Annotated in this window: 47 protein-coding genes and 1 riboswitch (2 of these 48 only partly in view); of the genes, 19 read left to right on the forward strand and 28 right to left on the reverse strand. The window is 37.7% G+C overall.

Annotated features, from left to right (window positions below):
• Positions 1-704: the 3' portion of a Holliday junction branch migration DNA helicase RuvB gene (ruvB, locus tag HQN86_RS23580; RefSeq protein WP_172663310.1), read on the forward strand. It extends 319 nt beyond the left edge of the window; the window shows 704 of its 1,023 coding nt (coding positions 320-1,023); its start codon lies beyond the left edge, outside the window; it ends in the stop codon at positions 702-704.
• Between the two features lie 13 nt (positions 705-717).
• On the opposite strand, the gene HQN86_RS23585 is transcribed toward ruvB, so the two are convergent.
• Positions 718-927, reverse strand: coding sequence for a hypothetical protein (locus HQN86_RS23585; RefSeq protein WP_172663311.1), 210 nt, complete (start codon positions 925-927; stop codon positions 718-720).
• Positions 928-1,003: 76 nt separating this feature from the next.
• Here HQN86_RS23585 and queG point away from each other — a divergent pair, with 76 nt between their 5' ends.
• Positions 1,004-1,948 carry a tRNA epoxyqueuosine(34) reductase QueG gene (queG, locus tag HQN86_RS23590; RefSeq protein ID WP_172663312.1) on the forward strand — a complete coding sequence of 315 codons (945 nt, stop codon included), beginning with the start codon at positions 1,004-1,006 and terminating at the stop codon, positions 1,946-1,948.
• A 15-nt stretch (positions 1,949-1,963) separates the two neighbouring features.
• On the opposite strand, the gene HQN86_RS23595 is transcribed toward queG, so the two are convergent.
• The gene (locus HQN86_RS23595) at positions 1,964-2,968 is read right to left on the reverse strand and encodes a 3'-5' exonuclease (RefSeq protein WP_172663313.1); all 1,005 of its coding nucleotides are present in this window, start codon (positions 2,966-2,968) and stop codon (positions 1,964-1,966) included.
• Positions 2,969-3,119: 151 nt separating this feature from the next.
• Here HQN86_RS23595 and HQN86_RS23600 point away from each other — a divergent pair, with 151 nt between their 5' ends.
• Complete coding sequence (locus HQN86_RS23600; protein ID WP_172663314.1) at positions 3,120-5,096, forward strand: DUF3857 domain-containing protein; 1,977 nt, start codon at positions 3,120-3,122, stop codon at positions 5,094-5,096.
• Positions 5,097-7,004, forward strand: a complete 1,908-nt coding sequence (locus HQN86_RS23605; protein ID WP_172663315.1) for a DUF3857 domain-containing protein — start codon at positions 5,097-5,099, stop codon at positions 7,002-7,004.
• A gap of 119 nt (positions 7,005-7,123) precedes the next feature.
• Here HQN86_RS23605 and HQN86_RS23610 read toward each other — a convergent pair whose 3' ends face one another.
• The 7 genes from HQN86_RS23610 to HQN86_RS23640 form a co-directional block, all read right to left on the reverse strand.
• The gene (locus HQN86_RS23610) at positions 7,124-7,642 is read right to left on the reverse strand and encodes a C40 family peptidase (RefSeq protein WP_246269724.1); all 519 of its coding nucleotides are present in this window, start codon (positions 7,640-7,642) and stop codon (positions 7,124-7,126) included.
• A 5-nt stretch (positions 7,643-7,647) separates the two neighbouring features.
• Positions 7,648-10,257, reverse strand: a complete 2,610-nt coding sequence (mutS, locus tag HQN86_RS23615) for a DNA mismatch repair protein MutS (RefSeq protein WP_216854494.1) — start codon at positions 10,255-10,257, stop codon at positions 7,648-7,650.
• Positions 10,258-10,343: 86 nt separating this feature from the next.
• On the reverse strand, positions 10,344-11,069 hold the full coding sequence (locus HQN86_RS23620; protein ID WP_172663316.1) for a menaquinone biosynthetic enzyme MqnA/MqnD family protein: 726 nt from the start codon (positions 11,067-11,069) through the stop codon (positions 10,344-10,346).
• A gap of 5 nt (positions 11,070-11,074) precedes the next feature.
• Positions 11,075-11,686 carry a histidine phosphatase family protein gene (locus HQN86_RS23625; protein ID WP_172663317.1) on the reverse strand — a complete coding sequence of 204 codons (612 nt, stop codon included), beginning with the start codon at positions 11,684-11,686 and terminating at the stop codon, positions 11,075-11,077.
• Positions 11,686-12,879 carry an aminofutalosine synthase MqnE gene (mqnE, locus tag HQN86_RS23630; RefSeq protein WP_172663318.1) on the reverse strand — a complete coding sequence of 398 codons (1,194 nt, stop codon included), beginning with the start codon at positions 12,877-12,879 and terminating at the stop codon, positions 11,686-11,688. The genes HQN86_RS23625 and mqnE overlap by 1 nt, the downstream gene beginning before the upstream one ends.
• Before the next feature lie 172 nt (positions 12,880-13,051).
• The gene (locus HQN86_RS23635; RefSeq protein WP_172663319.1) at positions 13,052-14,629 is read right to left on the reverse strand and encodes a SusD/RagB family nutrient-binding outer membrane lipoprotein; all 1,578 of its coding nucleotides are present in this window, start codon (positions 14,627-14,629) and stop codon (positions 13,052-13,054) included.
• A 12-nt stretch (positions 14,630-14,641) separates the two neighbouring features.
• A complete protein-coding gene (locus tag HQN86_RS23640) occupies positions 14,642-17,803 on the reverse strand; it encodes a SusC/RagA family TonB-linked outer membrane protein (RefSeq protein WP_216854495.1) in 3,162 nt (1,053 codons plus the stop codon).
• A gap of 199 nt (positions 17,804-18,002) precedes the next feature.
• Between HQN86_RS23640 and HQN86_RS23645 the strand changes: the two genes are divergently transcribed.
• The 4 genes from HQN86_RS23645 (at position 18,003) to HQN86_RS23660 (ending at position 24,512) form a co-directional block, all read left to right on the forward strand.
• A complete protein-coding gene (locus HQN86_RS23645) occupies positions 18,003-18,674 on the forward strand; it encodes an RNA polymerase sigma-70 factor (protein ID WP_172663320.1) in 672 nt (223 codons plus the stop codon).
• Between the two features lie 40 nt (positions 18,675-18,714).
• Positions 18,715-19,755, forward strand: coding sequence for a FecR family protein (locus tag HQN86_RS23650; protein WP_172663321.1), 1,041 nt, complete (start codon positions 18,715-18,717; stop codon positions 19,753-19,755).
• An 86-nt stretch (positions 19,756-19,841) separates the two neighbouring features.
• The gene (locus HQN86_RS23655) at positions 19,842-22,904 is read left to right on the forward strand and encodes a SusC/RagA family TonB-linked outer membrane protein (protein WP_172663322.1); all 3,063 of its coding nucleotides are present in this window, start codon (positions 19,842-19,844) and stop codon (positions 22,902-22,904) included.
• A 9-nt stretch (positions 22,905-22,913) separates the two neighbouring features.
• Positions 22,914-24,512 (forward strand): SusD/RagB family nutrient-binding outer membrane lipoprotein, encoded by a 1,599-nt coding sequence (locus tag HQN86_RS23660; RefSeq protein ID WP_172663323.1) that lies wholly within the window; start codon positions 22,914-22,916, stop codon positions 24,510-24,512.
• 58 nt (positions 24,513-24,570) lie between these two features.
• On the opposite strand, the gene HQN86_RS23665 is transcribed toward HQN86_RS23660, so the two are convergent.
• The 3 genes from HQN86_RS23665 to HQN86_RS23675 form a co-directional block, all read right to left on the reverse strand.
• The gene (locus HQN86_RS23665; RefSeq protein WP_172663324.1) at positions 24,571-25,803 is read right to left on the reverse strand and encodes an MFS transporter; all 1,233 of its coding nucleotides are present in this window, start codon (positions 25,801-25,803) and stop codon (positions 24,571-24,573) included.
• Positions 25,804-25,843: 40 nt separating this feature from the next.
• Positions 25,844-26,509, reverse strand: a complete 666-nt coding sequence (locus tag HQN86_RS23670) for a FadR/GntR family transcriptional regulator (RefSeq protein WP_172663325.1) — start codon at positions 26,507-26,509, stop codon at positions 25,844-25,846.
• Between the two features lie 124 nt (positions 26,510-26,633).
• Positions 26,634-27,122, reverse strand: a complete 489-nt coding sequence (locus HQN86_RS23675; RefSeq protein WP_172663326.1) for a lipocalin family protein — start codon at positions 27,120-27,122, stop codon at positions 26,634-26,636.
• Between the two features lie 118 nt (positions 27,123-27,240).
• Between HQN86_RS23675 and HQN86_RS23680 the strand changes: the two genes are divergently transcribed.
• From HQN86_RS23680 to HQN86_RS23695, 4 genes are all read left to right on the forward strand, one after another.
• Positions 27,241-28,359, forward strand: a complete 1,119-nt coding sequence (locus tag HQN86_RS23680; RefSeq protein WP_172663327.1) for a trans-sulfuration enzyme family protein — start codon at positions 27,241-27,243, stop codon at positions 28,357-28,359.
• Between the two features lie 159 nt (positions 28,360-28,518).
• Positions 28,519-28,632: riboswitch (SAM riboswitch) on the forward strand.
• 239 nt (positions 28,633-28,871) lie between these two features.
• Entirely contained in the window at positions 28,872-30,176 is a 1,305-nt protein-coding gene (locus HQN86_RS23685; protein WP_172663328.1) for an O-acetylhomoserine aminocarboxypropyltransferase/cysteine synthase family protein, read from the forward strand.
• 25 nt (positions 30,177-30,201) lie between these two features.
• On the forward strand, positions 30,202-31,260 hold the full coding sequence (locus HQN86_RS23690; RefSeq protein ID WP_172663329.1) for a homoserine O-acetyltransferase family protein: 1,059 nt from the start codon (positions 30,202-30,204) through the stop codon (positions 31,258-31,260).
• Between the two features lie 7 nt (positions 31,261-31,267).
• Positions 31,268-32,509: a homoserine dehydrogenase gene (locus HQN86_RS23695; protein ID WP_172663330.1), complete on the forward strand. Its 1,242-nt coding sequence runs from the start codon at positions 31,268-31,270 to the stop codon at positions 32,507-32,509.
• Positions 32,510-32,574: 65 nt separating this feature from the next.
• On the opposite strand, the gene HQN86_RS23700 is transcribed toward HQN86_RS23695, so the two are convergent.
• The 3 genes from HQN86_RS23700 to HQN86_RS23710 are packed head-to-tail and all read right to left on the reverse strand — an operon-like array spanning position 32,575 to position 37,795.
• Positions 32,575-33,906, reverse strand: a complete 1,332-nt coding sequence (locus HQN86_RS23700) for a dihydrolipoamide acetyltransferase family protein (RefSeq protein WP_172663331.1) — start codon at positions 33,904-33,906, stop codon at positions 32,575-32,577.
• A 50-nt stretch (positions 33,907-33,956) separates the two neighbouring features.
• A complete protein-coding gene (locus HQN86_RS23705) occupies positions 33,957-35,204 on the reverse strand; it encodes a competence/damage-inducible protein A (protein ID WP_172663332.1) in 1,248 nt (415 codons plus the stop codon).
• Between the two features lie 11 nt (positions 35,205-35,215).
• Entirely contained in the window at positions 35,216-37,795 is a 2,580-nt protein-coding gene (locus HQN86_RS23710) for a putative LPS assembly protein LptD (RefSeq protein ID WP_246269725.1), read from the reverse strand.
• Positions 37,796-37,926: 131 nt separating this feature from the next.
• Here HQN86_RS23710 and HQN86_RS23715 point away from each other — a divergent pair, with 131 nt between their 5' ends.
• The 3 genes from HQN86_RS23715 to HQN86_RS23725 are packed head-to-tail and all read left to right on the forward strand — an operon-like array spanning position 37,927 to position 40,656.
• On the forward strand, positions 37,927-38,805 hold the full coding sequence (locus HQN86_RS23715) for an N-acetylmuramoyl-L-alanine amidase family protein (protein WP_246269726.1): 879 nt from the start codon (positions 37,927-37,929) through the stop codon (positions 38,803-38,805).
• A gap of 26 nt (positions 38,806-38,831) precedes the next feature.
• Positions 38,832-39,677 (forward strand): N-acetylmuramoyl-L-alanine amidase family protein, encoded by an 846-nt coding sequence (locus tag HQN86_RS23720; protein ID WP_172663335.1) that lies wholly within the window; start codon positions 38,832-38,834, stop codon positions 39,675-39,677.
• 28 nt (positions 39,678-39,705) lie between these two features.
• Positions 39,706-40,656 (forward strand): MlaD family protein, encoded by a 951-nt coding sequence (locus HQN86_RS23725; protein WP_172663336.1) that lies wholly within the window; start codon positions 39,706-39,708, stop codon positions 40,654-40,656.
• Here the strand turns inward: HQN86_RS23725 and HQN86_RS23730 are convergent, their stop codons facing one another.
• The 4 genes from HQN86_RS23730 to HQN86_RS23745 all read right to left on the reverse strand — a co-directional run bounded on the left by HQN86_RS23730 (position 40,657) and on the right by HQN86_RS23745 (position 43,988).
• Entirely contained in the window at positions 40,657-41,568 is a 912-nt protein-coding gene (locus HQN86_RS23730; RefSeq protein WP_172663337.1) for a ribonuclease Z, read from the reverse strand.
• Entirely contained in the window at positions 41,568-41,954 is a 387-nt protein-coding gene (locus HQN86_RS23735) for an STAS domain-containing protein (RefSeq protein ID WP_048904961.1), read from the reverse strand. Before HQN86_RS23735 ends, HQN86_RS23730 begins: the two co-directional genes overlap by 1 nt.
• A gap of 78 nt (positions 41,955-42,032) precedes the next feature.
• A complete protein-coding gene (locus tag HQN86_RS23740; RefSeq protein WP_172663338.1) occupies positions 42,033-42,986 on the reverse strand; it encodes a phosphoribosylaminoimidazolesuccinocarboxamide synthase in 954 nt (317 codons plus the stop codon).
• A 36-nt stretch (positions 42,987-43,022) separates the two neighbouring features.
• Positions 43,023-43,988, reverse strand: coding sequence for a PhoH family protein (locus HQN86_RS23745; protein ID WP_172663339.1), 966 nt, complete (start codon positions 43,986-43,988; stop codon positions 43,023-43,025).
• 102 nt (positions 43,989-44,090) lie between these two features.
• On the opposite strand from HQN86_RS23745, the gene HQN86_RS23750 reads away from it, so the two are divergent.
• Both HQN86_RS23750 and HQN86_RS23755 read left to right on the forward strand, forming a co-directional pair.
• Positions 44,091-44,870, forward strand: a complete 780-nt coding sequence (locus HQN86_RS23750) for an SAM hydrolase/SAM-dependent halogenase family protein (RefSeq protein ID WP_172663340.1) — start codon at positions 44,091-44,093, stop codon at positions 44,868-44,870.
• A 54-nt stretch (positions 44,871-44,924) separates the two neighbouring features.
• Positions 44,925-45,437, forward strand: a complete 513-nt coding sequence (locus tag HQN86_RS23755) for a hypothetical protein (RefSeq protein ID WP_172663341.1) — start codon at positions 44,925-44,927, stop codon at positions 45,435-45,437.
• Between the two features lie 135 nt (positions 45,438-45,572).
• On the opposite strand, the gene HQN86_RS23760 is transcribed toward HQN86_RS23755, so the two are convergent.
• From HQN86_RS23760 to rpsO, 7 genes are all read right to left on the reverse strand, one after another.
• The gene (locus tag HQN86_RS23760) at positions 45,573-46,817 is read right to left on the reverse strand and encodes a DUF1015 domain-containing protein (RefSeq protein WP_172663342.1); all 1,245 of its coding nucleotides are present in this window, start codon (positions 46,815-46,817) and stop codon (positions 45,573-45,575) included.
• A gap of 56 nt (positions 46,818-46,873) precedes the next feature.
• The gene (locus tag HQN86_RS23765) at positions 46,874-47,824 is read right to left on the reverse strand and encodes a D-2-hydroxyacid dehydrogenase (protein ID WP_172663343.1); all 951 of its coding nucleotides are present in this window, start codon (positions 47,822-47,824) and stop codon (positions 46,874-46,876) included.
• An 11-nt stretch (positions 47,825-47,835) separates the two neighbouring features.
• Entirely contained in the window at positions 47,836-48,903 is a 1,068-nt protein-coding gene (gene serC, locus HQN86_RS23770; protein WP_172663344.1) for a 3-phosphoserine/phosphohydroxythreonine transaminase, read from the reverse strand.
• A gap of 50 nt (positions 48,904-48,953) precedes the next feature.
• On the reverse strand, positions 48,954-51,353 hold the full coding sequence (locus tag HQN86_RS23775) for a TonB-dependent receptor (RefSeq protein WP_172663345.1): 2,400 nt from the start codon (positions 51,351-51,353) through the stop codon (positions 48,954-48,956).
• Positions 51,354-51,374: 21 nt separating this feature from the next.
• Complete coding sequence (gene rpe / locus HQN86_RS23780; protein WP_172663346.1) at positions 51,375-52,046, reverse strand: ribulose-phosphate 3-epimerase; 672 nt, start codon at positions 52,044-52,046, stop codon at positions 51,375-51,377.
• A gap of 156 nt (positions 52,047-52,202) precedes the next feature.
• Positions 52,203-54,353, reverse strand: coding sequence for a polyribonucleotide nucleotidyltransferase (gene pnp / locus HQN86_RS23785; RefSeq protein ID WP_172663347.1), 2,151 nt, complete (start codon positions 54,351-54,353; stop codon positions 52,203-52,205).
• A 138-nt stretch (positions 54,354-54,491) separates the two neighbouring features.
• Positions 54,492-54,770, reverse strand: coding sequence for a 30S ribosomal protein S15 (gene rpsO / locus HQN86_RS23790; protein ID WP_099438653.1), 279 nt, complete (start codon positions 54,768-54,770; stop codon positions 54,492-54,494).
• 149 nt (positions 54,771-54,919) lie between these two features.
• Here rpsO and HQN86_RS23795 point away from each other — a divergent pair, with 149 nt between their 5' ends.
• Both HQN86_RS23795 and HQN86_RS23800 read left to right on the forward strand, forming a co-directional pair.
• Positions 54,920-55,339 (forward strand): acyl-CoA thioesterase, encoded by a 420-nt coding sequence (locus HQN86_RS23795; protein ID WP_172663348.1) that lies wholly within the window; start codon positions 54,920-54,922, stop codon positions 55,337-55,339.
• Between the two features lie 299 nt (positions 55,340-55,638).
• Complete coding sequence (locus HQN86_RS23800; protein WP_172663349.1) at positions 55,639-57,066, forward strand: MATE family efflux transporter; 1,428 nt, start codon at positions 55,639-55,641, stop codon at positions 57,064-57,066.
• 83 nt (positions 57,067-57,149) lie between these two features.
• Here the strand turns inward: HQN86_RS23800 and HQN86_RS23805 are convergent, their stop codons facing one another.
• Both HQN86_RS23805 and HQN86_RS23810 read right to left on the reverse strand, forming a co-directional pair.
• On the reverse strand, positions 57,150-57,548 hold the full coding sequence (locus HQN86_RS23805) for a DUF983 domain-containing protein (protein ID WP_172663350.1): 399 nt from the start codon (positions 57,546-57,548) through the stop codon (positions 57,150-57,152).
• A gap of 64 nt (positions 57,549-57,612) precedes the next feature.
• On the reverse strand, positions 57,613-57,671 hold the final stretch of the coding sequence (locus HQN86_RS23810; RefSeq protein WP_172663351.1) for a Crp/Fnr family transcriptional regulator. The gene runs 523 nt beyond the window's last position; the window shows 59 of its 582 coding nt (coding positions 524-582); its start codon lies beyond the right edge, outside the window; it ends in the stop codon at positions 57,613-57,615.

Genomic DNA, 57,671 nt, shown 5'->3' on the forward strand with positions numbered 1-57,671 from the left:
GCGACATCCTATTTATTGATGAGATTCACAGATTGAGTCCACTAGTTGAAGAGTATTTATACTCTGCAATGGAAGACTATAAGATTGATATCATGCTGGAAAGCGGACCCAATGCCCGTTCAGTTCAAATCAGTCTGAATCCTTTTACCTTAGTAGGTGCAACTACCCGTTCTGGTTTGCTAACTGCACCTTTAAGGGCGAGGTTTGGAATTAATTCCAGATTGGCTTATTACGACGCAAAGTTACTTACAACCATAGTTTTAAGATCATCTGATATTCTAAAAACACCAATTACTGAGGAAGGTGCTTACGAAATAGCACGCAGAAGCCGTGGTACACCTCGTATTGCCAACGCATTATTGAGACGGACACGGGATTTTGCCCAGATTAAAGGCAACGGAAAGATCGATACTGAGATTGCTCGCTATGCACTTAATGCCCTAAATGTTGATGAGCATGGTTTGGACGAAATGGACAATAAAATTCTTACCACCATTATAGATAAATTTAAAGGTGGGCCTGTTGGCTTAAAAACGATTGCTACCGCAGTTGGGGATGATGAAGGAACCATTGAGGAAGTTTATGAACCTTTTCTGATACAAGAAGGGTTTTTAATGCGTACCTCTCGTGGCCGTGAAGCAACTGAAGCAGCATACAAGCATTTGAAAAGAAATTTTCCTGGCCAAACAGGTAAATTATTCTGATCATTATACTTCATTAGCCTTTAAAAAACAGCCAATAGATTAACAAAGCAACAACAAGAATGGGAATTATCCATTTTAATACTGGGGCAGCCCCGTTTTTATCGTATTCGTCTACAGCCTGACGTGAAGGTCCCGGATCATCCTGATGCTTTGAGTAGTTCGTCTCAATTGGCTTATGAGGTTTTAGTGGATCCTCTGAATGTTTAACATCTGCATTATCCATAATATTAAGTTTTAGTTACTTAATAAACAATTAAAGAACTTAAAGGTTTGATAAGCAAAGATTATCTTTGCATTTCATGAACAGTAATTCTGCAAAATACAGCAAAATGATTAAGGATGAAGCCATTCGCTTAGGCTTCATGCAATGCGGTATTGCCAAAGCTGAATTTCTTGAAGATGAAGCGCCAAGGCTCGAGAAATGGCTGAATAACAATTACCATGGAGAAATGGCCTACATGGAGAATCATTTTGATAAACGCCTGGACCCAAGATTATTGGTTGACGATTCAAAATCCGTAATATCGCTAACACTAAACTATTTCCCGGAAGAGCAACAGAGTGATCCTGATGCACCAAAAATATCCAAGTATGCTTATGGTACAGATTACCATCTGGTAATTAAAGACAAGCTGTTTCAATTGCTCAATTTCATTTCAGAAGAGATTGGCGAGGTTAATGGGCGCGCTTTTGTAGATTCCGCCCCTGTTCTGGATCGCGCATGGGCAAAACGTGCAGGCATTGGATGGATCGGAAAAAACAGTAACCTGATCAGTAAAAAAAGTGGTTCATTCTTCTTTCTGGCCGAACTTATTGTAGACTTAGACCTGGAATATGATAATGCTTTTGAGACCGACCATTGCGGAACATGTACCAAATGTATAGACGCCTGTCCTACCGATGCAATATTATCTCCCTTTATTATTGATGCAAAGAAGTGTATTTCTTATTTAACGATAGAGTTAAGGGATGAAATCCCTAATACTTTTAATGATAAGATGGAGAACTGGATGTTCGGATGTGATATTTGTCAGGACGTATGCCCCTGGAACAGATTTTCCGTACCTCACTCTGAGCCGAAGTTTCAGCCTAAAGAAAACCTGTTAAACATGAAACGGGAAGACTGGCTCGACATTACTGAAGATGTATTTAAAAATATATTTAAGAACTCGGCGGTTAAAAGGACTAAATTCAAAGGACTTACCAGGAATATAGATTTCATAAAAAAACTGCCTGATAATTAATTCAGGCAGTTTTTTCTATTTCCCGAACTTCATTTTTAGCTGTTCCAACATATCGTTAGTCACATCAACTGCGGGTTTTTCCTTTTTAGGCTGAGGCTTAAATGCCGGCTTTGCCTGGTTTGGGTTAGGCTTATTTGCTACATGCGGTTGTGCCTGCTTAGGAGCCTGCGACTGTTGCCCTTGTTGTTGCTGTTTCTCAAGTTTAAGCTTTTCCTTCTTTTTATTCCATCTATCCCAAATTTCACCAAGCTTTTTCTTTGTATATAAAGGAAAATCACCTTGTTTCATCCAGGCATAGTAACTAGGTTCAGTATCAAAAACCTGCTCTACAGTTTTGCCCTTGTGCTTTCCGAAATTGAAAATCTCTTCATTATCTTCATTAAAAACCATTCGGCCTGCAAAATCCACAGGTTTATTCATATTTGTAAAAGTATGAAGGGCATCAACACTGTTCTGAACCGGTTTGGATATGTTACCTTGTTTATCCTCGAATTCTGTGTCCTTATAGCGCTCAATTTGAGCCAATAAGACATGATAAGTGGCAGTGATATCTGCTTCTGCAGAATGCGCATTTACAATATCTTTATCGCAGTAGAATTTATAGGCGGCACGTAAGGTACGTTGCTCCATTTGATGGAATATATTCTGAACATCTACAAACTTCCTGTCGGACATATCAAAATCCACTCCTGCCCTTAGAAACTCTTCAAGCAATACAGGAATATCAAATCTGTTTGAGTTATATCCTGCTAAATCAGCATCTCCAATAAAATCAGAAAGTTCTTGTGCTACATCTTTAAATGTTGGCTCGTTTGCAATATCCTTATCATAAATTCCATGAATTAAAGATGATTGCAGAGGAATAGGCATTTCTGGATTAATACGTAGCGTTTTAATTACTTCCGAACCATCAGGCATGGCTTTTAGTATGGCAATTTCTACGATACGATCGGCACCAACATTAACTCCGGTAGTTTCTAAATCAAAAAAAGCAAGCGGACGATTTAAATATAATTTCATTTCTAACATTTTGTAGCTCTTCAAAAGTCGTAAAAATCATCCATTAAACCTTAACTTATTTGATAATGCATTAAATTCTGAAACAAATGGTTTTAATGTATATTTTTATTTCCTTTGCTGTATCAATACTGCTATATAATATCGCTCCATTATGAAACTTTTTTCCATTGCGCTTCTTTTATCGTTTTTTTCGATTAGTCATTCTTATGCTCAGGATTTTGAGTATGCAAGAATTACAGGAAGTGATATTGAATTAAAAAACACGCAACTAGATAGCAATGCTAATGCTATGGTTATCAGAGAATTTGGCACTACAGCCGTACAGCTGGATAATGCAACCGGTAAAACCTACATTGATTTTGAATATCATGTACGCATTAAAATATTTAATAAAGAAGGTTTTAACCATGGAAATATTGTAATTCCATTGAGGATATATCGGGATGATGAAGATGAAATTAAAGAACTAAAAGCCACTACGATAAATATTGTAAATGGTCAGCTGGTTAAAACTGAGCTGGATAAGAAACAAGTATTCAATGAGAAAAAGAACAAATACGTTTCGCTAACAAAATTTACGATGCCCAACTTAATGGATGGAAGCATTATTGAATATAGCTACCGACTGCATTCGCCTTATATCTTCAACTTTAAAACATGGGAATTTCAATCAGACATCCCAAAGTTACACAGCGAATATATAGCCAATATCCCTGCTATCTATAATTACAATGTTTCGTTAAGAGGGGCGCAGAAACTTACCAAGCAGAATGCAGAAATAAAGAAGGAATGTTTAATGATTGCAGGAAATAAGATTGACTGTTCAAAAATGACCTATATTATGAAGGACGTTCCGGCATTGATTGAAGAGGATTATATGACTGCCCCAAGTAACTTCAGATCGGCCATTTACTATGAGCTTTCTGACTATGTTATGCTTAATGGTGGCAAAAAAAGCATCACTAAGACCTGGAAAGATGTTGATTATGAATTAAATTCAGACAAATCATTTGGCACTCAAATGAAGCGAAAAGATGTTTTTAAAGAGCTGATGCCTCAAATATTGGGCAAAGCCAGCGATGATTTAAGCAAGGCAAAAGCCATTTATAATTACATTAGGAAGAATATAAAAATGAATGGTTTCATTGGTATTTACAGTGAGAATAACATTAAAACCGCTCTTGAAAAGCACTCTGGAAATACCGGAGATATAAATTTAGCATTAATTGCTGCTTTAAGCGCCGCAGATCTGGATGCTGAAGCCGTAATATTATCAACCAGGGCAAATGGGGTAGTTAACAACCTTTATCCGGTGATCAGCGATTTTAATTATGTGGTTGCAAAGGTTAATATTGGCGATAAAAGCTATTTACTGGATGCAACAGAACCCCTGTTACCATTCGGCCTGCTTCCATTACATTGTATAAATGGAAATGGCAGGGTTATTAATTTAAAGAAACCATCTTACTGGTACGATTTAAAAGCCAGTCAAAAAGAGTCTACAAAGTATGTTCTTAATGCGGAATTAACTGCAGATGGAAAACTAAAGGGCAAACTAACTACTTACTCATTAGGGTATGCTGCACTTAAAAAACGCCAGCGCATTGTAGCAGCCAACTCTGTAGATGAATATGTAGAAAAGTTAGACGAACAAATGCCCGGAATAAGCATATTAAAACATTCAATAGAAAATGTGGATAGCCTGGACAACACGCTGGTAGAAGACTATGAGATTGAAATGAAGGTCTTTGACAATTTAAATGCCGATCAATCATACTTTAATCCATTCTTTATTAATCGTATTACTAAAAACCCATTCAATTTAAATGAAAGGACTTATCCTGTTGATATGGGGGCGGCAAGCGAAGAAAGGATCACCATGATCATTAAACTTCCTGCTAATATTTCTGTAATTGATAAACCGAAAGATATGTCGATGGCGCTGACAGAAAATGGCGGGAAATATCTTGCCTCAACATCAATGCAAGACGATTCTTTTGTTTTCAATGAGATGCTTCAATTCAATAAACCTATTTACGAATCTGAGGATTACTTGTCATTGAAAGAATTTTATAGCCGTATTATACAATCGCAAAAAACTGATATTGTATTTAAAAAAACCAAGTAAATGCTGAAGAGATTATTACTTCTGATTTTTATTGCTGTTGCCTTTAAGGGATACGCTCAGGAGCAACCAGATTATAATGTAGAAAACATTCCTTCTGCATTAAAAAGTCGTGCTAATGCCGTAGTCAGAAACATGGAGACTACCGTAGATATGCGTGCTCCAGAGAATGTTATCCTTAATGTGAAAAAAGCCATTACCGTTCTGAATAAGAACGGAGACCAGGTAGCAGCTTTAGCGCTCTTTTACAACAAGGCTACCTCCATTAAAGGTGTAAAGGGAATTATTATGGATTCTTTTGGAAAACCAGCCGGAAAGTTTTCCTTAAGCAACTTTCTGGATGAAAGTGCTGTTAGTGATTTTTCTTTATTTGAAGATGCCCGGATTAAGAGGTATAATCCTAATGTTTTAACTTATCCTTACACGATATCTTACGAATATGAAATCAGGTTTAAACAAAACCTGATCATCCCTGATTGGTATGCAACACCCTATTCTGATGTTTCTGTAGAGAAAACCAGTTACACTTTCATCTCCAAGCCCGATGATAAAATCCGTATAAAAGAATACAACTACAAAGGGAATGCAGAGGTAGTAAAATCAGATAAGGTTATTAGTAGGACATGGAAGGTAACTAACCTAAGTGCGATTAAGCGTGAACCTTATGCTCCTGATCCTGACAATTATCTTACCTATGTGAAAATAGCACCCGAACAGTTTACTTATTATGGTCATAAAGGAAGCTATAGCAACTGGCAGGAGTTAGGAAAGTGGGTTTATGATGACCTCGTAAAAACAAGACAAACACTTTCGCCAGATATTATTCAGGAGATGAACAACCTGGTAAAAGGATTAGACAGTGATAAAGAGAAGGCAAAAAAGATCTATGAATACGTGCAGAAGAAAACAAGATACATTAGTGTGCAGATTGGTATAGGCGGATTCCAACCTTTTGAAGCAACAGAAGTGCACCGTGTTTCTTATGGCGATTGTAAAGCGCTGGTAAATTACACACAAAGTTTATTAAAAGCTGTAGGTATAAACAGTCTTTATTGCGTGGTATATGGCGATAGTTATAAAAAGAGTATGGATGCCGATTTTGCAAGCATGGATCAGGGAAATCATATTATTTTATGTGTACCACTTAAAAGTGATACCACCTGGTTAGAATGTACCAGTCAGGATAGTCCGTTTGGATATTTAGGAAGTTTTACCGACGACCGTGTTGTATTGGCCTGTACAGAAGAAGGTGGTAAATTACTAAAAACACCAGCCTTAACTACTGCTGCAAGCCTGCTAAAACGTAAGGCAGAGCTTAATTTAGATAAGGATGGTAATGTTAATGGCAAGTTGCACACCGACTTTAGTGGCTCCCAGTATGATAATTATCGTCGTATCATTAGTAAGCCTTCATCTGAGCAGTTAAAATTGCTAAAAGAAGAGTATGATATTGACAATATTGATTTTAACAATCTTAAACTTGCTCAAAGAAAGGATAGCAATCCTGTAACCTCAGAGTCCTTAGATCTAACTATTCAGAGGTATGCACCCCGTACAAATGACAGGATCTATATGGTACTTAATGCGTTCAACAAAACCAACTCCATTCCAGAAGTTAGAAACAGAACATTACCTGTATATGTGAACAGGGGCTTTACAGATGAAGATGAGATAATATATAACCTTCCCGAAGGATATAGTATTGAAGCTAAACCTAATGACAGGGAAATTAAATCGCCATTTGGCAGCTATGCTGTAAAGGTTACAATGGAGGGTAAAAAGCTGATATATAACAGAAAATTTGTTTTGAATAATGGGACGTACCCCGCTGACAAATACGAAAGCTTTATGCGCTTTTTTAGTGACGTAAGTAGTTCAGATAATAGTAAGGTGATTTTTAAAACGAATTAACTTAGAAATATAATTCCAAGAGCTATTCCGATAATCATGATTAGGTACATCAGAATTTCGGTTGTAGCAAAGCGTTTGTACTTATTCCAAAAGGAATCTTGTTTATGTTCTGACATAGTTTAGTTTCTAAAAGAACCTGCTTTAACCATTGTTTTTTGGTAAGCAGGAAGGGTTAAATCGTCGACCACTACCCCACGGGTTGTAGATGCATGAACAAAATAAGTGTCGTTAAGATATATTCCAACATGATCTACAGCACCACCGCCAAAAGAGAAAAAGATAAGATCTCCTTCTTTTAACTGACTAATGCTTTTTTCTTTGATTGTTTCGGCCTGATCGCGGGACCTCCGAGGTAAGCTATTCCCATAAATGTCTTTTTGCAATAAGAAAGCAAAACCTGAACAATCAATACCACGTTTATCTAATCCGCCCAAACGGTACCTTACCCCTGTCCAATCGTTAATAAAGCGATACAATTGCTTGCTTTTTAAATGAGACATAGCATAAGCAATCTTAGATGCTGAATTTGGGTTAGGTTTTACACTTGCTTTTCTTGAACCGCAGGAAGACAACACGATTAACATAAGTACAAATAGTACAGCTTTAACATTGTTTTTCTGCGTATTCAAAATCATCATAGCCTTTATTGTTTTATTATTCGTTGTATTTCATCGAGCTTTAAAAGCGCTTCAACCGGAGTAAGTATATTTACATCCAGGTTGTTAAGTGTATCTCTTATCTTCACTAAAACGGGATCATCAATAGCAAACATCTGCAACTGATAGGCCTGATTTTGAACCTTCTTAATGCTATCTTTAATGCTTTGCCCTTCGGTTCTGTCTATTTCAAGTTTTTTAAGGATCTCATTTGCCCTATTGATCAGTTTAGGAGGCATACCGGCCATTTTAGCAACATGTATACCAAAACTGTGTTCGCTTCCACCGGGCACTAGTTTACGCAGGAAGATCACCTTATTTGAGACCTCTTTAATAGATACATTAAAGTTTTTAACGCGGCTCATTGTGTTGGCAAGTTCATTTAACTCATGATAATGGGTAGCAAACAATGTTTTTGGTCGCGCCGTTGGATGCGTGTGCAGAAACTCTGCGATTGCCCATGCAATAGAAATACCATCGTAAGTACTTGTTCCCCTACCAATTTCATCTAGCAGAATAAGACTGTTATCCGATATATTGTTTAGGATACTTGCAGTTTCATTCATTTCCACCATGAATGTACTTTCGCCTGAAGAAAGATTATCGGACGCACCTACACGTGTAAATATTTTATCTATTAGCCCTATACTTGCAGCCTTTGCCGGCACAAAACAACCCATTTGGGCCATTAGAACAATGAGACCTGTTTGTCTTAATATGGCCGATTTACCCGACATATTGGGACCGGTGATGATGATGATCTGCTGAGTATCGTTGTCTAAAAATACATCATTGGTAATGTACTCCTCACCTACAGGTAGCCTTTTTTCAATTACCGGGTGCCTGCCACCTTTGATATCTAATGCTTTACCTGTAGTAATTTCGGGCTTAACATAGTGATTTTTAATAGCCAGCTGTGCAAAGCACAATAGCACATCTAATTGAGCTATCTGGAAGGCATTTAACTGAATCTGCTTAATATATGCAGCAACCTGAGACACCAATTCATTATATAAACGGATTTCTATCTGCTGAATTTTTTCTTCGGCTCCAAGTATCTGTTCTTCGTATTGCTTTAGTTCGGGTGTAATGTATCTTTCTGCATTTACAAGTGTTTGTTTCCTGATCCAGTCTGCAGGCACCTTGTCTTTATGGGTATGAGTGACTTCCAGGTAATAACCAAAAACATTGTTAAAGGCTACTTTTAATGACGGAATACCAGTGATGGCAGCTTCTCTCTTTTGTATTTCAACAAGGTAATCTTTACCGCCAAAAGCTATTTTCCTAAGCCTGTCAAGATCTTCATCGATACCCTCAGCTATTACGTTCCCTTTGATTAATACAGCAGGGGGATCTTGCTGTAATTCTCTTTCGAGTTTTTCTCTGATGGTTAAACATGGATTTAACTGATCTGCAAGAACAGATAAGAAAGGGTTTTTCACTTCTTCTGCTATCTTTTTAACAGATTCTATATGATACAGTGCTTTTTTTAGCTGACAAAGTTCCCTTGGACCTACTTTTTGCAACCCTACTTTGGAAATCAGCCTTTCTAAATCGCCTATCTGTTTAATGTGCGTCAAGAACTCTTCTAAAAGCGGTTCCTTTTTAATCAGAAACTCTACTACACCTAAACGTTCCTGTATTGGTTTTAATTCCTTTAATGGCATTATGATCCACTTGTGCAGCAAACGAGCACCCATTGGGGTTGATGTTTGATCAAGCACTTCGAAAAGTGTAATGGCATTATCGTTTGTAGAACTAACCAATTCCAGGTTTCTGATGGTAAAGCGATCTAACCATACATATTTATCTTCTTCTAAACGAGAGATCGAAGAAATGTGCTTTAAATTGCGGTGCTCAGTTTCGTTCAAATAATGAAGCACTACTCCAGCAGCTACAATACCGGTTTGCAGTTTATCAACTCCAAATCCTTTTAATGAAGCTACTTCAAAATGTTTGGTTAAAATCTCATTTGCATAATCGTTGGTAAATGCCCAGTCATCCAAATGGAAAGTATAAAACTTGTCGCCAAAATTCTCAAGGAACTCTTTTCTTTTACTTTTCTGGAAAACTACTTCATTTGGTTTAAAGCCTTGCAAAAGCTTATCTATGTATTCTGCGTCGCCCTGTGCAACCAGAAACTCACCCGTTGAGATATCAGCAAAAGAGACACCTATTGAATTCTTATCGAAATAAACCGCAGCCAGATAATTGTTAGATTTTTGGCTTAATATATTGTCATTGTACGCTACTCCTGGTGTAACCAGTTCCGTAACCCCTCTTTTAACAATTGTTTTAGTTGTTTTAGGGTCCTCAAGCTGGTCGCAAATAGCCACTCTCTGGCCTGCCCTAACTAACTTAGAAAGATAATTATCTAATGAATGATGGGGAAAACCAGCTAATTCCAAAGCACCATTTGGCCCTGTACCTCTTCTGGTAAGAACGATACCTAATATCTGAGCTGTTTTAACCGCATCCTCGCCAAATGTTTCATAGAAATCGCCAACCCTAAATAGTAATAATGCTCCGGGATACTTTGCTTTGATCGCATTGTATTGTTGCATTAACGGGGTTTCTTTAGTATTATCTTTAGCCAAAATGATTCTGTTTACAAAATCGTAAAGATACTATCTTGATGTGTAGGCTTTATGATTTGTTGAAAATTTAAAAAATGTTTATAGGTTTAAAGCCTGGCAATGTAAGAAAGGAATAAATCCAGTGCTTCTCTTTTCTTTTCGGTAAGATCAAAATCGAGTTTATGAAAAAGGTAATCATTCAAATCAAAATCATCCCGGGCAGGCAAGTCTTTTAACAGCTCTGCACGATGACCTAACCCAAAAGCCAGTGCTTTGTTAAATTCATCAATAAAAGATTGAGGAATAGTTTTGTTGGCAACCCAGGCGGCATAAACAAATGGCAGGCCTGTAAAATCCATCCATTGCTGCCCCATATCATAAGCAAAAGCATAATAAGCCTTTTTACCAAAAGTTCTGTCGCCTATTAATACTATTGCATCAGTTTTTGCATCGATATCTGTAGTAAATTCTACATCCAGTTTCCAGTAAAATTTCAACAATACTTTTGCAAGATTATTTGAGGTACGGGAATGACTATCTAATCTTACCGTTTTAATTTCTGAAACTTCAACATCGCTAAAAATAAATACAGAATTTACTGCACCAATTGATCCAATACAGTAATCTGCAACGATGTTAGCATTAGGTACATGCGGTATAGCAGCAACAGGAATTAATCCTATATCAACTTGGTTATTAATTAGCTTAGCAGCACAATCTGAGGGTATATCTAAACTTAGATCTATCTTATTTAGAATTTCCGAATGTTCAATTCCGTAAATGAAGGGCTTAGTATTTGTATAGGAAACTGCAGATATTTTAATATTACTCAAAGGAATTATTTTAAATGGTCGGTATTATTAAACTCAACGATGTCAAATTTATCGCCAGTGAGTTCAACTTTATAAAGTGTTGTATTTTGGTGCGGGAAATCTCCCATTTCGGACAAAGGTTTATTCATCAGCAAGCACAGCAATAAACGCATTGCACGACCATGCATGCAAATCAAGATCAGTTTTTCTTCTTTTTTGGATTTGATCAGGTCTACCGCTTCTTTAAGTCTGGCTAAAACCTGGTTAGGGCTTTCTCCACCTTCAAAATGTGCGTCATAATCGCCTTCGTCCCAAGCTGTAACTATAGCTTTAAACGCTGTTATTGCATTATCATCATTAGGCTTTCCTTCCCACTTGCCCCATGCAAGCTCATCTAAACCTGCAACCTGTTCCCATGGAATTCCGGCATCAATAAATCCCTGAACCGTTTGATGTGTACGCTTTAGTTTTGACGTATAAATCTTTTCAAAGGGGACATTTTTATACATTGCATAAAAAGCAGCAGCCTGACTGCGTCCGGTGTCGTTAAGATCGCTGTTTATTCCCCTGCCCTGTACAATTCCTAGTTTATTTAATTCTGTTTCACCATGCCTGATGATGTATATTTCCTTATCCATTAGTTAATTACGGGTAATTTGTAGTATTGAGGTTTCACTTCATCCTCAAAAACGAAATCAGTGTAATCGGTTACAACATTATATAAAGTATCTCTTTCAATGGGTTTACGTTTTACCTGTTTTATGAGATTTACGAGGTCTTGTGTACTCATTGCAGGAGTTTGCTCTTCGGCGCCTGCCATTGAATAGATCTTAGTGGTATCATCTAACGTACCATCTATATCGTCTACCCCAAAGTTTAATGAAAGTTGAGCAGTTTGTCTGCTGATCATTGCCCAATAGGCTTTAATATGATCAAAGTTATCCATGTAAATACGCGCAATTGCATAATTCCTCAAGTCTTCAATTACAGATACTTCCGGCACATTACTCATCTGGTTGTGCTGATTTCTGAATTTAAGCGGAATAAAAGTTTGGAAACCACCTGTCTTATCCTGCAACTGACGTAATTGCTCCATGTGATCTACACGATGTTCATATTTTTCGATATGTCCATATAACATAGTTGCGTTAGAACGCATCCCCAGCTTATGCCATTCTTCATGTATAGCCAACCATTGTTCGCCGGTACATTTATCTTTAGATATAAGGTCTCTTACCTCAGGATGAAAGATCTCTGCCCCTCCTCCTGGAATTGACTCTAATCCGGCCTCTTTCATTAATTTCATGCCAGTGGCATAGTCAATTTTAGCCTTTTTAAATATATAATGATATTCTACGGGTGTTAATGCTTTAACATGAAGTTCAGGACGGTGTTTTTTTATTGCGCTAAAAAGTGCTGAATAAAAAGCAACATCGTATTGAGGTAAAACTCCACCTACTATATGTACTTCTGTAACAGGTTCGTTGTCGTACTTTTTAACCACATCAAGCATTTCCTCCATCGTTAGGGCCCAGCCTTCTTCCTTCTGCTTAATTAAGCGAGAATATGAACAGAATTTACAGTCGTAAACACAAAGGTTAGTCGGCTCTAAATGAAAATTACGGTTAAAATAGGTTTTATCACCGTGCTTTTGCTCTCTTATGTGATTTGCTAAGGTACCCAGGTACCCAAGTTCGGCATGTTCATAAAGATAAACACCCTCGTCAAAAGTAATCCTTTCTTGATTTTGTACCTTTTGTGCAATTGCTTTAAGTGCCCCAGGCAGATCTGGATCGTTTAAAATCAGAGCTAGTTTTGAAGTAGTATCCATTTATAACGTATAATGAACAAAAGTAACATAAAATCAACAGATAACCCTTTTTTAAGGGATTTTACCTGTCAATATTATGTCAAGAGCGTTATTTCCTGATCTTCTGGTAATTAGCCGGGTTACAAAAATGGCCGCCATAAGGCAGCCATTTTGGATTATTGTTGGAAAAAGTTTAGAAATTACTCGGAGTGGTAGTATCCCACCATAAGCGTGATGCAATATCGTCTTTACCTGAGCTTAAAAAAGTCGCAGCTTCAGCAACAGCTGCAGCATTACCGGTTCTTTCTGCGGGCACAAATACGAGGCGTTTTATCCATTGATCGGCTGTTATTACACCCCAATCCGGACTACTATCATTTTTAGCTACGTGCGGAATTTTAGGATAGCCTGTCCTTCTAAAATCTACCCAGGCTTCTAAAGTATTGGTAAAAGTAGCTAAGTATTTTTGTGTGATAATTTTTTCCAGTTTCAGTTCATTAGCGTCACCAGCATTCCAGGCTATCGTAATGGTAGAAAGTGCTGTGAAATTATTTTTACTGTCTTTTGGATCAATATAGTTGATTGGTTTACTTGTTGCATCAGCCAAATAGGCATCAACACCTGCTGCTCCCCAGTCGGCAAAAGAGAGGCGTACTCCATTTTCATAGTTTGTTTTAGCATCTCCTGCATTTGCCCATCCTCTTAATGCCGCTTCGGCTTTCAAAAAAGCGATTTCCGATGCGGTAAACCCTCTTCGGTTTTGTACCGATTTGAAATCTGTACTCACTGTAGAATAGGAAACCCTATCATCTTTGGCATTGATGAAAGCGCCGCTGCGAATACCTTTAAATTTGTATGCAGGATGGTCGGTAACTAAACTGGCATCACTTACTTCAGCAAAATATTTATTCATACGTCCATCTTTTAAACCCACCATAAAAGATTCCATGGTTGCACCCATACGGGTATCGTTCCAGTCAAAAGAAATCATCGAAACAGGCATTACCTCTCCATTTAACGAAATAAGGAAATTCTCGGCATTGGTAGTGATTAACCCAACTGGGTCAGCCAGGGCTTTTTCTCCTTCTGTTTTAGCAACTATAGGGCTAACCTTAACCAAACGCATTGCTAAACGGAAACGTACCGAATTAAGTAATTTTAACCATGAAGCGATGTTGCCTTTATAGCTTGGGTCGAATTTGGTAAATCCAGTGTAAGATGTGTTGGCTTTGAAATTTGTTTCAATCTGATCTAACTGCGTAAACAGATTGTTATATAGATCAGACTCCTTGTCGTATTTGATCGAACCTAGGCCCGCAGTGCCATAATTCGAATAGATCACCGGACCATAGATAGCTGTTAGTTTCGATATGGCTAATATCCTAACCAATTTTGCCCAATCGCCGAATAATGGTAATTCTTTTTCTTCGGCAAGCTGTATTACCTGTTTTGATGGAGACATTACGCTACCATATATACGATTCCAATAGGCATCAATCCAGCGCAGGTAGTAAGTGGTATTGTTTACACCTGCAACATAAGGCGTTGGAGAGCCCATATATCCCATCCAGTTATCATAACACAGATCTTCTTCAATTTGGTGGCCCATCAGGTTAAATAACATAACCGAGAAGGAAGATCCAACCAGATTAAAGTCCTGCTCCAGCATTTTATCTGTTATTTGATTTGGGTTTGTATTTATCTCTTCGAAATTCTTGGTGCAGGAGTTGAGTACGATCAAGGCAAACACCATTAAACATATTTTTTTCATTATTTTAAGACATTAAAAGTTTAACTTAAGATTTAGCCCGTAAGAACGTGTACCAGGTACAGCAAAAATATCATTGGCCTGCATGCTATTGTTGGTACTCATCGCCTGCTCCGGATCGAAAGGTGATTTTTTATAGAAGAAAAACAGGTTGCGCCCAATTAATGAAATGGAAGCTGATTTAATAGCCGAACCTTTAATTGGCAAATTATAGGCTAAAGATACCTGGGCCAAGCGGACATTGGTGCGGGAGAATACATAAGGCTCCATAATCCCATTTCTATCACCGATTGTTGAATAGTACAACGCAGGGTCAATTGAGCTTTGAGGGGTAGTACCCATTATGGCATTAATCGGAATACTTCCTGCATCTCGTGCTTCGCCGGTCCTTTTACTTACTCCGTAAGAATCCAGAAAAGCTTCAGTTTTAGAGAAAGCAACACCGCCGAACTTAGCCGTTACCAAGGTACTTAAACTCAAGTTTTTATATGTAAATGTGTTATTCCAGCCGGTTATCAACTTTGGATTTAAATTTCCAACATATTCCTGAGTTGCAGCCTTACTTGGTTTTCCAGCATCATCTAATATAATCTGCCCTGAAGCATTTCGTGCAAATTTGAAAATGTATAAGTCGTTAAATGACCCGCCAGCTTTGATTATTGAATTAAAACCTTCACTATCGCTACCTACCTGATAACCGGGATTATCGGCAATTAATTCTACAATTTTGTTTTTGTTCTGCGATAGGTTAACGGAGGTGTTCCACCGGAAGTTTTCGTTTTTTATTGGGTCTCCACCTAACGTTAACTCAAAACCCTGGTTGGTCACCTTACCTGCATTCACATAGTAAAAGGTGTAACCGGAACCCGAAGGGGCTGGCAAAGATAAAAATTGGTTGGTACTTGTGTTTTTATAATAGGTAAAATCAAGAGTTAGTCTATCGTTTAAAAAACGGCTTTCCAGGCCAATCTCATTACTGATTATCTTTTCAGGCACCAATGTCGCAAAAGGGGTCTGTGTATTTCTGGTAATCCCTCCTATGCCGTTCGGTCCACCTGCACCACCGATAACATTACCTGGGTTTACGATATTATATGGCACCTCATTTCCTACCTGCGAGGTTGATGCCCTTAGTTTTAAGAAATTGATTTCTGTGGGCATGGTTACCATCTGGCTGATTATAGCGGACACACCTGCCGAATAATAAAAATAGGAATCGTTGCCAGTAGTTGCCAGTGTAGAAGCATAGTCATTGCGTCCTGCCAGATCTACATAGAGCATATCTTTGAACCCTAGAGAGGCATTGGCAAATAAGCCCTGTTTCTGAACTCTGCTGTAGGTCTGATTGATAACCAGATTATAAGGCAGGTTTGCGAAACTGAAAAAGTTCGGGTACTGGAGCGGTGTTGTGCCGTTGGCAAAAGTCATCCCATCATTAAACGTATAATCCTGTATACTTCCTCCCACAACGCCATTCAAGCTGAATTTACCAAAAGTGTTGTCATAGCTTAAGATGGCATCACCATATAAGGCCTTGTCATTATACTTGGTGTAATTCCATGTTCCGTTAGAACTTACGCTTACTGAGTTACCTCCTGCAGCATAACGGTAGTCTAATAATCTGTCATTATAATCAATGTTTCCACGTACATCAAATTTAAAATGTGGTAGAAATGCGTATGAAGCTTTTGCTGAAGCAATTACTCTGTTACTAGTGGAAAGTTTTGGGTCATTATATAGTTCCCAATATGGGTTGTTTTGTTTTTCTTCAGTAGAATACCAGTTTTGTTTATACAGATTTCGTTCAGTATTAAAAACTTGATAATTGGTTTTGTAATCGGCAAAATCTCTTTCACGGGCAAATAAATACAACCCCGTTAACGGATTATTGTAATAACCGGCGCCAGGACGATTTTTTGACTTTTCGTTGGAGAACCTCACATTTCCACTCAAGGTAACCTTATCATCAAATAATTTTGTTTCCTGGCTTAAAGTAACATTATGCTTATTGTAAGTGCTGGTTGGCACAATGCCCGATGCGTTATTATTTCCATAGGAAAAATAGGTCGTTGTTCTTTCATTGCCACCAGATACTGATAGTGAGTTAATGGTATTTACACCTGTCTGAAAAAAATCATCAATATAGTTACGCTGGTAGTCCCCCTTTGTTTTGGACCAACTGTAATCGCTGCCACCTATTGCACCGTAATCAAATTGAAACTCAGGTAATGTTGCCGCATTGCTAAAATTTATTGTAGAATTTAAAGCGATAGCAATTTTGCCGTCCTGACCTTTCTTGGTGTTGATTAAAATTACGCCGTTAGCTCCCTGGCTACCATATAAAATAGCACCATTGGCCCCTCTTAAAATAGTAACCGATTCAAAATCATCTTGATTTAGTGCAGAAAGACCATCGCCACCATCTGTTCCACCATAGGAACCCGGCTGCCCGCCTTTGTTATTTACTACAGGTACGCCGTCAATTACAAAAAGTGCTTCACTATTTCCTGCAATTGATTTTGAGCCCCTTAATACCGTTTTTGTTGAACCTCCAACACCAGAGTTACTGATGCCGATATCAACACCAGCAGCTTTACCACTTAAAGCCTCCATGAAATTGGGACTTCCAGCTTTTGTAAGTTCTGTGCCTGCAAGTTGCTGTGCCGCGAAGGTAAGTGCTCTTTTCTCACGTTTTACACCTAAAGCGGTAACGACTACCTCTGTTAGGCTTGCATCACCGGAAGGTTTTAACTTTATAGTTACATTGGTTAAATTGCTGATGTTTACTTCCTGGGATTCCATGCCGATATAGGAAACGACCAGTATGGTGGCATTATCAGGAACAGTTAAGGTAAACTTCCCATCAGCGCCGGTAACTGTTATCGCATTGGTACCTTTTGCGGCAACAGTTGCACCAGGAAGTGGCAATCCGGCATCGTCGACTACCAATCCGGTTACCGTTTTAGCAACCATCTCACTAACATTAATGGAGTGTTTTACCACCTTGGAGAGATTTGGAAATAGACTTTTGTTTATTACAATACCCTCAGCCTTAGCGGTATTCTGTAAGCCAAGCGCAGCAACTGCTAGGAGCACTAGCTTCCGCAAGCCTTTGGTGGTGCTAGAAAATGTGATTTCTAGGGCACTGGTTGTGGAATGAACTTTCCTCATTTTCATACATTTGTTTAGTTTAGTTTAATAATTTTTATTAATACAGTCGGTTATTTACAAATGGTTATTGTAAATGAGCTTGGTTAGCCAACGTATTTAGAGAAGGGATCTATTTCAGAAAGAAATTGCCTACAAGGAATTCATTTTTTTTGAAATTATTTTTATTCACTACATTGCATTGGAAAAAAACCAATCTATTTAGCAATTGAAAACAGTAAAGCCCGACTTATCCAGTCTGTGGATCAGAATGTCCATTGAAGACGATGTTAAATCCTTTGAGGCTTTATACTATGCGCTATTCAATAAACTTTTTAAATTTTGCTGTTACTATGTGACTCAAAAGGAGGTTGCAGAAGATATTATTTCAGAAATATTTGTAAAGTGTTGGGAGAACAGGAAAGGAAACCTGCATGTAATTAATCCGGAAACATATCTATTTGTTGCTGTTAGAAATCAATCATTAAAACATCTAAAAAAGCATTCAGGAATCCATATAACTGAATTAGAATTGTCGGGCGAGTATCCATTCTCAGACAACAACAATCCTGAGAAAGAATTAGAACGTAAAGAATTACATATTAAATTAGATAGTGCAATTGAAAAGCTTCCCTTGCAGGCAAAAATGGTTTTTAGGTTGATTAAAGAAAATGGAATGAGATATAAAGAGGTAGCTGAAATTCTAGATATATCTCCAAGAACAGTGCAGACACAACTTTTTAGGGCTATTGATAAACTAAGGATTACACTGCTTTCCTATAAAGAAGCTAAGGATCTATGTGGTAATAATGATAAACAAAATATTAGCGGAAAAATTATAAGTCTGATTTTTTTAATAAGTATAACAAACTATTTTTTAGCGCATTGTAGGCATTTTTAAGTAAAAAGAGTACTATATAATAACACAACAAAAAACACAAATGACTGATCAAAGATTTACGGAGTTATTGGGCAAAAGATTGGCCGGTGAAATTTCACCCAAAGAGCTTATTGAGCTTAAAGAACTGCTTTCAAAAAGTACCGTCCATAGGAATGAGTACGAAAATCTAACCGGTTATTTTAATGACGAAAAATCAGGCGCTAACAATATTGATGCAGTTTTTGAAAAGATTAAGCAACAAATAACTATTCCGGAGCCTAAACCTATTCAAAATATTGAAAAACCGATAAAAAGAAACTTTGTCAGTTGGTACAGGATTGCAGCTGTTATTGCATTTTGCACCTGTTCTTTTGCGGCATATCATTTCTTTATTCCAGATAATCCTGCCGGTAAAAACGATACTACTGAATGGAAAGTTTTGCAAACCCCTAGCCGGGATAAATCAAAAATTATACTTGAAGATGGTACTGAGATAAACTTAAACGCTAAAAGTCAATTAAAATATCCAGCATCCTTTAGCGGAAAAACCAGGGAAGTATATCTGAATGGTGAAGCTTTTTTTGATGTTAAGAAAGACCCTGATCATCCTTTTATTATCCATACCAAACATATGAGGATAAAGGTACTGGGAACTGCTTTTGATGTAAAAGTTTATGAGGATGATTCATTTATTGAAACAACTTTGGTAAGAGGGCTTATTCAGGTCACATTGAACAATAAACCTGCTGAAAAGATCATATTAAAACCAAACCAGAAGTTTACCATTGCTGACAAAAACAGTGTTAATTATACCATAACTCCTTTGACTTATTATAATTCAATGGATAGCAGCAACAACAACATCATGGAAACCTCCTGGTTAAACGACAGACTGGCATTCAAAAATCAAACATTCGTTTCTATTGCCCGGGATGCGGAAAGAAAATATGGCGTTGAAATCAGGTTTAATGATGAGAAAAAGAAAGATTATACTTTCACGGGAAAGTTTGAGAAAGAAAGCATAGATGAACTATTAAATGCTTTGAGCTATATAGAAGATTTCAGCTATAAAAAAGACGGGAATATTATATATATTTATTAAAATCCCTCAAACCAAATCACCACCTAGACCCGAGTACGAAGCTTATGATGAAGACGATGCGGCACGTATTGATTTTCTGCTTCCTTATGACAGCAATTAATGTCCATTCGCAAACGAAAGTGACATTAAAGCTCGAATCGGCAAGTTTTGATCAAGTTATCAATGAAATACAAAATCAGACTTTTTATCGGTTTGTATTTAGTGAACGTAAAATTCCTGATAAGAAAATTACCATCAATATAAAGAACGAGGAAACGTTCAAAGTACTTGACCAGATCCTTAGTAGCACTAATTATAACTATAAACTACTTTCCAATAACCTTATTGTTATAAAACCGAGATCAAATGAAGATCAAGGCATTGATTCCGTTAAGCTACTGGATGAAGTCATCGTAACAGCCTTAAATATTAAAAAAGAGAACAGAAAGATAGGTTATTCAGTTTCAACTATTAATGGTTCTTCATTAACAAAGGCGAGGGAATCGAACCTTGCTATGGCATTAGAGGGACTGGTAGCAGGGCTAAATGTGAGTGGTGTGAATGGAGGGCCGGGCTCGTCTGCCAGAATACTGCTAAGAGGTACCGCAAGCAAGGATGCCGGGCCGCCTCTTTTTATTATTAATGGTATACCTATAGATAATACTCAGCGTGGGAGTGCAAATGAATATGGAGGTGTAGATTATGGGGATGGAATCAGTAACATCAACCCCGATGACGTAGAGACGATTACCGTATTAAAAGGATCTTCCGCTTCTGCTTTATATGGTGCACGTGCCGCAAATGGTGTGATCATAATTACCATTAAAAGTGGAAAAAAGAAATCGGGTAATTCTGTTGAATACAATTCCAATTTCTCATTTGACAGTCCTGTAAACAATACCGATTATCAATACATATATGGTCAGGGTTTACAAAATTTAAGGCCGCAAAACATCGCAGGAGCAATTGCAACCGGTATACTTAGCTGGGGAGAAAAAATGGATGGACTGCAAAGCGTACAAATTAATGGAGAAAACCGTCCCTATGTACCGGTAAAAGACAATATAAAAACATTCTATAGAACGGCGCCGGCATTTACAAATACCATTTCCCTAAATGGCGGATCAGATAAAAGCAGCTATCACGCATCTGCCTCGGTTCTTGATTATCAATCTATTTTAAGGAATAGCGATCTGAACAGAAAAACAGCCAACCTATTTACCTCGTATGACCTGACCAGAAAACTTACACTCACGTTAAATGGCAATTACATTTACGAACGCGGAAAAAACAGATCCTACCTTAGCGATGGCCCTATCAATGCGAATTACGGCATCGCTGCCATAGCAACAAGTGCAGATCAAGCGTTGTTAGCTCCGGGATATGATGTAAATACCGGAGCCGAGACCAGGTGGAATGCGGATGAATACAAAACCAATCCATATTTCACCATCAATAAAAAAGAAGACAATTCTTCGCGTGACAGATTTATATCCTCGGCGCTTATCAAATACGATTTGAGCAACTGGGTGTTCCTACAAGGAAGATTTGGTTATGACATTAGCAATGACCATATTATCAGTATAGTACCAACAGGCACCGCTTTTTCTATAAATGGCCAGGGTGGGATAAACGCTTTAAATCAATCAAAAACATCAGAATTAAATACCGACATTCTTCTTTCGGGAAACAGAGATATTACTAAAGACCTTAACATAGACATATCTGCAGGGGCAAGCTTCCGTAATAGAAGAACAAAATCTAATGAGCTAACTGGTACTCAATTTATTATACCCTATTTGTACACGGTTGAAAATCTAGCTGCCGTTAGTAGTAAAAATGCCCTAACAAGAATTGTTACTCAGTCGGCGTATTACACGATTGACCTGGATTTCAAAAAATATCTTACCCTATCATCCACCGGCCGATACGATGTATACTCTACGCTTCCACGCAATAGCAGGGGCATTTTTGTGCCAAGCGTTTCCGGAAGTTTTATATTCTCTAACTTTTTAAAAATAAAAGGTCTGGATTTTGGTAAAATAAGAGCAAGTTTTGCCCAAACAAGCGGAGAACCAGCAGTGCCTTATACCACACAGATCTATTATTCTTCAGATAAGTCCATAAACGGTGTTCCTCTAGGAAATTTTTCCAGGGATCTGCCCAACTACAATCTGAAGCCTTTCACTTTAAATGAATTTGAAACCGGCATTAATTTAAAACTTTTCGGAAACAAATTAGACCTTGATTTCACTTATTTCCACAGGATTACCAATAAGGAAATTATTAACGCCGGGCAATCTGTAACCACAGGATTCACATCCGCTTATGTAAATTTAGGCAAAACCCGTAATACAGGTATCGAAACTTCTATACAAACCAATTTGATAACCAATAAGAATTTTAGTTGGAAGGCAGGAATCAATGCCAGTCACATAAATAACTTATTGATATCAATAGATGGTATCAGCAGCTATGCGTTTGGGGGCACCTATCGTCCATTAAACGCAAGTACAGCCCTTGTTGTTGGCAAGTCTATCACCCAGATCATGGCTTATGATTATCAGCGCGACAAGAATGGGAACATGATCATCGGTACAGATGGAATTCCGAAACGAGGGGATATGAAACCAATGGGCAGTGTTCTTCCATCTTACTACGGAGGTTTCAGTAATAACTTCCAATATAAAAGCTTCAGTTTAAGCTTTCTAATCGATTATAAATTTGGAAACAAAATCCTGTCGGCTACAGAAACCTACTCCTATGTTCTGGGCCTTAATAAGGCAACCCTTATTGGTCGTGAAACAGGTATAGTTGCCAACGGTGTGTATGAAAATGGAGAAACAAATACCATAAATGTTCCTGCCTATAACTACTACCCGGCGTTGGCTACAAACATCTCCGCACTCGCTGTTTTAAACGGCAGTTTTATAAAACTAAGACAAGTTGTGCTTGGCTACACATTCTCGTCCAAAATATTAAATAAAACGCCTTTTAAAAATGTATCAATAGATTTAATAGGAAGGAATCTATTAACTATTTTGAAGTATACTAAAAATATAGACCCCGAATCTCAGTTCTCTCCCAGCCTTGCTTATGCAGGAATAGAGGGCGCATCATTACCTGCAACAAGAACGTTTGGTATAAACCTAAATCTGAAGTTTAAATAACTGTATGCTATGAAAAAAGTAATTATTCTTCCATTGGTTTTAATAATGATCATTATGTTTAGCTGCAGTAAAGAGAAGTTGGATAAAATAAATACAGATCCGACAAAATCCAATGCTTCAAACTATGACCCTAATGGTCTACTTTCAACAGCACAATTAAAGTTCGCAAATAAAGGTTATTATCAGTTGCTTTATCAAAGCACAATGACGCAGTTACTCGCATCTACTTATTACTATTATAATAATGGGGATAAATATATAAATGTGGCGAGCTTTACCGATTATCAAGGAAGGATTTTTGAAGAGGGCTATGCAGAGGCCTCCACAATAAGAGAAATGCAGCGACTAGCAACTGAAAAAGATGCTGATAAATATTCAAATCTGATCAATATTGGTGACATCATGTTTGTACTAATTTTGCAAAGAATCACGGATACTTATGGAGATGTACCTTATAATGAAGCCGCAAAAGCCAGGCAAGGTATTAAATATCCCTTATATGATAAACAGGAGGACATCTACAATTCCATGTTATTAGACCTTGAAAAAGCCATTGACAATTTGAATCCTGATAAACCGGGGCCAACTGCAGATCTGTTTTACAATGGAGACATTAACAAATGGAAGAAGTTTGGCTATGCTTTAATGATACGGGTAGCGATGAGATTGAGCAAAGTTCGACCAGATATCGCGCGACTCTGGGTTGAAAAAGCTTCAACCCATGCTTTTTCTGACGCAAGTGACAACGCAATTCTAATGACTGATGCTACCAGCTCGGGTAGCCAAAATAGCTCTTCAGTTGCATTACGTGTGTTTTCAGATTATATTGAAGTAAAATGGAGCAAAACCTTAATTGATTATCTAAGAGATACTGGCGATCCAAGATTGGCCGTCATCGCTGAAATACCTCAGGATGGTCTTGCAAAAAATATAAATCAAACACTTTCAGGAAATACAGAGGCATCAGTTCAAATTGGACTGCCTAACGGATATGATCTGCTTGGAGGAAATACCGATATCAGCAAACATCCCTTATATCCTGGAGGAACAGGTTCAGGAGCTGATTTTGCTCCTCTAGGTAAATACTCCCGACCAAGAACTGCTGTATACCTAAAACTTGGCGGACCCATTTTTATCATAACGTATGCCGAAACACAGTTTTTACTCGCTGAGGCAAAACTGAAAGGATGGAATGTTCCCGGCACCGCGGCGGAACATTATTCAAATGGTCTGAGGGGCGCATTGCAATCAATGGAACAACAGGATCTACAGGCAAAAATAGCCCCTGAAATCATCAACGTCTACGTAAATGAGCATCCATTAACCCAATCTGACCCGGAATCAGCCCTTAATCAAATTAACACCCAGTATTGGGTGGCTACAGGCACCAATTTCAATTTTATTGAATCCTGGCTAAATTGGAAAAGATCCGGTTACCCTAAATTGATACCTGTTAACTATACTGGTAATGTAACTAATGGGACCATACCCAGAAGAATGATATACCTATCCTCTGAAGCTTTGAATAATCCTGAGAACTATAAAGCTGCAGTTGCGAGATTAAATGGTGGTGATGCACTAACATCAAGGGTATGGTGGGATAAATAAAAAGTACTCCTAATTCACTACTATTTAATGAATAAAGGAGTACGATCGAGCGCAAAAATTATCTTTTTTTACTACCCTCTATATTTGGGAGAAACCCTGTAAAAATCCCAATCAAAGGAAGAAAAGCACAAATTTTAAATACATATTCAATACTGGTCTGATCGGCCAGCTTCCCCAAAACTGCGGAGCCTAATCCGCCCATACCAAATGCAAAACCGAAGAACAGACCAGCAATCATCCCCACTTTTCCGGGTACCAATTCGGTTGCATAAACCAGTATTGCAGAAAATGCGGAAGAAATAATTAAGCCAATAACAACAGATAAAGCACCTGTCCAGAATAAAGAAACATACGGCAGCAATAATGTGAATGGCGCTGCACCTAGAATTGAGATCCAGATGATATACTTACGGCCAAATCTATCTCCTAATGGTCCTCCAATTAACGTACCGGCAGCAACAGCCCCTAAAAAAGCAAATAGGTAGACCTGAGACTGCTGCACCGACACATTAAATTTATCCATTAGGTAGAATGTGTAATAGCTAGTCATACTAGCCATGTAGAAGTATTTTGAAAAGATAAGTACCATCAAAATACCTAAGGAAAGTACCACTCGGTTCTTAGATAAATTATGATGAACCTCTTCCTTAAGGATGCTTTTATTTAATGCCTTTAAGGCCAATTGTTCCTGATACCATTTTGCAACCCTAGACAGTACTACAATACCTAAAATTGCAGCTAATGAAAACCATATAAGGTAAAATTGACCATGAGGGACAACTATAATTGCCGCCAAAAGCGGACCTATAGCACTACCTGCATTTCCACCCAGCTGAAAAATAGATTGTGCAAGTCCCTTTTTACCTCCGGAAGCTAAATGTGCTACCCTGGAAGATTCCGGATGGAATATTGAGGACCCTACTCCTATTAAACTTACTGCAAGAAGGATATTTAAAAAACTGGAAGCAAAGGACACAGCTACAAGTCCACAGAGCGTAAAACCCATTGCAATAACAAGTGAATACGGGCGGGGCCTCTTATCTGTATAAAAACCAATAAAGGGTTGCAATATTGATGCTGTTAGCTGATAAGTTAAAGTGATAAGACCTATTTGAGCAAACGTAAGACTGAACTTTTCTTTTATTACAGGATATACAGCAGGAATTACTGCCTGAAGCATATCATTAAGTAAATGTGTAAAACTAATTGTGAATAAAATAGAGAATACTGTTTGCTGTGTAATTCTCTTTGTGTCGATAACGGCAGTGTTTGTAAAAGATGTTTTTTCCATATTTTTCAGATCAGATCATCTGATGAATTTTAATAAATTTTTATTGAGATACGTGTCCTAATATTTTTGCGGCAATGTTCCAGGCCTTTTTTGGGTCTCCGGCGATAATGCTTTTTAGCAACTGCTCATGATATATGTAAGTTTCTTCGAAGGCTCTGGCATCTGAATGTGTTTGAAGGAACCAATTTTTTAAATGAATGGAGGCTGATTTATATAAGTCGGCAAGTATTTCATTCTTTGAAGCTTCGGCAATTGATATATGAAATTGCACATCTGCTTCAATACATTCATCTATTAATCCCTCCTTGGCCGCTCTTCTTCTGTTTTCCAGATGAGTTCTTATGATTATAATATCACTTTCAGTTCTGTTAAGTGCTGCTTTCTCTGCAATTTTCATTTCAAGTAATTGCCTAACCTCATCCAGATCTTTAACATTCGCACGCTTTAACCGCAAATCCATAGGTTCCCTATTTGCTGTTAGCTGATCTACAAAAGTTCCAATCCCTTGTTGAACTCTAAGTAACCCAGAATTAGCTAATATTTTTATGGCTTCCCTTATAGTTGAGCGTCCAACACCAAAGTTTTTCATTAATTCCGGTTCTATCGGCAACTGTTCATTCACTTTGTATTGTCCAAGAGAAATCTGCTCACTTAATCGCGCGGCTACTTCATCCGCAAGAGACTTTTTTTGTATAAGATCTTTCATGTTAATTCATCATATCATCAGATGAATTCAAAGGTAGAAATTAAAATACATCTAACAAAGAAATCAATAAAAAAAGGGCTCAAAACTAATTGAACCCTTTTCCCTAAACCAAACTATTTTACTCTTATTTCGCTGCTTTTGTAAAATTCAAGACAATGTAAGCAGTTTTTGCTCCATATTCTACAGGTGATTTAATAACCATACTATTGCCATCTGTAGAAGACAATACCGATCTGTAACCAGAAGTTACGTTTTTGGCTTTTTCGCCTTCAAAGATCTTTTTGAATTGGAATGTCTCGTCAGCAGGACTTACTGACCAGTATATTTTCTGAGTTTTTGCAGTACACTCTCCTCCACCTGGTAAGGTATAGCTTCCGTTTCCGCTATTAGTGAGACTCCAGGTACTTCCTTTGAAGCAAGTATAAGAACCTTCATCAAACAATGATTTTACTGCTGATTGCGGCAAGCCTTCAAATGTAATATCATTTAAAACCCAATTACCAGTTACATTACCTTTCTTTAAACTTTGAGTTGCACCACCTTTAGGCGAACAACTTTGCAAAACCATTAACGAACTGCATAAAATGGCTGCTATCAGTAATATTCTTTTCATATTCTTCTTTAATTTGATAATTCAATTACATAAATCTTGCCAAAACTTAAGGCGAATAACATTATACCCTTAACTTTGTTACATCTTATGCCCAATCTTAACTTTTAACCCCGTAATAATGAAGCCAGAAACACTTGCAATACATGCTGGAAATTTATATAAAGTCAGCACTAATGATGTTACACCTCCTATAAATCTATCTACCACATTCCTGAGAGATGAAGATGGTGGCTACTCTGGTGGACATATGTATAGCAGAGTAAGTAATCCAAATAGATCAGCACTGGAAAATGCGCTTTCAGAATTAGAAAAAGGTGTAGAAGCCTGTGCGTTTTCTTCAGGAAATACGGCTGGAATGGCAGTTTTTCAGGCTTTAAAACCAGGAAGCCATATCATTGCTCCTGACGACATGTACTGGGGTTTTAAAAAACAACTGCAGACCATTTTTAAAGATACTCTTGAAATTGATTTTATAGATCTTACGAACCTTGATAACATAGCAAAATTCATTAAGAAGAATACTGTATTGATATGGATAGAAACCCCTTCTAATCCATTATTAAAAATTACAGATATTGCCGGGGTTTCCAAAATCGCCAAGGAGAACAACCTTATTCTTGCATGCGACAGCACTTTTGCTTCGCCATGCTTACAAAACCCTATTGATTTTGGGGCGGATATTGTAATGCACTCTTCCACAAAATATATTGGTGGCCATAGTGATGTTCTGGGTGGGGTACTTATCACGGCAGAAAAAAATGAATTTTGGGAAAAGATCAGAAACATACAGCAAGTTGGTGGAGCAGTACCCTCTCCTTTCGATTGTTTTCTGTTAATAAGAAGTATCAAAACATTGGCATACCGCATGCGCGGCCATTGTACTAATGGATTGGCTTTAGCATTACATCTAGAAAAACACCCTGCTATTGAAAGAGTTTATTATCCGGGATTAATAACCCACCCTCAGTACGACATCGCAAAAAGGCAAATGAATGGCTATGGAGGAATGTTATCGGTGTTAGTTAAAGGTGGATCTGATGAAGCCAGAAAAGTGGTTAATAAAGTTAAAGTCTTTGCGCAGGCTACAAGTTTAGGTGGAGTTGAAAGTTTAATAGAACACCGTGCATCTGTTGAAGGACCTGACACCAAAACCCCACAAAATTTAATTCGGATATCTGTTGGGCTTGAGCATATAGATGATCTAATAGCAGATTTAGATCAGGCACTTGCAGGATAAAATCAAGCAACCCCATCAAAAAATTAATTTACAACACTGTAATACAACAAGTTAATAAATATCCAAAATATAATTTTGGATATTTATTAACTTAAATCTACATTTGCAATATCATTTAGCGAAAGCTAACCAAGTCAACCTTCCTTAATAAAAAGGTTTGATTTATAAAGAAGTGGCGAGAGACAGGCTCTTTGACCCACTGGCAACCCTCCCAAGATGGAGAAGGTGCCAATTCCTGACCAAAAGACATGGTGTCGTTTGGAAAGATAAATTGAAACAAAATGAAAACTGTAAGCATTACTTCAAATCTGTTTAATTATTGTTATCCTCAGCAGGCTAATTGCATGTGCTGTTGCATACTATAATTTACAAATCTTCCTTTTGCATTTCACATTCATACGGAAGGCCCCTTGCAGGGGTACGCTTAACAACGGTATACGTTTCCGAAGCTAAAATCTCCGCAACGTATCGACTCAAAAACATAACAGGAACCACTTAAAACTAAATATAACATGTCAACATCACATAAATTCGAAACATTACAAGTACATGCAGGTCAGGAAATTGATCCTACTACAGGATCAAGAGCTGTTCCGATATACCAAACTACCTCTTACGGTTTTAAGAACTCCGAACATGGTGCAAACTTATTTGCGCTAAAGGAATTCGGAAACATTTACACCAGGATCATGAATCCGACAACTGATGTTTTCGAAAAAAGAATAGCAGCACTTGAAGGCGGTGTGGCTGCTTTAGCCGTAGCTTCGGGACAGGCGGCTCAATTTATTGCATTAAATAATATCCTACAGGCAGGTGACAATTTTGTATCCTCATCTCATTTATATGGCGGATCATATAATCAGTTCAAAGTAAGCTTTAAACGTCTTGGTATTGAGGTTAGGTTTGCTAATGGCGATGATGCCAACGATTTTGAATCAAAAATCGATGCAAATACTAAAGCTATATATTTAGAAACCATTGGTAATCCAGCTTTCAGTATTGCCGATTTCGAAAAATTATCTGCCATTGCCAACAGGCACGATTTACCGTTAATAGTAGATAATACTTTTGGCGCAGCTGGTTATCTGTTTAAACCTTTAGAACACGGGGCCCATGTTGTTGTGCAATCTGCTACCAAATGGATTGGCGGACATGGCACCAGTATTGGCGGGGTAATAGTAGATGGTGGAAATTACAACTGGGGAAATGGCAAATTCCCTCAATTTACCGAGCCATCAGAAGGATATCATGGTTTAATTTTTAATGATGTTTTTGGAATTGGTGGTCCTTTTGGAAATATTCAATTCATTATTCGTGCCCGCGTTGAAGGGTTAAGAGATTTTGGCCCGGCCATCTCTCCTTTCAACTCTTTCCTTTTAATTCAGGGATTAGAAACTTTATCACTTCGCGTGCAACGTCACGTAGATAACACACTTGCACTGGCGACCTGGTTAGAAAGCCATGATGCTGTGAAGAGCGTAAACTATCCCGGACTTGAAAGCAGTCCATATCATGCTAACGCCAAAAAGTATTTAAAGAATGGATTCGGTGCAGTGCTATCTTTTGAACTACATGGTGATAAAGAAAAAGCAACGGCATTGGTCGACAATCTTAAACTTGTTAGCCACCTTGCAAACCTGGGTGATGCAAAAACCCTTATCATACAACCTTCAGCAACTACGCATCAACAACTAAGTGACGAGGAACAAATTGCTGCAGGCATTACAGCCAGCCAGCTACGTGTTTCTGTAGGAATTGAACACATAGACGACATTAAGGCTGATTTTGAACAAGCCTTTGCTGCTATCAACAAATAAAATAAAACGCTACAAGATCTAAAGAATGAGCACTACTGCCACATATACGCATACAAAGTTATTTAAGCTAGAGAACGGGAAAAAACTACGCAAATTAGAGATTGCTTATCAAACTTATGGCAAACTAAATGCAAAGAAAGATAATGTGATCTGGGTATGCCATGCGCTTACAGCCAATGCTGATGTTTTAGACTGGTGGAAAGGACTTTTCGGCAATAACGACCTGTTTAACCCTGAGGAACACTTTATCATCTGTGCAAATGTATTAGGGTCTAATTACGGTACAACCAATCCATTAAGTATAAATCCGGTAACAGGGCAACCGTATTACCTTGCTTTTCCAGAATTTACCATCAGAGATTTGGTCGCTGCTCACCGCTTGCTTGCATCATATCTTGGCATTCAACACCTTAAAGTATTAATTGGCGGTTCTTTAGGCGGGCAACAAGCATTGGAATGGGCCATTACAGATAGCAAGAGCGTAGACAATCTAATTCTTGTAGCTACAAATGCAGTACACTCACCATGGGGAATTGCATTTAACGAGAGTCAGCGTTTAGCAATCAGCACTGATCGTACATTTTATGCACAGCAGCCAGATGGTGGCTTAAAAGGTTTAAAAGCCGCAAGAAGCATTGCTTTATTATCTTATCGCACTTATGAAGCATATTCAGCTACTCAATTAGAAAGTGTAAATGACAAAACAGGTTCATTCCGAGCCGCCTCTTACCAGAATTATCAGGGCGAAAAACTGTGTAAACGTTTTAATGCCTACAGCTATTGGTACTTGAGTAAAGCAATGGACAGCCATAATGTTGGCCGAAGCAGAAAAAGTATTGTTGATGCCTTAGCATTAGTTAAAGCGAATACGCTGGTAATAGGAATTGAAAACGATGTTCTGTTCCCGCTTTGTGAACAAGAGTTTTTAGCGAAGCATATTCCAGGAGCAGCACTCAAAAGTATTAGCTCTGCTTATGGCCACGATGGTTTTTTAATTGAGACAGACATATTAACCAACATAATTGGCACATTCTTAAAAGAAAGTGCAAATAAGAAAATAATTAAATTACATAAAACAGCATAGTATTTAGATGAGTAAGAAACTTAAGATCGGCTTATTTGGTTTTGGAGTTGTTGGACAAGGATTGCATGATATTATTCGCGGTCAGGACCTAAACCTTGAGATCGTTAAAATAGCTATTAAAAATCCTGAGAAAAAACGTAGCCTTGAGGCACATCTTTTCACCACAAATCATGACGAAATATTAGACAATAGTGAAATTAACACTGTAGTTGAGTTAATTGATGACGCAGAGATTGCCTACAACATCGTTAAAAGAGCATTAATCAGCGGTAAAAATGTAGTTTCTGCCAATAAAAAAATGATTGCTACTCATCTGGCCGAACTGGTTGAATTGCAAGAAAAACATAATGCATCTCTATTATATGAAGGTGCAGTTTGCGGCAGTATACCTATCATCCGTAATCTGGAAGAATATTACGACAATGAATTACTGCACGGTATAAGTGGAATATTCAACGGTTCATCTAACTACATTCTATCTAAAATATTTAATGAAAATCTTGAATATGGCGTGGCATTAAAGCAGGCGCAAGATCTTGGTTTTGCTGAATCTAATCCTATTCTGGATGTTGGAGGTTATGATCCTAAATTTAAATTGGCTATTGCAACTGCACATGCTTACGGGTTATTTATTGATCCTGATAAGATACTTAATGTTGGCATTCAGAACTTATCAGAGCATGACATTAAGTACGCCAGAGAGAAGAACTTTAGAATTAAACTTGTACCTACTGCGCGTAAAATAAGCACCAAGCAAATCATTACTTATGTATTGCCAAAGTTTGTAAAATCTGATGATTTTCTGTTCAATGTAGAAAACGAATACAACGGTGTAACTGTTCAGGCCGCCTTTGCTGATAAGCAATTCTTCTTTGGAAAAGGTGCAGGTGGTCACCCTACAGGAGCAGCTGTTTTATCAGATATAGCTGCACTAAGATATGATTATCGTTATGAGTATAAAAAATACCATCAACACAATGGGTTAGTTCATACCGACAATGTAAACATTGAAGTTTATTTGCGCTATACCCATGAGTATACATTGGAAAAGCTGCAGATAGATAATATTATTGAGCGGTTCTCCCGTAATGATTACAAATATGTAATTGGAAATGTAAGCCTGAAAACTTTATTGGCTAACCGCGACCTTCTTGAGCAAAAGGATGTTTTTATTGCTCATACTGGTAGGTACACTTACACCGAACAGCAAATCTTAAAGGTTTCTGAAGAGGAAGTGATATTTAACTAGTTATTATTTTTGCTTTGTTTTGATAGTGAAAAGGCCCCATTCGGGGCCTTTTGCTTTATGTTATTTTATATTTCTCTGTTCAAATCCCAATTTTCAAGATAATCAGCTACTCTTCTTACAAAAGATCCACCCAACGCTCCATCTACAACTCTATGGTCATAGGAAAGCGAAAGGAACATCATATGGCGTATAGCGATTACATCGCCAAATTCTGTTTCTAATACTGCTGGTTTCTTTTTAATTGCGCCTACGGCTAAAATGGCGACCTGTGGTTGATTAATAATAGGTGTACCCATTACATTACCAAAAGAACCTACATTAGTCAGTGTAAACGTTCCATTTTGCGTTTCATCAGGCTTAAGCTTAGAAATACGTGCTCTTTTCGCCAAATCGTTTACCGATTTAGTTAATCCAACCAAATTAAACTGATCTGCATTTTTAATAACAGGAACAATCAGGTTCCCACTAGGTAAAGCAGCGGCCATGCCGATGTTAATATCTCTCTTTTTAATAATCTGGTTTCCATTTACTGAAACGTTGATCATTGGATAATCTTTTATTGCCTTGGCAACAGCTTCTATAAATAATGGAGTAAAAGTAATCTTCTCATTCTCGCGTTTTTCAAAGTTTCCCTTCACCTTATCACGCCACAGGACCAGATTAGTCACATCTGCTTCAACAAATGATGTTACGTGAGCCGAAGTGTGCTTACTCATTACCATATGTTCGGCAATTAATTTACGCATCCTATCCATCTCGATAATCTCATCACCACCACTTACACTTGTCAATGGCTGAGATACAGATGCAGGTTTAACAGTTTCTTCTTTAACAGATGTTTCAGTTTTAGCTGCTTGTGGAGCAGGAGCTATTGAAGGTGCTCCCCCTTTTTTATTTTGAATATAATTTAACAAGTCATCCTTAGTCAAACGTCCATCAGCACCAGTACCAGATATAGCATCTAATTCACTTATCGCAATATTTTCCTGAGCAGCTATATTTTTCACTAAAGGAGAATAAAAACGATCAGAACCACTATCTTCTTTCGCAGCGCCTCTGGCATCATTTGATGCCAATTGTTCTGTTCCGGGAATGCTTTCAACAATAGACTGTTCTGCCGCAGGTATGGTAACTGCAACATGCTCAGCAGCATCAGAATCAGTTTCAATAATCGCAATTACAGTACCTACCTGCACAATTTCATCTTCCTTGAACAACTGTTTAATTAGCTTACCTGCTATTGGTGATGGAACTTCAGAATCAACCTTATCTGTAGCAATTTCCAGAACCGTATCATCCATCTCTATCATATCCCCGGGCTGTTTAACCCATTTAATGATGGTTGCTTCTGCAACACTTTCCCCCATTTTAGGTAACAATAATTCGTATTGAGCCATTTTTTATTTCATGATTGATATCGGATGCAAAAGTAAAGTATTTTGAACACTTAATCCCCATATTGGTTAAGTTCATTCAAAATCATGGTCAAAGCTGCTATGGCTGAACGTTCTATGTTTTGCGCTCTTTTATTTCCAAAACTATAAACCCTTGCCACAACACGCTTACTACTCGCTACCGCAATCCACACTGTACCAACGGGTTTACCAGGCATACCACCATCCGGACCAGCAATTCCACTTACCGCTACAGCATAATCTGTTTTAAAATGATCTATTGCTCCCTGAGCCATTTCTTTTACGGTCTGTTCGCTCACTGCACCGTAATTATTTAAGGTTTTAGGGCTAACACCCAAAACGGATTCCTTAAGTTCATAAGAATAGACGACTGCCCCTCCAACATAAACAGATGAACATCCTGGATGTTGTGTAATCAAGTGGGCAATATAACCACCGGTGCAACTTTCGGCGGTCGAAAGCGTAAGCTTTCTCTCATCCATTATATTTAGAATTGCCTTTTCAAGGGCAATATCCTCTTCCACAACAACGTTTTTCTTTACTTTAGCAATAATCTGCTGAGCATAAATTTCTACCTCATTTTTCAGTATTGCTTCATTAGTTCCTGTGCTGCTCAGTCTTAAACGTACCTGACCTAGTCTTGGCAGGTATGCAAGTTTAATATGCTCAGGTAAGCTATTTTCAATATCCTCAATTTCAGCAGCTAAAAATGACTCTCCTATATTAGCGGTAAGTATGGTTTTATGAACAATGAATGGAAGTTTAAATGCTCCCTTTAAACGAGGCAGAATCTGTTCCTGCATCAGGTACATCATTTCAAATGGAACACCTGGCATAGATACAATGATGTTCCCATTATGCTCAAACCACATACAAGGCGCTGTCCCGTTCTCATTTTTGATAACCGTACAACCTTCCGGAACATCGGCCTGTTTTATATTAGATTCGATCATTGGCCTGTTATGCCGCTTAAAGATCTCAGTAATGTGCGCCAATGTATCCTCATCCCTCCTAAACCCCATATTAAAATATTTGGCGAGGGTTATTTTTGTAATATCATCTTTAGTGGGGCCTAGCCCACCGGTAATCAGAATCACTTTTGCTCTTTTTTCAGCAAGTGCTAAAGCTTCAGATATATGATCAGCATCGTCAGATACTGAGGTAATTTGTTTTACCTTAATTCCTATCAGATTAAGTTCTTTGGCCATCCAGGCAGAATTGGTATCTACAATCTGACCAATAAGAATCTCATCTCCTATCGTTATTATTTCAGCTAGCATAAATTCAAATATTAGAATCGGGTATAGTAATTCTTTCTCTTGCTCAGTTTTAAATCCTGAAGCACTGATGCTTTTACTTTGATGTCCACAGAATAAAACTGATAAGCACCAAAAGGAATCCAGCTAAAGCTCATATCCCAGCAATGTAAATCTCGATATATAGCTAAAGAGGTTTGCGAGAAGGTACTCGCCTTAAAATCCCAACCAGAATTAAACTGGACTTTCCATTTCGGGGTGATATTGGCATCACCATTAAAATTCAAAGTATTGGTGATCGTTGAATTTTGACCAACCCTGTCTGTATTGTAATTAAAAGTATAGCTAAAGGCAAAGTTCCACGGAATTTTAAAATCCACAAATGCATTAGGGTCCCTGCTTACTTTGGCAAGTTCCTCCGACTGCTCTGGTGTCATACCTGTCTTTGCAGCTTTATCCTTTAAATTCTGTTCGTTTTCATTCTTCTTTTTTAAAGCCTCAGGATTTAAACTATAATTAAAGGAGAAACCAAAATTAGTTAGACGAGGCAGTTTACCCACATTCCATACGTAGTCATCGATTAGTTTCCTGCTCACCTTTCCAGTCAAAACATCTACAGTATCCGTATATCTATACGGATCTAAAGTACCATAATAATTTACGCCTAACTTATCTGTAAACTGCGAACGCCCGCTAAATCCAAGGGTCGATAGTTTAAAGCTTGGGGCCAGAAAATTGTATGAACCGCTAATACTTAAACCCTGGATAATAGGAATTTTTTTATTGCCTTTTCCTGTAGTATCATTTGGAGTAAGCACCTTTGCTTCAACCGTATTGTCTAAACTGAATGAAATTGAAGCAGAGCGACCAGCTCCCGGAAAGCCATAAGGTGAGCCTTCAAAGATTGAATATTTTTGCTGCTGTCCGTCCGATCCAATTTTTGGAGTTCCGTCAGTATAGTAAGCGAGTTTATAATATCCTTTAGCTACATCCGAAAAATCTGGTCTGTAGCTAAAACTTACCTGAGGGGTCATCACATGCCTCAATGCTTTGAAGTTACCAAACTTATTAAACTGAGCCGTACTATAAATCTTTGTAGATACGCCCATGTTTAAGCTATACTCACCATTGCGTTTAAAACCTGCAACCGTGTCAATTATCTCCTGATCACCGCTATTTAGAACCTTTAAATAAGATTTACGTACCGTTTGAAATTGCCACCTCTCGGTATAGGATACCCCTGTATTGAAATTAAAATAATCCGCTATATTAAAGGCCATATTTACTGGGATCTGGTGACTAACCCCATTTTTAAATTTATTAAGCGACTCTCTTTTAAATAACTGATCTTCCGTTGTTGTAATGGTATTACTAGCCTGCATGCTATAACCAACGGTTATCTTTTGATACCACTTTTGTTCTCCTAGCCTATCTTTTGAATCAAATGGATTAAAGGTTGGGACACTTAAACTGATATCGGGTAAGCGTAGGCTTACAGACTTATTTTGTGTTTCCTGAGAACCATCTGCCGCAATACCAAGGGTTATTCCGTTGCCAAAAACCCGGCCATAAGACACGGATGACCTTAAAGTATTTTTAGTAAACTGATTATAATCATAACTGGCTCCCCCGGCTGTGTTTTGATTAAAGGAACTTGTACCGGCATCTACCGAGGCAGAAAATGTTGTCCCCGGTTTTGCATTTGCATTCTGACTGTGCGTCCACTGCAGGTTAAAATCCTTTCTTGGTGTATATTCAGGTGTACCTTCCAGACCATACCTTGAATTTGAATATCGGAAGTTTATATTACCGTTATACTTATATCTTTTCGTATAATTAGAGAGTAATGAGCCTTCGTATGAACCTCTGGTATAAATTGTAGCCAGCATTTTTGCATCCCAGTAATCGTTTAGACCAAGGTAATAGCCCCCATCCCGCAGAAAAAAACCTCTTGTATAATCTTCACCAGGACTGGGCAGAATGACCCCAGAGGATTTCTTGTTAGGCTTGGGAAAAAATGCAAAGGGTAAACCAATAGGTAAAGGAATGTCCTCTATTTTTAAATATACAGGGCCGGTAATAATCTGATTTTCGGTAACAATTCCCTTTGTAATATAAATACCAAAGTGCGGATGTGGTAGGTTACAGGTACTATAGGTCTGGCCTTTACTATGAATTTCATCATCCGGTTGCTTCTTTGCTTTACCTCCTGTAAAGAATCCTCCCTCCTGCTCCGTATATACTCCCCATATACGGCCAACACTGGTTTCTGTATTATAAAACAGTGAGTCTGCAAGCGATGTGGATTGCCCGGTCATTTTAACAATAGGCCTGCCGACATACTTTCCCTTAGCATCAGTTCTTCCACTGGCATAAATCTGCTTGGTTTTTGAATTGTAAGTAATATAATCGGCATCAAGTTCGAAATCCTGGTACTTAACCCTGGCTTTCCCATATAGGTAAACCATTTCCTTCTCTTTATCCACAAAACTGGAATCTTGAGCAGAGTATTCTATTTTCTCACTGGCAGTCGTATCTTTTGGCGCAGTTTGTGCGTTACCTTTCTTAGTGGTGTCTGCTTGTTTAATTACTTGCTGCCATGAAAAATTATTCAAAGCAAGGGCTCGATTACCAACAGATGTTAATAAAACAATGAAGTTTAAAAAAATGATGTACCGTAAAAGTTTCAAATTCGTGTGTGAATGTTATTTTTGCATTAATGTTTAATCCAAAACGTTCAAAATTAATGAAAAATATACCATTGCTCAGACCAAATGCGATTTTGATTGTATTTATTTCTGCAGTTATTATTACTATATCTAATTATCAGGCATTTACGCAAGAATATAAAATAAAAACTATTGTTATTGACGCCGGACATGGTGGCAAAGATGGCAGTACAAGAGGGCTCTACTCTACTGAAAAAGATGTAGCCCTTAAAACAGCATTACACCTGGGTGCTGCCATTGAAGCGAATATGAAGGATGTAAAAGTAATTTACACAAGAACTGAGGATGTTTTTATTCCTCTTTATGAGCGTATTGCTATCGCAAATAATGCAAAAGCAGATCTTTTCATTTCAATTCACTGCAATGATATGCCGGTATACAGGTCAACTGTAGTCACAGGGTATAGAAAAAACAGCAGGGGGAAAAGAGTTCCAATAACAAGCACAGTTAGCAGAAAAAGCACATCTACAAGAGGAGTCGAAACATTTGTTTCAGGTATGGGACGCGTAAATGAACAAGACGAAGCTATTAAAAGAGAAAATGCATCCATATTCTTAGAGGAAAACTACAAGGAAAATTACGAAGGCTTCGACCCGAACAATCCTGAAAATTTCATTATACTTTCTCTAATGAAAAATACTTTCAGAACCCAAAGTTTAAAACTGGCTAAACTGGTACAAGATCAATACATTAATGTTGGCCGCATCGATCGTGGTGTTCAGGAAAAAAGTCTCGCAGTTTTAGCTCGTGCAGGTATGCCTGCCATATTAACCGAAATTGGTTTCATAAGTAACCCTGATGAAGAAGACTATATGAATTCTGAGGCCGGACAAACTGAAATAACCAATTGTCTGTTAAAGGCTATTGAAAACTACAAGAAAAGCATAGAAGGATAAATAATTGAATCAATAACTATTATTAGATGAGTGTAAAGAAAAATGCAGCCCTGTTATTATTACTATGTTTATTTAGTTCACAACTAGTATTTTCCCAAACTTATAAAGTTAAAACTATTGTTATTGATGCCGGACATGGCGGAACGAAGCCTGGTGCCAGAGGAAGTTTTTCATTGGAAAAAAATGTAGCGCTAAAAGTAGCTTTAAAGCTAGGCAAAAAGCTCGAAGAAGAATTACCCGGAGTAAAAATCCTTTATACCAGAAAAACAGATGTTGATGTAGATTTTTATAAAAGAGCTGCCCTTGCAAATGACAATAAAGCCGATCTTTTCATTTCTATTCACTGTAACTCAATGCCTGATAAAAGGGTGGTTACCGGTTATACAAAAAACAGAAGAGGCAAAAAGACCCCTAAATATTCGTATGTAAAGAATAAATCTACAAGTGGCACTGAAACATTTGTTGCAGGTTCTCACCGCTTAAATGAGCAAGATGCCGCCATTAGGGAAAATGAGGACATCAAGCTCGAAAAGAATTATAAGCAAAATTATAATGGCTACGATCCTAATGATCCTGAAACATTTATTATACTATCTTTGTTCAAAAATATATTTAGGGATAAGAGTCTGAAATTAGCTAAATTAATTCAGCACAATTATACCAACGATGACAATAGAGTAAACAGGGGGATTAAGGAACAAGGACTCTTAATTCTTCAAAGATGCGGAATGCCGGCGGTACTAACAGAAATTGGATTTATTTCTAACCCTACCGAAGAAGAATACATGAATTCAGCGCATGGACAAGAAGAAATTGTTAATTCAATTTTCAAGGCAATAAAAACTTACAAAAAGGAAACCGAAACAAATTAAGTAAATACATACCAAGAACATACACTGAATGAAGATAGCAAACGAAACCAAAGTAGGCATACTAGCTGCCTTTTCTATAGCCCTGTTAATTATAGGATATAATTTTTTAAAGGGGAATGCCATTTTTTCAAGTGAAACTGTTTTATATGCAAAATATTCGCGTGTTGATGGTCTGGCGGTATCCAAACCGGTTTTAATTAATGGCTATCAAATTGGCCGTGTAGATAAACTGGAATTACAAACAGACGGCTCAATTGTTGCCACGCTTAAAATCAAGGGCAAATACGAGATCCCAAGAAATAGTATTGCCAAGCTTGAAAGCACCGACCTTTTAGGAAGTAAAGCAATTGTAATGGCGCTGGGTACTGGTAATGATTTTGCTCAGGATGGTGACACATTGAATGCAAACGTTCAAAAAGGAATTCTTGAAACGGTACAACCAGTTCAGAAAAAAGCTGAGTTAATTATTGGAAAAATGGACTCCATTCTAACAAGTGTGAATTCCATCTTGAATCCAAATTTCCAAAAGAATGTTGACAAAAGCTTTAACAGCATAGCCTCTACCCTTTCTTCTTTAGAATCTACCTCTAAAAAGGTTGATAATCTAGTTGGTTCAGAAGGCACCCGCATATCTGCAATTCTTGCCAATGTAGAAGCAATTTCAGGCAATCTAAAGCAGAACAACGCCAAAATATCTGCCATTTTGAACAATATCAATTCGATTACTGATCAGGTAGCTGCAGCTAATTTCAAACAAACAATAGATAATGCAAATAAAGCTGTTGCAGATCTTCAAACTATAGTAGGTAAAATCAATAATGGTGAAGGAACACTAGGCCTGTTAGTTAACGATACAAAAATGTACGACAATCTAAACAATGCGTCTAAAAGCCTTGATAACCTGATGATAGATCTGAAAGCAAACCCAAAACGTTATGTTCACTTCTCCATATTTGGTGGGGGTAAAAAGGATAAGTAATCAAATAATATAAGTATTACCTTCTATTGCAAGTTCAGTGTTTTCAAAAACAGATTTTGCTTCATCCAAAAGAGGTTGCAACGTCTTGTATCTTGATGAAAAGTGACCGATAAGCAATTTTGCAGCCCCGGTCATTTTGGCTATCTCACCGGCCTGTAAAGCCGTCGTATGATGTGTTATATTTGCGCGGTCTAGCATTTCATGTAAGAATGTAGCCTCGTGATACAGCAAATCACAATCTGCAATGTTGTTAAAATATGTTTCATCAAACAATGTATCAGAACAATACCCATATTTTTTAGGGGTATCAGAGTCGGTAGTATAATCCTTATTCAGGATAACTCTGCCATCAGGTAAATTAAGATCAACACCTCTTTTTAACAAAGGATAATACTCAATATCGATCTGCTCTTCCTCCAATTTTTCAACAATGAGCTTACGCAGTCGTTTCTTTTGGGTAAACTTAAATCCCGTGCATGGAATTCTATGATTTAAAACAAAGCTATCAACAACCAGATCAGCATTTTCAAAAATCTGAACAGATTCAGTTGCCTGAGTGACCACAAATTCAATCGGATACCTAATTACCGTTTCTGAATATTTAAACTGAAGGGCCAGTATTTCCTGTAAAGGTTCCGGCGCAAATATCTTAATAGGCTTAACACGTCCGTTTAAGTGCAGACTGGAAAGCAAACCTATTAAACCAAAATAATGGTCGCCATGTAAATGGCTTATAAACACATAATCTATCTTGCTCGCTTTAAAGCCATATTTGATCAACTGCTGCTGAGTACCCTCACCACAGTCGATCAAATAAAACTTCTCATTGCAATTTAAAAGCTGTGCTGTAGGATTTCTATTATATACGGGCGTGGCAGAGCTGCTCCCTAAAATAGTAACCTCAAATTTCATTAATCTTTATCTACGCTTCCCAACAACTCTTTTTCTATTTCTTCCATAAAGATTAGATCAGTTGCTTCATCAAGTTTTGACACAATTGTTAGCGATTGGTCTAAATTGGACATTTCCAATATTTTAGCCACAACCTCATTTATTCCTGTTACAATAAACAGGCCATTAGATTTCTTACAAAGTCTGTCTCCAACAAGCAAACTGCTCAGATCCTGAGAATCATCACATTGCTTTATAGCCGATAAGTCTAATACGATATTACGATACCCCTCTGTATTCAATAAGATGAATTCAGATTTCAATTTCGGTGTATTATCGTTCGTAAACTTAGATTCATTAAGCTTCAAAACAACATACTTTTCATGCTTATCTACTGAAAATTTCATGATATTGATTTATTTAGTTTGATTACGAATGTAGTTAAAATTCTCTGATTTATTTAATTATTGAAGTAGATTAGATGCCTACGCCGATAAGAGTTTACTTATAGAATCAGCCACATTTTTTTCTATCCTGCTTACCACATCAGCTGTCTCATTTTTCACAAACTGATCTCCCGTTATTTGTTCATAAAGCTCAATATAACGATCAGATATAGAGTTCACAATTTCAGCAGACATCACCGGAATGGTTTGCCCATCCTTACCCTGAAATCCATTTTCTATTAGCCATTTCCTTACAAATTCCTTAGACAACTGTTTCTGTGGTTCATTCCTATCTTGTCTGTCTGCATAACCTTCTGCATAAAAATAACGAGAAGAATCTGGCGTATGAATCTCATCAATTAAATAAATATCTGAGCCAACTTTACCGAATTCATATTTAGTATCTACAAGGATAAGACCTCGCTCAGCAGCCATTTGGGTACCACGCTCGTACAATGCATAAGTATAATTTTCAAGATGGGTATAATCTGCAACAGACACGATGCCTTTGGCTAAAATATCTTCTTTAGAAATATCCTCATCATGCCCCACAGAGGCTTTAGTTGTAGGCGTTATAATTGGGTTAGGTAATTTATCATTTTCCTTTAAACCATCTGGCAAAGCTACTCCGCAAACACTGCGTTTCCCGGCGCTGTATTCTCTCCAGGCATGCCCTGCTAAATAACCTCTAATTACCATTTCCACTTTAAATGGCTCACAAATACGTCCGATGGTAACCATTTCATCAGGTACATCAATAACCCAGTTCGGAACAATGTCTTTTGTTGCACCTAAAAATTTAGCCGCTATCTGGTTCAATACTTGTCCTTTAAAAGGTATTGCCTCAGGTAAAACCACATCAAATGCAGATATCCTGTCTGTTACTACCATTGCCATAAATTGGTTGTTAATGGTATAAACATCTCTCACTTTTCCTTTGTAAAAATTTGTCTGCTTAGGGAAGCTAAAATTTGTTTCTTTAATTGCTGTCATGCTATGTGCTAAAAAGCTTTTATTGTTTATTTAAAATTACTGAATATCACCATAGGCTTTCAATATTCTTTTAACCAGTTTGTGTCTTACCACATCTTCACCTGTTAAATAAATAATATCAATACCTGGTATATCTTCAAGAATACGCAGCGCGTTATGTAAACCCGACATCTGCTTTTTCGGTAAATCTATTTGAGTTATATCGCCCGTTACAATGAATTTTGCTGATGGCCCCATACGGGTCAAAAACATTTTCAATTGTAAATCAGTGGAGTTCTGTGCCTCATCCAAAATTACAAAACAGTTATCAAGTGTCCTTCCACGCATAAAAGCAAGTGGGGCAATCTCGATAGTCCTGTTTTCAATATATAATTTAAGTTTTTCGGCAGGGATCATATCGTCCAGTGCATCATACAATGGGCGTAAATAAGGATCAACCTTTTCCTTCAAATCGCCGGGTAAAAACCCAAGATTCTCTCCTGCCTCAACAGCAGGTCTGGTTAAGATGATACGCTTGATTTCTTTGTTTTTTAATGCTCTTACTGCAAGGGCAACGGCTGTGTAAGTTTTTCCGGTCCCGGCAGGTCCGATAGCAAAGAGCACATCATTTTTATTAATACTCTCAACCATCTTCCGCTGATTGGCGGTCCTGGCTTTTACCATTAAACCATTGGTACCAAACACAATGACTTCTCCACCTCCCCCGTTGCTGGTTTTTTCAGCAGCGGGCTCGTCGGCCGACTGTATTTTCTTTGAAACCAAAATAGATTCTACATCATTCGCAGTTAAAGAGCTATACTTCTCTAACTGACTAATCAGTTGACCATACTTCTTTTCAAAAACCTTAAGTTCCTGTTCGTCACCTAATACCTTTACTTCGTTTCCTCTTGCCACAATCTTTAATTTTGGAAAAGCACTTTTAACCAGCTCATAATGCTCGTTATTAGCACCCCAAAATTGTACCGGATCTACCGATTCTAATGTTAATTTTAGTTCGTTCAAAATATTGTTTTTTAGATTGGAGTGTATATTTTGATTTAAAAGTTGAATATTTGTACGCGTTTTACCACCTACGCAAGATTAAGAATAAATATTCAATTTTTAATGGCCATTATTACTTTAACAACAGATTTAGGTTCTAAAGATTTCTATCAGGCTGCCCTTAAGGGTAGTATCCTGAGTATCCTGCCTACAGCTAACATTGTTGACGTAACTCATGAAGTGCCATCTTTTAATATTTCCCACGCTGCATTCGTTTTAAAGAACGTATACCCTTACTTCCCCAAGGGCACGGTTCACCTTATTGGTATTGATTCTGTATTTAGCGAAAACACAAAATATATTGCACTAAGACATAAAGATCATTTCTTTGTAGGTGCCGATAACGGAATTTTCTCATTACTTTTTAACGAGAAGCCCGAAGAGATTGTGGAGTTAAATATTATGCAGGACCTCAAATATCTTCACTTTCCCCTGGTTGATATTTTTGTTAAAGCTGCAACGCAGCTTGCCAAAGGTGCGAAGCTTAGGGACATCGGTGTACCAACAGAAAGTATTGAAGAAAGAATGTTGTTAAATCCGGTTATTGAACGCGACATCATTAGGGGCAGCGTAATCTATATTGACACCTTCTGCAATGTTATAACCAACATCACAAAAGATCTTTTTACAAAAATTCAGCGTAACCGCGACTTCACCTTGTATTTCAGAAAAAGTGAAACCATTACGCAGTTGAGCTGGCATTATAATGAAGTGCCTGAAGGTGAAAAATTGTGTCTGTTTGGAATCAGTAACCATCTTGAAATTGCCATTAACAAAGGAAAGGCCAGCGGATTATTAGGTTTACACCTTAACGACATTATCAGAATCGAATTTCATCCTTAAAAATGCATTTCCCATCAGGCATGGAGTTTGCTTGTCCCTTAAAAACATTTAAACATGATCAAAAACGTATTGTTTATTATTTTCTTTATTAACACATCATTACAAGCCGCAACATTTCAGACGGATACAAGTGCTTATCAAACACAAAGACTAAAAGTAAATGCGCTCCTTAAAGAAAGAAGTGCCAAATTTGGCCAGTACGATCAAAGCTTGGATACCAAAACAGGAATATTTGGCCTGCAAACTAAAGGTGATATAAAAAATTCAAATGAAATACTGCGTCAGATAGTTTTAAACGACAACAATGTCTTTAAAGAGCTTAAAATACTCATGGACTACAAAGATGAAGAAGTTAAGCGTGTTAAAAATGAAGCCAGCAGTACCAACGATAGAATCGAGAACTACAAAACATCAATAAAAAAGCTACAAGATCAGAACCTGCAGCTAAAAAAAGATTTTGCTGCTGCAAATAAAGAAAAACAAATCACGAATTATATAGTTATGTTTCTGGCGCTTACTTTATTTGTAGCGTGTTATTTATTCTACAAAAAACTTAAAAAAGCATGATGAAAAAAGTCTTTAAAATTCTTGTAAAAATAAATAAAGCAATTTTGCCAAGTCTGTATAAAAAAGACCCGTTAAAACTAACTACGTTTCAAAAGGCAATATTAGGCTATAAGTACTGGGTTTTAACCCAGTCGCTTAATTAAAGTAATTGGTTAATAGCCCTACCAGAAATTTCGGTTCAACCCAGGTTGATTTTGGAGGCATTACCCCATTCACATCTGCCACCGCAATGACCTGATCTATCGAGACAGGAAACAAGGTAAAAGCCAACGCATAAAGGCCATTATCAACCTTAAGCTGGAGTTCAGAAATGGCAGTTCTCCCACCCTCAAAAGTAATTCGGGCATCAGTCCGGGGATCTTTTATATTTAATATAGGAGCAAGAATATGATTCTGTAGAATACTCACATCAAGCGCATTAACAGGGTCATTTTCATCATAGATTTCTTTCTTTGGCTCAAGCACATACCATTTTTCATCAAAATACATCCCAATCTTATGTAATTGATTCGGTTTAACAACATCTGGCGACTCCTGTACTAAAAACGACTGTTTTAACAACCCAATCAATAATTGAGGCTCCAGGTCACCAAGATCTCTAACCAGTCTGTTAAATTCCAGTATTTTAACCTCTCTGGTATTCATATAAACTGAGGTAAAATAGTTATACCCTTCAGTTCCGGTATGACGTTCTTTATTTAAAGCTTGCTTATGCAAACCCATCTTTGCCATTGATGCTGCTCTATGGTGGCCATCAGCAATGTATGCAAAGGGAATATCATAAAAGGCAGTAACCAGGTCATTCAGATCCGGATTATCAGTAACAGCCCATACCTGATGTGTCGTACCATCCGCAAATGTAAAATCAAGGTCAGCTTTAAGCCCGGTGTATTTGTCTGTAATGGAATCAATAATCTGATCAGGGTGGTAGGTAATTAATACAGGGTTAGCATCTAGTCCGGTTTGCTGCAGATAATCTGCCAGAAGCCTCTCCCTGCGCTCTACGGTCGACTCATGTTTCTTTATCCTCCCCTCCAAATAATCTTTAATATGAGTAAGTGTCCAAATGCCTGTTTGCACCAGATCATTGTGTTTTACTCGGTAAATGTAAATAGCAGGTTTATCCTGCTTAATAAGAAATTGATGTTCAAGGAACCCTTCAAGATTCTCACTGATCTTTTTATAAACCAGCTCCTCCCTTGTTCCCCTTAGATATGGATTATCGAGTTCAGGATTAATCAGATGAAGAAAAGTACACCTGTTTTCTGAAGCAATTAGCCTTGCCTGACCCGTGCTATAATTCTCAAGCGGCCTGGTTACAACCAGCGATTGCAAATCCACTGCAGGTTTAAGCGCGCAGAAAGGCTTTATAAGAGGCATACTTGATTATGAATAATGGTCAAAGCTATATAAAAAAATAGCTTTGACCACTAATCTTACTTATTAAAATGCTCAATAATCAATGAAGCAAGTTCAACACCTATACGTTCCTGCGCTTCATTTGTAGCAGCTCCAATATGAGGGGTTAAAGAGATTTTAGCATGTTGTAAAATAGAAGCCCTTGGTGTAGGTTCGTCATCAAACACATCTAAACCAGCGAAAGATACTTTACCACTGTCTAAAGCAGCAACTAATGCCTCCTCGTCAATGGTACCGCCTCTTGAGCAGTTCACCACACCAACACCTTGTTTCATTTTAGCAAACTCTTCTGCACCTAAAATAGGTTTATCTGCGAATGGAGTATGTAAACTAATGAAATCACTGTTTGCAATTACCTCATCCAATGATACTGTTTTGAAAGGGATCTCAACAGAAACACCACCCTGGAAAGTCAATGGCAAAGTACCTTCAGCAGGGTAAAGGTCATAAGCCAATACGTTCATACCTAACCTAAGAGCAACCTTAGCAGTTTCACGGCCAATACGACCGAAACCGATGATCCCCATGGTTTTACCTTGAAGCTCAACACCACCAGCATATGCTTTTTTCAAAGCATTGAATTTAGTAGCTCCTTCAACAGGCATTTTTCTGTTTGAATCCTGTAAGAAACGAATACCGGTAAACAAATGTGCAAATACCAGTTCAGCAACAGATAACGAAGAAGCTGCAGGTGTATTTACCACTGCAACACCCTTACTGCGGGCATATTCAACATCAATGTTATCCATACCTACACCGCCTCTGCCAATCAGTTTAATGTTAGGTACCTGATCAATCAATTCTTTACGTAATTTGGTGGCACTTCTAACTGTAATACCATCATAGTTTTTTAAAGCTTCAACCAATTGATCCTGAGGAACAGTTTCAGTATCAACAACAAAACCCGCTTTTTCTAATAACGCTTTACCGATAGGATCTATCCCATCGTTTGCAAGTATCTTAATCATTAATTTTTATTTTAATTGGTGTGTTTTTCAGCAAAATTCTGCATTAATTCAACTAGTGCATGAACACTTGTAATTGGAAGCGCGTTGTATATAGAGGCTCTAAAACCACCAACACTTCTATGTCCTTTAATACCTTCAATTCCATTTTCTTCAGCATATTTCAAGAATGGTTTTTCAAGCTCTGGGTTTTCCATTACAAAACAAACATTCATTCTAGAGCGATCTTCAACAGCACAAGTTCCTTTAAACAAAGGGTTTCTGTCAATCTCAGTATATAAAGCTCTGGCTTTTGCTATATTTTCTTTTTCAATTTCAGCAACGCCTCCTTTAGATTTTAACCATCTTAAGTTAAGCATCGCTACATATATAGAAAATACCGGAGGAGTGTTATACATAGAACCACCATCGATATGCACTTTATAGTCAAGCATAGAAGGTACCTTTCTGCCTGATTTACCTAAAATCTCATCTTTAACAATTACTACTGTTAAACCAGCCGGACCGATATTTTTTTGAGCTCCTGCATAGATCAAATCATATTGGGAAACATCAATAACCCTGCTCATGATATCCGAAGACATATCGCAAACTACAGGGATACTGGTTTTAGGTACGCTGAACATTTCTGTTCCGTAAATAGTATTGTTAGAAGTGAAGTGGAAATAAGCACTGTCTTCTGGAATACTATAATCTTTAGGAATAAAGGTAAAGTTTGATTCTTTTGAAGAAGCAACAATGTTTGCTTTACCAAAAGTAGATACTTCTTTAATAGCCTTGTTTGCCCAAACGCCTGTTTCCAGATAACTGGCAGTTTTTCCTTCAGGTAATAAGTTCATTGGAACCATTGCAAACTGCAAACTAGCACCGCCTTGTAAAAATAAAACAGAATATCCGGAAGGTACATTTAATAATTCCTTAACTAATTTTTCTGTTTCTGCTACCACACCTTCAAATTCAGATGTGCGATGAGAGATCTCCAGAATGGATAAACCATCCTTAAAATCTAGAACTGCTTGTGCTGCTTGCTTAAATACTTCCTGAGGTAAAATACAGGGGCCTGCGCCGAAATTGTGTCTCATTTTTATAGTGATTTTTAATGCTTGTAAATGTAACAGTTTTATATTATTTATTATTTCGAATTCTTGAACTTTATAATCAATTTCAAATTTAGTTGCCTGCCAGTTAAATAATTAGGAATAGCATATTGTACGTTATCTACATCCTTAAGCCATAAATATGAAACCGTATTGTTAATATTTAACAAATTAAATACCTCTAAATGAGCAGAAAACGAACTAAAATATTTATCCAGTAACCTCGGTTTTTTTAGTCCGGCATCGTCTAAAAAATCTTTAGAAAATCCAATATCCACACGCTTATAAGCAGGGATATTAAAATTATCAGAATAACGACGTGTAAGAGGTGCTCCTACCGGCAATTTAGAACCATACATCATATTTAAATGTACTTTATAGGTAGGGCTGTTCAGCAATCTATCCTGAAAATAAACTGAGAAATTAATTCTCTGATCTGTTGGCCTTTTTAAATAACCCCGCTCATCATTGAAGATATTCTGATTAGCCTTCATTAAAGACATTCTGAAATAAGACACCAGATCCTTTACAAACTCACCGCCAATGCTCAGGTCTGCTCCATAGATATAGCCTTTTGCCAACTCTCCGGCAAGATACTTTACCCTTACATTATCCATCATATAAGGAATAAGCCTGTCCTGATATTTAAAATAAAGCTCAGAAGTAAACTTTAGACGTGTTCCCAGACCATCAAATGCATAGTCCAAACCTGCCGATGTATTGTATGACCTTTGTGCCTGCTGATTTAAATTAAGAATTCCATTAAAATCCCTGATGCTCCTGTAGTCGGGAGCCTGCTGATATACTCCGGCAGTAAATCTGAAAATTTTATTATTGCTCGATGGCCTGTAAGCCAAAAGCAACCTGGGGCTAAGGAGAAATTGCTTACTTAAAGTATTATAATTACCCCTTACACCAAGCTGAAGGGTTGAGTTGACTGACAAGGTGTAACTATCCTGAATATAAGCGCTGTAGTATTGAATTGCCAGGTCATTTCTAACATTAATAAGGTTGTCCTGATAGAAATTATTTAACCCTCCCTGTTGTATATATCCTGCCGAATCTATAAGACTATATTCATTTAAATTATCGTTATATTTCTTGCGCTCAAACCTTAAGCCCAATGAAAAGGTATGGTTTTCATAATCCTGATCTACCTTTACCTCCGAACTGAGGTTTTCTGACTCCAGGTTATTGCGGGCATAATTGATATACTTCCCTACACCTTTGTTGATCCTAACAGCGCCAAAGTTTCCATCTGCAAAGGTATTGTTAACCTCATCAAACACATATCTCCCCTCTATGCCTATTCTTTCTCTTTCAAGGGTATTAAAATAACTGTTTATCCACTTTATAACCAGATTCGATTTAGGGTAAAAGGCAAAGGTTATGGCCCCTCCTGCTGTCTGATAATCATCAATTTCCTTTCCGCTGTAGTCTGTTTGCAAGCGCATCACAGTACTTAATGTTCCAAATTGGGTTTCTCTGCTTTCGGGTATTAATTTAAAGATCCCACTATTAAAACTCCCTAAAAAGTCAACACTCATTTTAGACGAAATATTATGATGATAAATCAATTGCGCATCGGTAAAATTAGGCGCATAGCTCCCTTTATTATCTTGTCTGTTTAATATACTTGTATTATTCTTATACCTCAATCCGGCAAGCAGATAGCTGTTTTTGTTTAAAATCTTAGAACTAAAACCGGCTCCCAGCATACCAAGGTTCAATACGGCCTCACTACTATCCGGCCGATCATATTTCACATCCAGTACTGATGATAATTTATCACCATATCTGGATTCAAAGCCACCTGTAGAGAACTTGGCAGAGCTTAACAAATCACTGTTAATAAAACTCAAACCCTCCTGCTGTCCATTTCTGATCAGCACAGGCCGGCTAATTTCAACATCATTTACATATACCAGGTTTTCATCAAAATTACCTCCCCTAACGCTATACTGAGCGCTCAATTCATTATTAGTAGATACCCCCGGTAATGTTTTAAGAACCACTTCAAAATTACCCGAAACTGAGGGTATAGAAGCAATATCTGCAATATTAATAGTGGTGCTGTTACGAAGCTGATTTTGTTTTGTGGTAATGGTAACCTGCTCCAGTTCGTTTATATTCCGTGTTAATGAAACATTTTGAATAATCCTGCCGGCCTTACCATATTTAAACTCAACCAAAACAGATTTATAACCTAACAGACTGTATTTCAATGTAAAAGAGGTGGTGCTTGAATAAATATTATAGCTCCCCTTGTCATCAGATGCGGTCGACTGGTTTTGTCCAACAACGCTAATGGTTACCATAGACAATGGGCTCTTCAGATCATCTGTAATTAGTCCTGACACTTTTACAAGAGGTTGTGCATTTACATACGTAAAACCAAATAGTAAAACTGAGAGCAGCAGGCAGAGTCTATACATTTATGTTACAAAGCTGTGAGCTTATGATGATTTCAATTGTGCATCAAGTTGTTTTAATTCAGAGATCATGACCGATGGAGAAGGAGCAGCAAAAATGGCATTTCCTGCGACAAAAACGCTTGCACCCGCCTGAATCAGATCGGCCAGGTTCTTTATCCCTACCCCGCCATCAACTTCTATGAGCAGATCAGGATTAACAACTGAGGCCATAGCTTTTAACTCCCTTAGTTTATTTAGCGTATTAGGAATAAACTTTTGGCCACCAAAACCCGGATTCACTGACATAACAAGCACCAGATCCAGGTCTGCCAAAACATCTTTAAGTAAGCCCACAGGAGTATGAGGGTTAATTGCAACACCCGCCTTGCAACCAGTGGCATGAATTGCCTGAATCGTTCTATGCAAGTGTGTACAAGCTTCGTAATGCACCGTTATTACTGATGCGCCTGCAGCTGCAAAACGCTCAATATACTGATCAGGATTAACAATCATAAGGTGAACATCCAAAGGCTTTGTAGCATATCTTTTTATTGCTTCCATTACTGGAAAACCAAAAGATATATTTGGTACAAACACACCATCCATCACATCTACATGAAACCAGTCTGCCTCACTCGAATTAACCATTTCAATATCACGTTGAAGGTTAGCAAAATCAGCGGAAAGTAAAGAGGGAGCAATAAGGTGTTTCATGAGAAAGGTGTTTTTAATTTATAGCTGGTTCACAATTGTAAATATAAAGAAATAACCCATCTTATACCAAAAAACCCCGCGATTTGCAGGGTTTTGAGTATATAAGAAACTGACAAACCGAAGGATTTACCCTCGGCTGACAGACCTACCTTTGGATTAAGCCGGCTTATTTTCAGCGGGAGCAGCTTCTGCTTTTGGTGGACGAGGCAATAAAGCTTTTCTAGAAAGTTTCATTTTACCTTGTTTATCAACATCCAAAAGTTTCACTTCAACTTTATCACCTTCTTTAAACACACCGTCCATTGTTTCTAAACGAGTCCAGTCAATTTCAGAAATGTGAAGTAAACCATCTTTACCTGGCATAATCTCTACAAATGCACCAAATGGCATAATGGATTTTACTTTACCACTGTAAGTTGCACCTATTTCCGGTTTAGCAGCTATTGCATTGATACGGGTAACAGCAGCATCAATTGCAGCTTTGTTATCAGCAAAGATTTCAACGATACCTTTGTTTCCAACCTCTTCGATAGAGATAGAAGCGCCAGTTTCACGTTGCATTTCCTGAATAATTTTACCGCCTGGTCCTATTACAGCACCAATAAATTCTTTATCAATACTTAAAGAAACAATACGTGGAGCATGGTCTTTATAATCTTCACGAGGTGCAGAAATTGTTTTCTTCATCTCATTTAAGATATGCAAACGAGCCTCTTTAGCCTGAATTAAAGCATTTGTTAACACTTCCCATTTCAAGCCATTGATTTTTAAGTCCATTTGACACGCAACAATACCTTTTTCAGTACCGGTTACTTTAAAGTCCATATCACCTAAATGATCTTCATCACCTAAAATATCAGAAAGGATTGCATATTTACCAGTTTTCTCATCAGTAATTAAACCCATTGCAATACCCGATACCGGAGCTTTGATTTTAATACCGGCATCCATAAGTGCTAATGTACCAGCACAAACAGTTGCCATTGACGAAGAACCATTAGATTCTAAGATATCAGAAACGATACGGATGGTATAAGGATTTTCTTCCAATCCAGGCAATACTTTCTTTAAAGAACGCATAGCCAGGTTACCATGACCAATTTCACGACGACCAGCACCTCTGTTTGGACGAACCTCTCCAGTTGAGAAGCCAGGGAAATTATAGTGCAATAGGAATTTGTTGTATCCATTGATGAACGCACCATCAATCATTTGCTCATCATCTTTAGATCCTAAAGTAACGGTAGTTAATGATTGTGTTTCACCACGTGTAAATACTGCAGAACCGTGAGCTGAAGGCAAGTAACCTATTTCACTCCAGATTGGGCGTACTGTACGTACGTCACGACCGTCTAAACGAATTCCTTCATCTAAAACCAGGTTACGGATAGCATCATATTGTACATCGTGGAAATATTTTTTAGCAAGGAAACCGGTTACATCATCAATATCTTCTCCCAATGTAGCTATGAAGTCCATTAAGATCGTACCAAATGCATCACCACGCTCACCTTTGCTAGTGTTGCTTTTAGCTACAGCATAAACTTTATCATAAGTAGCAGCATAAACCTGCTCTTTTAATTCAGGGTTACTGTCTTCATGAGAATACTCACGTTTTACAGTTTTGCCTACAAGTTCAGCAAGTTCTTTTTGAGCCTGAACCTGAATAACGATTGCTTTATGAGCAAATTCAATGGCCTCAACCATTTCAGTTTCAGAAATTTCATCACACTCACCCTCAACCATTACGATATCTTTTTCAGTTCCTGCAACAAGGAATTCCAATGATGCACGCTCTAAATCGCTCACGTAAGGGTTAATTACCAGTTTGCCATCAATTTTAGCTACACGTACTTCAGAGATTGGTCCGTTAAACGGAATATCTGAAACCGCAATAGCAGCCGAAGCAGCTAAACCAGCTAAACAGTCTGGCATTATATTTTTATCAGAAGAGATCAATGAGATCATTACCTGAGTATCAGAGTGATAATCTTCAGGGAACATCGGGCGCAAAGCGCGATCTACTAAACGTGAAATTAAAACTTCATAATCAGATAATCTTGCCTCGCGACGAAGAAAACCTCCAGGGATACGGCCTGCGGCAGCGTATTTCTCCTGATAATCAACAGACAAAGGTAAAAAATCAACACCAGCCTTAGCGCCTACTGTAGAAACTACAGTTGCCAAAAGCATGGTATCGCCCATTTTAACTACCACCGAACCATCAGCTTGTTTAGCTAATTTTCCTGTTTCAATTTCGATTGTTCTTCCATCGCCCAAGTCGAACGATTTTTTTATTACATTCATTTAAAAATTGTTGTGGTGTGTTTTCCTCTTTTCACACACCGGATTTATATATATAATTTTCTTTGCAAGTTAAGATAATAATATCAAGAAATTAAAAAAGCCATCCCTAAAGAATGGCTTTTCTTGATATAAGTAGTTCTATTTGATGATATCCCTTAGACCTAAAGTCTTGATGATAGCACGATAGCGCTCAATATCTTTTTTAAATAGATATGCCAAAATACCACGGCGTTTACCTACTAATTTTTGTAGTGATAACTGAGTAGAATAATCTTTACGATTTTTCTTTAAGTGCTCAGTTAAATGTGCAATGCGGTATGTAAATAACGCTACCTGACCTTCAGCAGAACCTGTGTTAGTTTCTACTTCACCATGCTGTTTAAAGATTTCAGCTTTCTTTTCTTTACTTAAATACATTCTTGAATGATACTAAAGTTTAAATGATTAATTAATTGGGTGCAAAGATAGTGTAAGTTTTAAAGATTAACAAGCATGCGTAAAATTTTGGCTCGACGAGAAAATTGGCCATTACTAAACCTTATTTTTGTGGCTGTTACGACTTATTTATGGAAAAAAACCAATACAGTATATTTGAAAGTGAGCTAAAAGTACGTCCTGATGATATCGATATGTTTAACCATGTTCATAATAGCAAATACTTTGACTATGTGCTTGCTGCCCGTTATGATCAAATGGCTGAATTTTATAAAATGCCAATGGAATCTTTTTTAAATAGTGGCTTTGGCTGGGTGGTACGTACCGCACTTGTTGACTTTAAACGTCCGCTTATTTTGGGCGATATAATTGCTATCCGCACCGGAATTTTAACAATCAATGAAAAAGGTTGCCGTGTACAGTTCGAAATTGAAAATAAAAGAACAGGTAAAATTGCTTCTGATGGCTGGTTTGATTATGTGATGATTGACACCACCACCGGAAAGGGCTGTAAAGTAAATGAAGAAATGATAAAGGCATACAGCATTTAATACTTGACTTATAAACATTTAATGTAAATCCATATTCAATAAATAATCCGACCATAATAAGTCCGCCTTTTTTCTGTAAAAATGTGGACTTAACGTGGACTCATAATAATTCAGCACAAAAAAATATAGAATTGTAATTGTAAATTATATATATTTGTTTTCTAACTCAACCGCATTACGATGAAAGTATTTGCAGTCCGTTTGAGGTCCTAAAGACCAAGGGCTCCACCTATTCGACAAAATACTGACACAGCTTTTCTAGCTGGTCGCGGTTTATTTATTACTTTTTCCCTTACCCCATGTTAGAACAAAAAACAGCTTCATTAGGCAAGCTATCTCAAATTTTTACACTTATAAAACAGGCCCTTAAAGGCGAAGATCTCGATTTTACCCACGGTAGCATTCGTAAAGCTGTTATTTTACTGGCCATTCCTATGATGCTGGAAATGGCTATGGAATCTGTTTTTGCATTGGTAGACCTTTACTTTGTAGGACATTTACACAACAGCAGTCATGCAATACAAACAGTAGGGCTCACAGAATCTGTACTGACCGTTATCTACTCACTTGCCATTGGAATGAGCATGGCTGCAACGGCTGTGGTAGCCAGAAGGATTGGTGAGAAAGATCCGGTTGCTGCCTCAAAAGCTGGAATGCAGGCAATAATAATTGCAGTTGCGTTTAACCTGATCATTAGCATTGCGGGACTTATTTACGCAACCGACATTTTATTATTAATGGGTGCATCGGCCGAAACTGCAGCGCAAGGCACAACATTTATGCGCATTATGATGGGCGGCAGTATTATTATTGTTTTGTTATTCCTTATTAACGGGATATTCAGAGGTGCTGGTAATGCGGCTATAGCCATGAAAAGTTTATGGATTGCCAATATTGCCAATATCATTCTATGCCCTGTTTTAATTAATGGTTTTGGCCCAATCCCCGCATTTGGATTAACAGGTGCAGCAATGGCTACAAGTATCGGGCGCGGCATTGGTGTGTGCTATCAGGTTTATCACCTTGTAAGTGGCAAAAGCCTTTTAAAAATAAAGTTATCCTATTTCAGGCCTCATTTTGAACAGATAAAAGCTTTATTAAAAATTGCTACTCCTGGTATTTTCCAATTTGTTATTGCATCGTGCAGCTGGATATTTTTGGCGCAGCTTGTAGCCACAACAGGTGGAGATCATGGATCAGCAGGTTATCAAACTGCGTTAAGGCTTATGATGTTCTTTATGCTTCCGGCATGGGGAATGAGCAATGCTGCAGCTACGCTGGTTGGCCAGAATCTGGGCGCAAAACATATTGACCGGGCAGAGCAATCTGTAATGAAAACTGCAAAATATGTGGTGATTTATATGCTATTTGTTATGGTGTTAACCTTTGGCGTTGGACGCTATTTTATATCATTTTTCAGCAATGATGCTTTAATACAGGAGGTTGCGAAAAATGCGCTTCAGATTATGAGTCTTGGATATATCTTTTATGGTATTGGCATGGTTCTGATTAGCACCTTTAACGGTGCCGGAGATACCTGGACGCCTACATGGGTTAATCTTTTTGGCTTCTGGCTGTTCCAGATTCCTTTGGGTTACTTCCTTGCTAAATATTTAGAAATGGGCCCTACAGGCGTATTTATTGCCATTCCGGTTGCCGAAACAGGTATTGCAATAGCAGGTTATATTCTATTCAAAATAGGAAAATGGAAGACTATAAAAGTCTAACTGCGTTATAAATCTAACGGCAGCACAAGCCGTCATCACTCCTATCGTCAAGATGACGGCTTGTGCTATGAAAATGTTGAACCTTATGCCTGGTGTTTCAAATCCGGAACATACCCCAGGCCAGGTGTAAGCCAGTGCAATAAAAACACTCTTGAATAGCGGTAATTAAACGGAGCAAACAGAAATACACCAACCATAATAATTGCAACATATATCCAAAGGTTCTCGTAAGTAAGATCTACGCCCAGTATATAAGCTGCTACCGCGATGGTAATCATTTCAGCAACATTCATAGCATAACTAATGAACATTGCTACATAAAAAAAGCCAGGTTCCCTTTCAAAACGAAGGTTACAAACGGGACAATATTCATTAGTTGTCTGGCCCTTAAAAGCATAAAGCTTACCAGAAAATATTGGGCCTTTTCTACATCTTGGACATTTACACTCCACAACTGCCTGTATTTTTGATATTGGTTTCATAACTTTAATATTATGACACAAAAATACGACAGATAAAACAGTTAATTTATGATCCAGATCATACTTAAATTCTAATGATTTTACCCCTAAGCAGTTTCAATTCCTTCTGATCTGAAAGTTTTT

Source organism: Pedobacter panaciterrae (genome assembly GCF_013204795.1).
GTDB lineage: Bacteria > Bacteroidota > Bacteroidia > Sphingobacteriales > Sphingobacteriaceae > Pedobacter > Pedobacter panaciterrae.

Excerpts from the sequence above, each read along its gene's own strand:
- HQN86_RS23740 (WP_172663338.1), bottom strand. The coding sequence starts at position 42,986 with ATGACAGCAATTAAAGAAACAAATTTTAGCTTCCCTAAGCAGACAAAT.
- rpsO (WP_099438653.1), bottom strand. The coding sequence starts at position 54,770 with ATGTATTTAAGTAAAGAAAAGAAAGCTGAAATCTTTAAACAGCATGGT.
- HQN86_RS23755 (WP_172663341.1), top strand. The coding sequence starts at position 44,925 with ATGATCAAAAACGTATTGTTTATTATTTTCTTTATTAACACATCATTA.
- HQN86_RS23640 (WP_216854495.1), bottom strand. The coding sequence starts at position 17,803 with ATGAAAATGAGGAAAGTTCATTCCACAACCAGTGCCCTAGAAATCACA.
- HQN86_RS23695 (WP_172663330.1), top strand. The coding sequence starts at position 31,268 with ATGAGTAAGAAACTTAAGATCGGCTTATTTGGTTTTGGAGTTGTTGGA.
- HQN86_RS23800 (WP_172663349.1), top strand. The coding sequence starts at position 55,639 with ATGTTAGAACAAAAAACAGCTTCATTAGGCAAGCTATCTCAAATTTTT.
- HQN86_RS23725 (WP_172663336.1), top strand. The coding sequence starts at position 39,706 with ATGAAGATAGCAAACGAAACCAAAGTAGGCATACTAGCTGCCTTTTCT.
- HQN86_RS23720 (WP_172663335.1), top strand. The coding sequence starts at position 38,832 with ATGAGTGTAAAGAAAAATGCAGCCCTGTTATTATTACTATGTTTATTT.
- HQN86_RS23765 (WP_172663343.1), bottom strand. The coding sequence starts at position 47,824 with ATGATTAAGATACTTGCAAACGATGGGATAGATCCTATCGGTAAAGCG.
- HQN86_RS23625 (WP_172663317.1), bottom strand. The coding sequence starts at position 11,686 with ATGGATAAGGAAATATACATCATCAGGCATGGTGAAACAGAATTAAAT.
- HQN86_RS23795 (WP_172663348.1), top strand. The coding sequence starts at position 54,920 with ATGGAAAAAAACCAATACAGTATATTTGAAAGTGAGCTAAAAGTACGT.
- HQN86_RS23665 (WP_172663324.1), bottom strand. The coding sequence starts at position 25,803 with ATGGAAAAAACATCTTTTACAAACACTGCCGTTATCGACACAAAGAGA.
- HQN86_RS23635 (WP_172663319.1), bottom strand. The coding sequence starts at position 14,629 with ATGAAAAAAATATGTTTAATGGTGTTTGCCTTGATCGTACTCAACTCC.
- HQN86_RS23705 (WP_172663332.1), bottom strand. The coding sequence starts at position 35,204 with ATGCTAGCTGAAATAATAACGATAGGAGATGAGATTCTTATTGGTCAG.
- HQN86_RS23595 (WP_172663313.1), bottom strand. The coding sequence starts at position 2,968 with ATGAAATTATATTTAAATCGTCCGCTTGCTTTTTTTGATTTAGAAACT.
- HQN86_RS23610 (WP_246269724.1), bottom strand. The coding sequence starts at position 7,642 with ATGATGATTTTGAATACGCAGAAAAACAATGTTAAAGCTGTACTATTT.
- HQN86_RS23760 (WP_172663342.1), bottom strand. The coding sequence starts at position 46,817 with ATGCCTCTTATAAAGCCTTTCTGCGCGCTTAAACCTGCAGTGGATTTG.
- HQN86_RS23675 (WP_172663326.1), bottom strand. The coding sequence starts at position 27,122 with ATGAAAAGAATATTACTGATAGCAGCCATTTTATGCAGTTCGTTAATG.
- HQN86_RS23685 (WP_172663328.1), top strand. The coding sequence starts at position 28,872 with ATGTCAACATCACATAAATTCGAAACATTACAAGTACATGCAGGTCAG.
- HQN86_RS23690 (WP_172663329.1), top strand. The coding sequence starts at position 30,202 with ATGAGCACTACTGCCACATATACGCATACAAAGTTATTTAAGCTAGAG.
- HQN86_RS23655 (WP_172663322.1), top strand. The coding sequence starts at position 19,842 with ATGACAGCAATTAATGTCCATTCGCAAACGAAAGTGACATTAAAGCTC.
- HQN86_RS23670 (WP_172663325.1), bottom strand. The coding sequence starts at position 26,509 with ATGAAAGATCTTATACAAAAAAAGTCTCTTGCGGATGAAGTAGCCGCG.
- HQN86_RS23600 (WP_172663314.1), top strand. The coding sequence starts at position 3,120 with ATGAAACTTTTTTCCATTGCGCTTCTTTTATCGTTTTTTTCGATTAGT.
- HQN86_RS23775 (WP_172663345.1), bottom strand. The coding sequence starts at position 51,353 with ATGTATAGACTCTGCCTGCTGCTCTCAGTTTTACTATTTGGTTTTACG.
- HQN86_RS23700 (WP_172663331.1), bottom strand. The coding sequence starts at position 33,906 with ATGGCTCAATACGAATTATTGTTACCTAAAATGGGGGAAAGTGTTGCA.
- HQN86_RS23735 (WP_048904961.1), bottom strand. The coding sequence starts at position 41,954 with ATGAAATTTTCAGTAGATAAGCATGAAAAGTATGTTGTTTTGAAGCTT.
- HQN86_RS23585 (WP_172663311.1), bottom strand. The coding sequence starts at position 927 with ATGGATAATGCAGATGTTAAACATTCAGAGGATCCACTAAAACCTCAT.
- HQN86_RS23680 (WP_172663327.1), top strand. The coding sequence starts at position 27,241 with ATGAAGCCAGAAACACTTGCAATACATGCTGGAAATTTATATAAAGTC.
- HQN86_RS23660 (WP_172663323.1), top strand. The coding sequence starts at position 22,914 with ATGAAAAAAGTAATTATTCTTCCATTGGTTTTAATAATGATCATTATG.
- rpe (WP_172663346.1), bottom strand. The coding sequence starts at position 52,046 with ATGAAACACCTTATTGCTCCCTCTTTACTTTCCGCTGATTTTGCTAAC.
- queG (WP_172663312.1), top strand. The coding sequence starts at position 1,004 with ATGAACAGTAATTCTGCAAAATACAGCAAAATGATTAAGGATGAAGCC.
- pnp (WP_172663347.1), bottom strand. The coding sequence starts at position 54,353 with ATGAATGTAATAAAAAAATCGTTCGACTTGGGCGATGGAAGAACAATC.
- HQN86_RS23605 (WP_172663315.1), top strand. The coding sequence starts at position 5,097 with ATGCTGAAGAGATTATTACTTCTGATTTTTATTGCTGTTGCCTTTAAG.
- HQN86_RS23805 (WP_172663350.1), bottom strand. The coding sequence starts at position 57,548 with ATGAAACCAATATCAAAAATACAGGCAGTTGTGGAGTGTAAATGTCCA.
- HQN86_RS23650 (WP_172663321.1), top strand. The coding sequence starts at position 18,715 with ATGACTGATCAAAGATTTACGGAGTTATTGGGCAAAAGATTGGCCGGT.
- serC (WP_172663344.1), bottom strand. The coding sequence starts at position 48,903 with ATGAGACACAATTTCGGCGCAGGCCCCTGTATTTTACCTCAGGAAGTA.
- HQN86_RS23715 (WP_246269726.1), top strand. The coding sequence starts at position 37,927 with ATGAAAAATATACCATTGCTCAGACCAAATGCGATTTTGATTGTATTT.
- HQN86_RS23750 (WP_172663340.1), top strand. The coding sequence starts at position 44,091 with ATGGCCATTATTACTTTAACAACAGATTTAGGTTCTAAAGATTTCTAT.
- mqnE (WP_172663318.1), bottom strand. The coding sequence starts at position 12,879 with ATGGATACTACTTCAAAACTAGCTCTGATTTTAAACGATCCAGATCTG.
- HQN86_RS23730 (WP_172663337.1), bottom strand. The coding sequence starts at position 41,568 with ATGAAATTTGAGGTTACTATTTTAGGGAGCAGCTCTGCCACGCCCGTA.